The following is a 56694-nucleotide window of genomic DNA, read 5'->3' as shown; positions in this document are numbered from 1 at the left end:
TGGTTGGAATACGCTTGTAGGTGCTGATAAAGAGGCTATTGTTACTGCAATTTTAAAATATCGCGACAATCCCATGCCGGAGTATTGTTCAGGTCTTTATGGAAATGGTCGGGCAAGTGAGGAGATAGTGGCTGCTATGGAGAGAAAGCAGGCTAATATTTTAGAAGTATAATATATCCATGAAATTAGACACGCTTTCAAGAAGTTAAGTAAATAGATCTATATAGATATGATTTTTGAAATTACGTTTAAGTCGGAAAAGAGGCCTTTGAAGTTGTAAGAATCCGCTGAATACGCCCGAGTCGGCAAATTCCGGAAGTTAGATCTGCAACAGGCAGTGGAAAATAATCGACCACCATCCTCTTGAACCATCCAAGAGTGAGCCCTCCTCGTGCTATCTACAAGCCCAAAATTAGATAATAGCTCATGATAAGGCTCTCTCCCCAATTGCGCTCACGGAAGTCAAATTTCAATTTTCATTTATGGTAAGAATAGGTAGCGTCAGCTTTAAGCAAACAGTCCAACATCATTTCTGACATAGGACGTTTGGAGTCGTTTTTGGCTTGATACATCTTCATTAACGATATCCTCAATCCGGCAGAAATCTTTCCCAAAATGCACATCCAAAAGTCAGTGCATGGTTTCTAGAGGACGACTGGAAATCGTTAATCAATTTGAGCAAGCAGATGAAGAGATTTTTTTATTAGTTCGAAGGGATCAGCTCTTTGATATTCATTTAGATCCAGGCTACTATACTTCAGAACAGCTTGTGCACGCTCTGAACAAGAAATTTAAAGGAGCTGGTACTGATATAACGGTTGGTTTTGAAGGGGATAGCCTGGTGTATCATTCGCCGACCAAAGTTCTGGACAGCTTTGGCGGCTCCATGATTGAGATAGATTCCCCTGCTTCCCATACGTCCATTATTTATGATAACAGTAAACCAGGTTATATTTCCGGTGCGTATTTTTTAGGTGCGGAATATCTATCCGGCGATGTAACTTTTGATAGTTCGAATACCCTGACTTTTTGTGTGGGTAATAGCGGCACCTATACTAATCGCCCCAAGGGCCTAAGACCGTTATGACCTTGACGTATTCTCAAGGCAAAAACGGTTATTTTGCGATCGACGGTGTCGGCGGCAGCGCCTCCTATACTGTGTTTTATCCCGGCCCCTATGATATCAGATATGACGGCGGAATTGATCTTAAATTGCAAGTCGGCGCAAATTCCGGAAATATGGTCTCAACAGGGACGCAATATATGATGAATACAGAAATTTTTGGCATAAGAAGATTGGATTATATCACCCGTATCGGCGCCGATCGGGCTATTAGCACAGTTGATGATGCTATTGCTATGGTAAGTGCCGCCCGCGGATTCAACGGAGCTAAACGCAATGCCCTTGAGTCCCTCTATCAGAATGTAAACCAGTCGGCAGAAAACTTGCAGACCGCCGAGCCAAGGACTCGTGATGCCGATATCGCAAAGAAAATGATGGCTCATGTAAAACTATCCCTGCTCACAAGCCGCCGAAGCCGTATTGGTCCAAGCAAAGCAGCAACCACGGATGATTATGGAAATCTTAAAATAAACACAATCTAATTTTCCGACACATCATCGTTTAGAAGCTGCCAAACCCAAGTAAGGCAAGGGGTTCAGTGGCCTCTCAATTTAATTCCGTGCTCTGCTGAGATGCAATGTCTTCGCCATAAGGATGACTATGTAGCTTTTACCAATGGGTGAAAAAGATGGTATGAATCTAAAGCCCTGGCACATTAGGCCATAGTCAACCGATTTGTAGTTGTAGTAAGTCCCTTATTTTAAATTTTAGGACTTTAGGTCTTTAGGCCTAAAGTCTTATCCTGATTAATCCGATAACTTATATAAAGAGAAAGTTCAGCAGTTAAGATTTTTGCACCAAGCGGATCAAGATAGAGAGATTTAAGGTGTAACATGTAACGTAAAGGAGGACTATAGATGGCAATACGTACCTATGGTTTAAGCGGGTCAGGCATGGATGTGGATCAAATGGTTAAGGACATGATGGCAGCACGTCGGGAGCAATATGACAAGATCTGGCAAAAGAAAACTCAGCTGGAGTGGAAAAAAGCTGATTATAATACCATGTACAACACAATAGAGAGCTTCCGCAATACCACAGCTTTTAACTATCGGTTTTCCAGCACCACAATCCCCAAGATCGTGACGTCATCGGCGGAGAACATAGTTACCGCTACAGCTAATGCCGACGCGGCCAATGTAAGCCGCAGTATTAAAGTGGACCAGCTGGCGGAGGGAGCGAAAACTACTAGTACGGGAAAAATCTCCTTAGACGCCAATAAAGGCAGCCTTGCTTCCCAGCTTAAGATGGCGGAAGGAACCTTTGATCTGATGCTCAGCGATGGGGTGGAATCCAAGACCATAACAGTAGATACCGCTAAAAGCATCTATGACTTTGTCAGTGATCTGAACAAATCAGGTTTGAATATTAAAGCGGGCTATGATGCTGTCCTGGATCGCTTTCAGATAAGCACTACCGGTTCTGGGGAGGATGTGGCTATTGATTTTACTGGAACCACAAGTGAAGAGGGCAAGGATTTTTTAAAAAAGTTACAATTAGATGTTGTAGCAATAGATAAGGAAGGAACCGAAGAAGAAACGATAACGATAAAAGCAAACAAAGGCCAGAATGCTAAGGTACAGTTAGACGGTACAGAGATTACCCAAGCCGGCAACACCTTTACCGCCTTTGGCGTGACCTACACCCTGAAAGCAAAAGGCGAGGCCAACATCCATATCTCGGCAGATAATGAGAAAGCCGTATCTGTAGTTAAGGATTTCGTTGAGAAGTACAACAGCTTGCTGGAAACGATCAACAAAGAGCTAAATGAAGTCAAAAACAAGAAGTATATGCCCTTAACCAATGAGATGAAGGGCGCACTGAGCGATTCTCAGATTACTCAGTGGGAGGACATGGCGAGAAGCGGTCTTCTGCGCAATGATTCCACCCTGCAGTCCCTGATCTATAAGCTGCGCAATGATGTGGCGAGTCCTGTCAGCGGAATTGCGGGCAAATACAATTCTTTATCTTCTATAGGTATAACCACGGGAAGGGATTATCTGGAAGGCGGCAAGCTTTATCTTGAGCCTGATGAAACCAAGTTGAGGGCAGCTCTGGAAGCCGACCCGGATATTGTGTACAAACTGTTTAGTTCTTCCGGAGAGGATCGGAATGCTCAAGGGGTAGCGGTGCGTTTCTATGATACCTTGAAATCAACTATGGATAGCATTAAAGAGACAGCAGGTATCACCGGTACCATTAAAGGTGATACGCAAAGTACTCTGGCCAAGCAAATCCGCGATTACGAAGAAGGTTTAAATCGTATGAACGACCGCCTTGCTCAAATGGAAGATCGCTACTATAAACAATTTAATGCTATGGAGTTAGCTTTGAGCAAATTAAGTCAACAAAGCAACTGGCTGGCGAATATGTTTAGCAGTGGAAATTAAAAGGGAGTGAAAATATGTTAAATTCCCAAATGGCGGCCGCTTACAAAAACCAGCAGATTATGACGGCTTCCCCGGAGCAGCTTACATTACTCCTTTATAATGGGGCCTTGCGTTTCCTAAATGAAAGCATTCAAGCCTTAGAAGAAGGGGATATGCAAAAATCCCATAATTCTAATATGAGAGTACAAGATATCGTCCGTGAGTTTATGGTGACTTTAGATATGAATATGGAGATTTCTAAGAATTGGGCGGCCCTTTACGAATATATTGAGCATTGTTTGATTGAAGGCAATATAAAAAAGGATGTGCAACAGCTAAATAATGCCAAAGCAATCCTTGAAGAGATGCGCAATACTTGGCATGAAGCTATGAAACTGGCCAATCAAGCCAAAGCAGCAGCAAGATAAATCAAATAGGGTCTTTGGATAATTGTGTAAGATTAGGTGCTTGTTATCTCTTTGATGCGTGGGCTATAATGAAGAAAAGACGCAACAATGGCGAGGAGGTACTGCAATGACCGGTGAAGAATTTCAAAAGCTGGTGTTAGAAAAACTAACTAGTCTTGAACAAGGTCAATCTAGATTAGAGCAAGGGCAATCTAAGTTAGAGCAAAGACAAACTGCGTTAGAACAAGGACAGTCTAAGTTAGAAAAGAGAATCAATGAGGTTGAATCTACCTTAACAGAGCGAATCGATGTGGTAGAATCTACCTTAACAGGGCGAATCAATGAGGTTGAATCTACCTTAACCGCGAAAATAGATGCTCTGGATGCTAAAGTTGAAAAATACGGACAAAGTCAGCAAGACGATGTGAAGGGTCTGCTGGAATTAATGAATAAGAAGCTGGATCGCATAAGTACTAATCAAATTATCCAGGGTGAATCGATCAATATTTTAGCTCATCGTCAGTTGCTGATCGAGTCCGAACTTGCCGCTTTGAAAAAAGCAAAATAATAAATTAGCAAAAACATTTACAAAGGGCAAGAGGAGGAACTGGCATGGCCGAAAAAACTGCTGAAGCCTTATGGCTGGACTACCTTTTCCTTACCAAGGAAATGCTGAAGTTCCTCGATCGTGAAGATATGGAGCTTTTTCATGAGCTAATGGACCAGCGGGAGCGGATGCAGAACCTAATTGAAGAGACGCCGGACAAGGGCTTTAAGGCTTCGCCACAGGGTCGGAGTTTGCTAACCAGGATTGCTGGAGAGAATCAAGCCCTGATGAATCGTTTCCAAATGGCACATCAACGGGTAAAGAAACATCATCAAGTGGCCGAAGCCTATGGCGGCAGTAATCAAACAGCGGTTAGCCACAGAGACTGGATGCGCTAGGGAGTAAAAATCCAGCAGGTCTGAAAAGGGGGGAGACGCGATGTACACCATCGAACCGATTCAACCCAATAAGCAAACAACCATGATGCCTGTTGATGCCTATCCCGGACAAAAATTAGAACGGTCCAAAGATATGCCTCGCCCGGTGGTAGAGCGTAAGGATGAACTGCCGGATGCCCGGGAGGATATTCCACGGGAAGAGGTAGAGAAAGCCGTTGATAAACTGAACCGCTTCATGAATTTGATCGACAAGGGAATGCGCTTTGAGCTTTCTGAGAAGGAAGGCTCCGAAGAAATTCTGGTTCGGATTATCGATCAAAAGTCGGACAAGGTCATGAAAGAATCCTCGCCGAAATGGGTAATGGAACTTCTTCATAATTTAACCGATGCCGCTGGGCTATTTGTGGATCAAAGAGTTTAAAAGATTTAAAGAAAAAAATTTTTTCAAAAGAATTGTTTGGAATTAAAAATAACTTTCCTTCATAGTTTTTATACGAAGAATTAGGCAAGCACTCCGCTCATACGGAGTGCTTTTCTTTAAAATAGGAAAAAAGTCCTATCAAAATTAGGACTAAAAATACAGATATTGTCAGATTATCGTATTTACACTTTGAATAGGAAAATGTTAGTATTATTAAATAGAAAGAGTAAAGATTTCGCGATCTACTCCTTGCTTGGAGGAATTATAAAAAGCATGGCGAATTAAAATATTGGATATTTGTGCCCATGGGGCTGACGTAAAAGTTAGGGGTGGAGCTGAATGAGCCAAGATGATAAACAAAATCTAGGTGTCGATTTGGGGGAATTTTTGGAGTTTTATCTTCTCGATTCCCAGGAGCAAATCGAAAAGCTCGCAGCAGGTTTGCTGCAATTAGAAAAGGAAGGCAATAATATCGGGTTGATCAATGATCTATTTCGTTCTGCGCATAGTTTAAAAGGGGCCTCGGGGACCATGGGGTTTACCTCGATTGTGGCCTTGACCCACTCGGCCGAGGATTTACTTGATCGGTTGCGGCAAGGGAAGATGGAAGTAACTCTCCCCATAGTTGATGTTCTATTAGCAGTTACAGACCGTGTTAAAGATATGCTTAACCAGGTGGAGCAAAGAGTAGAAATTAGTATCGAGTATGAGGATTTAGTCGATGAAATGCGCGCCCTGATAAGTGGGGAAGTTCCTGCCACCACAAAGGGCGGGGAAAAGGATCTACATAATGAAGTTGTTGCTCCCACTTTCGTCAGGGTTGACTTTAAACTGCCGGAAGATGTTGGGGAGCAGATTAAAGATGCTCAGGATATGGGTCATGGCGTCTATCAAATAGATGTGAAATTTTCACCCAATACCTTGATGAAAGCTGTTCGGGCTGTTATGGCTGTGCAGCGTATGGAGAATCTGGGTAAAGTGGTCAAGTTGCGTCCCAGCGTGGAAGAACTAGAAGTAGGGAACCATGATGGTTTTGCCATGCTGTTATTATCCGACGATCCCACAGAAGAGATTCGGTCGGAGCTTCTGGGGGTTTCAGAACTGGCGGAAGTTGAAATCAATCCCTATTTTAGCGGTGGAATCCTTGAAAGTCGTGATGCTTTAGTGGAAGCGGCCGCTTCAGCCGAGGCTGTAGAAGTGCTTCCTGTAGCCGATAACTTTGGTAGCGCAATAAAGGAACAGGAAGTTCCTACGCCAATTATGGCGCCGGAGAAGCTTAAGGCGGAGGTAGAGCCGGCCCAAACTCCACAGCTTAAGGCAACACCGGCTAAGGCTGCCGGCGGCGGTGCCACCGGAGCAAATGAGGGGAATAACCAAGTACATACTATTCGGGTAGATACGGCACGGATGGATAATTTGATTAATTTGGTGGGAGAGATGGTAATTACCCGTACCCGCCTTGTCCAAATCGGTCAGGACCTTAAGGAACAGTACAGAATGGATGCTTTAGTCAATAATTTAAACGAGACCACTGTTTATCTAGGACGGCTTATGAGTGACCTTCAAGAAAGTGCCATGCGTTTGCGGATGGTGCCTATCGGCACTGTATTTAGCCGATTCCCCCGTTTAGTACGGGATCTGGCCCGTAAAACCGAAAAAGAGATGGAGCTTGTTCTTAAAGGTGAGGACACGGAACTGGATAAAACTGTAGTCGAAGTAATCGGTGACCCCTTAATGCATCTGATTCGCAACTCCATCGATCACGGTATCGAATCGCCGGAGGAACGCCGAGCTGCGGGTAAACCGGAAGTGGGAACCATCACTTTAGATGCCTATCATGAAGGAAACCATATTGCCATTCTTATTTCCGATGACGGAAAGGGATTGGATCTGAATAAAATCTATGAAAAAGCTCTAAGCAGAGGCCTCGTAGGGGAAAGGGAGGGTCTTTCTGAGCGGGATATTGCTAACTTGATTTTTCTGCCGGGATTTAGTACGGCGGAAAAAGTTACGGATATTTCCGGGCGAGGAGTGGGTATGGATGTCGTCAAGAAAGCCTTGAATAATCTAGGCGGAATGATCGATATCACCACTCGACCAGGTCAAGGGACTACTTTTACCATTCGGCTGCCCCTAACTTTAGCAATTATTCAGGCTTTGCTGGTTGAGGCAAGTACGGAGATTTACGCTGTCCCCTTATCTTCGGTTCTGGAAACCTTGCTGGTGGAACGGAAGGACATTAAGAATGTAGGTGGACTTCCTATGGTTCAACTCCGTGGCAATACCCTTCCTTTGATTTCCCTCCGCGATAAGTTTGATCTTCCTGCCGCGGAAGAAGAGCCGGATGAGGTCTTTGTAGTGGTTGTGGGTCTGGGTGACAAAGCTTTGGGCCTAATCGTCGATGGGTTAAGGGGACAACAAGAAGTAGTCATCAAATCTCTTGGCGATTTCTTAAATAACCTGCCGGGAATCGCCGGTGCCACCATTTTAGGTGATGGGAAGGTTACTTTGATTCTCGATATAGGAAGTTTGATTCAAGATATTCTGGTAGCCAGGAAGGGCTAACCGGATGTGTCATCCTGAAGGAGTAGAACGACTGAAAGATCTTATAAGGGGTTAAGATACTTCGCTTTGCTCAGTATGACAACGTAAATCAGTATGACAACGTAAATCAGTATGACAACGTAAATCAGCATGACAACGTAAATCAGCATGGCAACGTAAACACGATCTTATATTTAGAGGAGGATACAAAATGGCTGAAGAACAATTAGTTACGTTTGGTTTGGGTTCCGAAGAATTTGGTGTAGACATTATGTGCGTGCAAGAAATTATTCGTATTCCTCCCATTACCCGGGTGCCTAAAGCCCCGGAATATGTGGAAGGGGTAATTAATCTACGGGGGAATGTGATCCCTGTTGTGAGTCTGCGTACACGCTTTGGCATGGAGCGTGTGGAAGAAAGCGAACTTAGCCGAATTATTGTGCTGCAGGTGCAGAATAAAGTCTTTGGTATTCGCGTGGATGCAGTGACGGAAGTTCTACGGTTGAATACGGAGTCCATTGAGCCACCACCGCCGGTTGCTTTAGGAATGGATTCTCATTTTATCCGTGGTGTAGGTAAAATCGGCGAGCGTTTATTAATTCTTCTTAACCTCGATTACATAATGGGTGGAGAGATGGAAGCATGAATCAGCCCAAATCCCCAATCACGGTTCTGATTGTGGATGATTCACCTTTTATGCGTTTGACGCTGCAAAAAGTATTGAGTCAGGACCCGGAAATCAAGGTTCTGGATACGGCTAGGGACGGCAAGGAAGGGATTGAAAAGCTGCAAGCTCTTCGTCCCCAAGTAGTAACCATGGACATTGAGATGCCGGTCATTGACGGTCTGCAAGCACTTGGTGAGATTATGCGTTGGCAGCCTACACCGGTGATCATTCTTAGTGCCTTGACTACCGAAGGCGCTCAGGCCAGCGTCAAAGCCTTAGAGGCGGGAGCCTTTGAGGTAGTCGCTAAGCCCTCCGGAGGTCCGGGAGCCGACCTGCAAGCTTTGACGCGGGATCTGATTGATAAAGTCAAGGCTGCGGCTCAGGTTAATTGCAGCCGTTTAGGGAAAAATGGAGCAACGTGCCGACCTGTTGCACCGGGAGGGATTCGTTCTACTCGGACCGCGGAGAGCAGCAGCGATATCGGGGTGCGGGGACCTTCTTCCTTGGCAAATGCCGGCGCGACCGTTGGTAGTTCCAAAGGACGTTCTATGGAGACGGGGGATGCTTTTCCTAAGCATCCTATTGAGATTGTTGCCATTGGCACCTCAACTGGGGGACCATCTGCACTACAGGCAGTAATTACTCGGCTTCCGGCAAATTTCCCGGTCCCGGTGATTGTGGCTCAGCATATGCCTCCCGGTTTTACCGCTCCTTTGGCCCAACGGCTCAACGGCATGTCCCAACTTACTGTGCGGGAAGGGGTTAATGGTGAAACCCTAAAGACTGGGACAGTCTATTTTGCCCCTGCCGGCAAACAGATGCAAGTCCAACGCCGGGGATCACAGCTCATTCTGCAGATTGGGGATGAATCCCCAATACAGACTCTTTATCGCCCTTCGGTTGATGTTATGTTCTTATCCTTAGCCAAAGAGGTGGGCAAGGGAACTTTTGGTGTGGTTATGACCGGTATGGGTAATGACGGACTCAAAGGCATGCGGGAAGTCAAAGAACGGGAAGGTTTCGCTTTAGCGGAGTCTGAAGAAACCTGCGTGGTCTATGGTATGCCCCGGGCCATCGTGGATGCCGGGTTAGCTAATCGGGTAGTTCCCTTGGGGGAGATCGCCCGTAATATTGTGGAATGTGTGCAAAGGAGGTAACCAGGATGGGGATATTCGGGTCCATGGACATCAGTGCTTCAGGTCTAACAGCCCAGCGGCTGCGTCTGGATGTAATTTCAAATAATATTGCCAACATCAATACCACTCGGACAGGAGCGGTTACCCCTGGAGGCAACCAGATTCCTTATCAGCGCCAAGTGGTTGTTTTTAAGGCTAGAGGTGCACAATCAAGCTTTGCCGAAACCTTGAATCAAGCTTTACAGGGTAAATTATTAAATCCGATAGCTTTGAAACAGGGACTTCCAACCCAAGGTGCGACAGGCAACGGAGTAGAGGTGCAAGCTATAGCCGGTGATAATTCCGAATTTCGTTTAGAGTATAATCCCGATTCTCCTGATGCGGCACAGACACCGGAAGCAGGAATTCCGGCGGGCTATGTAAGGCTTCCCAATGTCAATATTGTGACTGAGATGGTAGATATGATATCCGCGTCAAGGGCATATGAAGCCAATGTTACCGCTTTGAATGCTGCTAAATCCATGATGAGCAAAGCTCTCGAGATTGGGAAAGGGTGATTTTTAAATGCCTATTAATCCGATTGTGCCAATTAATGCATTAAACCTTAATCCAAACCTTAATTCCACTCAAGGAGTAAACCGAAATGATGATAAATCCTTAAGCCCGGCCGGAGCGGCTAAGGTGGGGGCGGATTTTGGACAATTTTTGAATGAAGCGCTGCAAAAGGTAGATGCTCTGCAGAAGGAAGCGGATGTAGCAAGCCTGGGATTAGCCACCGGGCAAATCCAGGATCTCCATACCGCTGTAATTGCCATGGAGAAAGCAAGCCTTTCTTTGGCTTTGACTGTGGAAGTTAGGAATAAGGTCTTGGATGCTTATCATGAAGTCATGAGAATGCAGATCTAGTTTTATTTCTGGTCAAGATACTTCGCTACGCTCAGTATGACAAGCCTCGCTCAGTATGACAAGCCTCGTTCAGTACGACAAGCCTCGCCCAGTACGACAAGCTACGCTCAGTATGACAAGGACTTAAGCTGCGTTTGTCATCCTGAGGCAAGAATAGCCGAAGGATCTTATTGGTCGTATATAAAGTAATACGATTGGTTGAGGTAAATTTCAGGGGCAAATTGAAAGGGAAAATTACCCATAGTGCTATTTAATATCAAACATCTAATGAGAACTGTTTGGATAATGCATGAATTTTTCTTTAGAAAGGAGGAGCGTATAACTTGAATTTTTCGTGGGCTGATATCAAAAAATCAGTACAAGAATTTTGGGGCAAACTCTCCCGCCCACAAAAGGTCATAACCATAGCTGCTCCTCTAACGGTAGCGATTGCACTTATATCCTTGCTCTATTGGGCAAGTCATCCTAACTATGTGGCGATTTTTACGGGATTAACCGATGTCCAAGCTGCAGAGATCACTACTGAATTAAAGGATTTAAAAGTTGATTATAAATTAGCAAATAACGGTTCCACTATTTTGGTTCCGGAAAAAAAGGCCCCGGAGATTCGTTTAGATCTGGCCAAAGCCGGTCTGCCTAAAGGGAGCCAATTTAGTTGGAGTGAAAGTCTCAATGCTATGCGGGTAGGCGAGACCGAGTCCGACCGCAGACTGCGCTATAATCTTGGCTTACAGGCGGAACTGGAGTCAACCCTCAAGACCTTGAGCAATGTCAAAGATGCGCGGGTGCTCTTGGCCATACCTGAGCCTACTCTTTTTGCCGAACAACAAGAGGATACTACGGCAGGCGTCACCTTAACTCTGCGGGAGGGAACGGAAATCACCGAGGAGCAGATCCAAGGAATAGCCAACCTGTTGGCGGCTTCGGTAAAGGGCCTAAAACTAGAGAATGTAACTATCCTTGATTCTAATGGCAATACCTTATCCGATATCCTCAGCAAAGATAAGCAACCGGGGAAAATGACTGCCACCCAAATCCAAATTAAACAGCTAACTGAAGAGAATCTTCGTAAATCGGTCCAGTCCATGTTGGATAAGGTATTCGGTGCAGGCAAGACCATCGTGCGGGTGAATGCTACTCTGAATTTTGATCAAGTGACAACTGATACCGTTACCCATGGTCCGGGTGCTATAGTCAGTGAGACCCATACCTCAGAGACTACAAATAATACGGCAGCTCCCGGAACCGTGCCGGGGGTTAATACCAACGTCCCCGGTTACGTGACACCGGAAGGGGCAGGTACTACCTCCAATTCGGAAAGAACTTCAGATACAATTAATCATCAAGTGGATGTTACCCAAGAACAAGTTGTTAAGAATCAAGGAGATATTCAGCGTCTCTCTGTTTCAGTACTGCTTGATGCGGATACCATAAGTGCAGATCAGGAGCAGTTGATCCGAGCCAATGTGGCAGCGGCGTCAGGGATCGTCCTTGATCGCGGGGACGAGATTCAAGTGGCTGCTTTGCCCTTTGATAAAACTAGTGCCCTTCAGGCGGAACAAGCAATGGCGGAGGCAGCTCGCAAGGAACGGATGCGTACCTACATCGAATGGGGTGTGGGAGCGCTTTTGGCTGCGGCTTTCTTATTCGTTCTTTTCCGGATGCGTGCCAAACATAAGCAAGGGTCCATGGACTTTGGTCAGGAGCTGCAACCTGTTCCACTGGCGGCAGCTGAAGAACTGCTTCTTGCTCAACAGGAAGCGGAGCGTGAAGCGGAATTAAAGCTTGCTCAGCAAAGACAAAGATCAGCGGAAGATATTCAACGCCAAAAAGTTAAGGAATCTGTGGAAACATATGTCCAAAATAATCCTGATGAAGTAGCACGTCTTGTTAGGACTTGGTTAGCGGAGGAAAAGTAATATGAGCCAGCAGCTTACCGGAATACAAAAAACCGCGATCCTAATGATATCACTAGGACCGGAAAAATCAGCTAAAGTGGTTCAACACTTAACCGAGGCTGAAATCGAGCAACTGACCTTAGAAATGGCAAATGTGCGCAAGATTTCCGCAGAACAGCGGGATAAGGTTGTGGAAGAATTCCACTCCATGTGTGTGGCTAATGATTATATTGCCCAAGGGGGTATTGATTACGCCCGGGAAGTTTTAGAGAGAGCATTAGTTGAGCAGCGGGCTTTCGAGATCATAACGCGTCTCTCTTCTTCTTTGAAAATGCGTCCTTTCGATTTGGTAAGGCGCACCGACCCTAAACAATTGCTTTCCTTTATCCAAGGGGAACATCCCCAAACCATTGCCCTAATCATGACTCATTTGCCCCCGGATAAGGCAGCTGTACTTTTATCCAGCTTAGCCCAGGAGCGGCAGGCAGATGTAACCAAACGAATTGCTTTAATGGGCAGAACCAGCCCGGAGGTTCTCAAGGAGATTGAAAAGATCCTCGAGCGAAAGATCTCCAGCCTTGCCCCTACTGACTATACTACTTCCGGTGGTATTCAAAGCGTGGTGGATATTCTCAATCGCAGTGACCCAAGCACTTTAAAAATTGTTATGGATTCACTGGAGATAGATGACCCGGAACTGGCCGAGCAGGTTAAACGACAAATGTTTGTCTTTGAAGATATCGTTATGCTTGATGACCGGGGAATTCAGCTGGTACTGCGTGAAGTTGATATGAAAGATTTGGCACTCTCCCTCAAAGGTTCCAACCCGGAAGTGGGTCAAAAGATCATGGCCAATATGTCGGCCCGAGCTTCCCAAAACTTACGGGAAGATATGGAATTCATGGGGCCGGTCCGCTTAAGGGATGTAGAGGAAGCTCAGCAGCGAATTGTTAAAGTAATTCGCCGACTGGAAGAATCGGGTGCAATTGTCATTTCGAGAGGTGGCAGTGATGAAATCATATACTAGGACCCGGGTAGTAAAAAGCAATACCGTCGAGGTCATTGAACCCTGCTTAGTGGAATGTCGGACCGAAGAATTTTTGTTTTTAGGAAATCATCTTACTATTCTTCGTGATCGCGGGGAAAATGATCCCCCACCGGAAAGTGCTCCGGGGTCAAGTGAAAGTGAGAAGTGGCTGCCTCAAGTTGTTAATGATAAAGAGGAAAGCGGGGAAAGTGCTAAAAGTCTGCTTGAGAAAGCTCGGAATCAAGCCGAGGAGATCAAAGACGAAGCAAAAAGTAAGCTGGCCCAAGCTGAAGCGATTTTAGAACAGGCCCGAGCAGAAGCTGGGGAGATATTAAAAAAAGCACAGGCCGAGGCCGAAGAGTGCTGTCAAAAATTGCGGGAAGAAGTCACCCAACAAGCCTATCAAGAGGGATATTCCCAAGGCTTTGCCCAGGGGCAGCTTGAAGGAAGGGCACAGGGGGAAAGAGAAGCTGAACAGTTAATGTCGGAAGCGAGGGATATTCTCAAGCTTGCTCAAAAAGCCGCCCATGAAGAATGGAGTAAGGTAGATGAGACTCTTCTTCGGTTAGCCCTGAAGATAGCGGAGAGGATTCTCCAGGTTCAGATCGTGGAGAATCCGGAGCAGCTTCTCCAACGGATTCGTCGGTTATCCTTGCTGCCGGAAGAACGAGAAGGCTGGAAACTGCACGTTTCCACAGCAGATTATCAATGGCTTGCCGATCTATCTGAAGATAAAATTGGCATCCCCCTTCTTGAGGATCAAACCTTAACCCCAGGGGATTGCTTCTTGGAATGTACCGAGGGTATTTTTGATGCTCGTGTTGAGGCTCAGCTCGCGCGCTGTGAGCAACTCCTGAGAGAGGAGCTAAGGCATGACCGACTGGCATAGCTTAGTAACGAAGGTCAGTGAATTGGATTTAATCGTTTCACACGGACGGGTGGCCAAAATTGTCGGACTTATGATTGAATCGGATGGTCCCCGCGTGAGTGTGGGAGAGTATTGTAAGATTCATACTCAAGGAGGCAAAGAGATTCCGGCGGAGGTAGTGGGGTTTCGCAATTCTACTACTCTGCTGATGCCCTTAGCGGAGCTGGAGGGAATTGCTCCCGGTGACCGGGTAGTACCTCAACAACACAAACTTCGTGTGGGGGTGGGAAAGTCTCTCTTGGGCAGAATCATTGATGGTCTCGGGCAGCCCCTGGATGGACGCCCTTTATATACCGGTCAGGATTATCCGCTGCAAAATACTCCTCCCAATGCCTTCCAAAGGCCAAGGATTCGCGACCCTTTAAGCGTGGGAGTTCGTACTGTTGACGGACTTTTAACTATTGGCAGGGGCCAGAGAATCGGGATTTTTGCCGGCTCGGGAGTAGGAAAGAGTACCTTGCTGGGAATGATGGCCCGGAATACTACGGCCGGCGTCAATGTCATAGCCTTAGTAGGTGAACGGGGCAGGGAGCTGCGGGACTTTATCGAGAAGGATCTGGGTGAGGAAGGATTAGAGCGATCGGTTCTTGTCGTAGCCACCTCTGATCAACCGGCTTTAGTCCGGCTGAAGGCGGCTTTTACAGCTACAGCGATTGCCGAATATTTCCGCGATCAGGGTCAAGATGTACTATTGATGATGGACTCCGTTACCCGCTTTGCTATGGCCCAGCGGGAAGTAGGACTCACCACCGGAGAACCCCCGGCAACCCGTGGTTACCCCCCATCGGTGTTTGCACTTTTACCAAAGCTTTTGGAACGCTCCGGCATGAGTGAGACCGGTAGTATTACCGGGATTTATACAGTGCTTGTCGACGGAGATGACCATAATGAACCTATTGCGGATACTGTCCGGGGGATTCTTGACGGCCATATTGTCCTGACCCGGGAACTAGCCATGCAGAACCATTATCCGGCTATTGATACCCTCCAATCCGTCAGCCGGGTCATGAACGACATTATTACACCTGAGCACAAAGATTTAGCTGGGAAAATGCGTGAATATCTGGCCGTTTACCAGGATGCCAAGGATTTGATAGATATCGGTGCTTATGTGGGAGGGAGCAATCCCCGTATCGATGCAGCAATTAAGCATATAGAAGGGATCAACCGCTTCCTCCGTCAATACGTTGATGAGAAAGTCTCCTTTACGGAAATGATCGAGCAGCTTAAGAAAGCCCTTCAATAAGATCCTTCAAGCGTTTCACTTTAGGATGACAGGAGAGAGACCCGTAAGCGTAGCTTTTCGCACAAGAGCGACGATTTTTGCGGAGGGGCGGTTAGGCGAACAAAGCTTCTGATGGGTAGCGTAGCCACCGGTTCACATTCTGAAAGCAGAAGGGTTTGGCACGAAAGTGTCCTGTGGACATTTTCGCCGAAGCGGAGTTCTCCAAATACTACTGACCCGCTGAGGATTCTCAATTATAAGCGAGTGAGGCAGCCCCGAAGCTACTAAGTGAGCGATGTGCGAAAAGCTACCTGACCCGAATATGACTCCGTAATGAGGAGGCGACCCGATGGCCAGATTCAAATTTCGCCTCGAAGCGGCCTTAAGGCTCGCCGAACGCAGTCTGGAAGACCGGCAGCGGCTGCTGGCTCAAGAACTTTTAAAACTAAAGCAATTGGAAAAAGCCTATCAAGACCAAAACCAAGTTTGGCTATATGCCCTGGAAGGTCAACAGGAAGCCTGCCGAAGTTCACCCCAGGATCTGGGGTTGTGGCGGATCTATACCCAGAAACAGCTTGAACTCCTGCGATTAAAGGAAGAAGAGGTTGCACTGCAGAATATAGTGGTACAGAAACAACGGCAAAAGCTTTTACTTGCTCACCAGGAGACAGAAAAATTAAAAAAACTAAAGGAAAAGCAGAAAGCACTATTTAATCTTAATGAGCAACGGCGTGAGCAAGCTGTCCTTGATGAAGCGGGCCAAGTGATTTTTGGACGGAGGAATAGTCTATGATTGAAGTCACACGCCTTAATGGCAAGAAGTTGGTTATTAACTCTGACTTGATCGAAACCATGGAAGCAACTCCGGATACGGTTTTAACCTTAACAGGCGGGAATAAATATGTTGTTGCGGAGAAAACGGATGAATTGATTCGCAAAGTTAAGGAATTTAAAAGGCATTGCCACCCGTTATACCGGGAAGAAGGGGAGATAGAATAGGAATGAATCGCAAGACAATTATCGCTATTTTCCTGGCGGGATTCTTGGGCTCCGCTATTGGGGTCATGGGAACCCTGAGCGCCCAGATGTTATTTTTCAGTGATAACAAAGCCCCCAAAGAAGCTGTAGCGAAAGAAGAAGGTCCTGTTGTGCCCATTGGCGAATTTACGATAAACCTAAGGGGCGGTTCCTTCCTTAAAACATCCATTGCTCTTGAGGGAATGAATAAGAAGTCGGAAGAGGCGATCGTGGCCAAGGATGCCTTTATCAAGGACCGCATTAATACCATACTTTCCAGTAAGACCATCGAGGATTTGCAGCCTGAAGTTCGCGAAGATCTAAAGAGTGAATTGATCGCTCAGCTAAACGAAGTCACAGGCAATAAAGTCCAGAATATATTTTTCTTGAGCTTTGTTTATCAATAAGGAATAATTCTTTATATTTCTTCTGTATGGTCAAACAAAAACCTATTATTTTTGATATAACTGCTTTAATATAAGACATAAATGAAAAAGCGGCTGAGAGGGGGGATCTTATGGGCGAGGTGCTCTCACAAGAAGAAATTGATGCTCTATTAAGTGCGCTTTCGGACGGACAGGTAGATGCGGAAGAAATTAAGACAACGAAGACACAAAAGAAAATTCGGGTTTATGATTTTAAGCGGCCCAATAAATTCTCCAAAGATCAGATTCACTCCCTCGAAAATATCTATGAGAATTATTGTCGGTCACTGACAACTTACCTATCCGGTCACCTTCATTCTGTGATAGAGACCAAGGTCAGCTCCATTGAACAGATTACTTATGACGAATTTATCCGTAGTTTGCCTAATCCTACGATTCTCAGTCTGTTTACCATGAGTCCTCTTGAAGGAACCTTGCTTATGGAAATGAATCCAGGGCTGGCCTTTGCGATTATTGATCGTTTGCTGGGTGGTCAAGGAGCCGGTGGGGAGAAAAACCGCGATCTCACCGAGATTGAGAGAATGATTATTTCACACCGGGCGGAGCAAATGATCAACATAATCAGCGAGTCTTGGGCGGAAGTGCTCCCCACGGAGACGGAATATGTAGTCTTAGAAACCAATCCACAGTTCACTCAAATCGTTGCACCTAACGAAATGATTATTCTTGTGACCCTAGAGGTAAAGATCGGCGAAATGGTAGGAATGATGAATATGTGTCTTCCTTACCTTGTTATGGAACCGATTTTAGATAAACTCAGTACCTTTTTTCTCTTTTCTACTCAGGCCAAGGTAACCTCAAAGGAACAAGTTTACGCTATCCGCAAAAAAATCGAATGGGCAAAAATCGATATGACCACCATGTTGGGGCATTCGGAGATTTTGGTCCGTGATCTTTTAGAATTGGCACCGGGAGACGTGATCCCACTAATTCAGAACATTAAGGATCCACTCCCTGTTTATGTTGGGAATTTTAAAAAGTTTAAAGGAATTCCTGGTTTGCATGGGGAACATCTCGCAGTTCAAATAACGGAAATAGTTGAGGAAGGAAGGGATCAGGATGGGTAACGGGATGCTTTCCCAGGAAGAAATAGATGCCCTACTGGGAGGGAATCTTGAAGCAGGTCCCCCAGTGGGCGAAGAGCCCGCGTTAGAGTTTACCGATATGGAAAAGGATGCCATAGGAGAGATCGCCAACATCTCTATGGGAACTGCAGCTACAACCCTTTCCCAGCTTTTGGGGAAAAAAGTAGAGATAACCACACCTAAAGTTGATCTGGCAACCTCGGAGCAAATACGTAAAGACTATCCTATACCCTCCGTCATTGTGGATGTTCGCTATAAAGCGGGTATTGAAGGGTCTAATCTGTTAATCCTTTCCCAACGAGATGGGACAGTCATTGTTGATTTAATGATGGGGGGAGACGGGAAAAACCCTCCTCCGGAACTTTCTGAATTGGGAATCAGTGGAGTATCCGAAGCGATGAACCAGATGATGGGTTCGGCAGCTACCTCTATGTCCACTATGTTTAATTCCGTGGTAGATATAACTCCACCCCAGCTTGTCCTAAATAATATGTCGCCGCGGGACGAGGATGTTATTAATAGCTTTCTACAGACCAAAGAAATGCTGGTCAGAATCTCTTTCCGCATGGTTGTAGAAGACGTTATTGATAGTATTCTGGTTCAAGTGATTCCGGTTCCGGTTGCCAAGGGAATGGTGGAAAAACTGCTTGGATCCATGGGAGGAACAAGTTCAAAACAGGAGCCGAAACCGGAGGCCAAAATGACTCCGCCTCCCCAGGCACCTCCTCAAGCTCAGGCCCCAAGCTCGAGCTATGGTTACCCGCCTACAGAGCAGCCCCCTCGACCTATCCCTCCGGATCCCGGACATTATGGCAGCCCTACCCAACCTGCTTATGCCCCCCAGATGGAATACCCACCTCAAGGATATGGGGCACCGACATATGGGCATGCCCCTGGCGGATACCATGCAGCCGGATATGGAGCGCCCCCAACACCGGTACAACCGGCTCAATTCGCTCCTCTTAGACCTGGTGAGCCAATTTCCGGTCAGGATAATCTCGAATTAATCCTCGATGTTCCTTTACAGGTGAGTGTTGAGTTAGGTAAGGCCAAGAAAACCATTAAGGAGATTCTTGAGCTAGGGCCGGGGTCGGTGATTGAATTAGACCGCTTAGCCGGGGAACCGGTAGATATGATCGTCAACGGCAAGCTCGTGGCAAAGTGTGAAGTCGTTGTCATCAATGAAACATTTGGGATTCGCATTACGGATATAATACAACCCAGCGAACGTATGACAAAGGCCATCGGGCTTTAAAATCCCATATTCAATAGAAAAAGGAAAATACCGTTCTTATAAGGAGGAAAAATAGTGGGTACTAATGTTTTAATTGTTGATGATGCGGCGTTTATGCGGATGATGCTGAAGGATATCTTAACCAAAAACGGTTTCGTCGTAATTGGCGAGGCTGAAAATGGTGCCGTTGCCGTTGATAAATATGTGGAATTAACACCGGATTTGGTCATTATGGACATCACCATGCCGGAAATGGATGGTCTGCAGGCTGTACGCGAGATCAGAAAACGTGATCCCCAAGCCAAAATCGTTATGTGCAGTGCTATGGGTCAGCAGGCCATGGTTATTGATGCCATTCAATCGGGTGCTAAGGACTTTATTGTCAAACCTTTTCAAGCTGATCGGGTGGTCGAGGCTGTCAAAAAGGCGCTGAAGTAAAATGCCATATTCCCTAGCAAGTATAAATGATAATACCGCCTACCCCGGGCAAGTTACCGAACCTGTTACCCAAGGGGGGAATCCCATCTATTGGAGTGGATTGCTGGGTACGGTCCTGATCTTTATCTTAATCCTGGTGGTTGCCTTATGGGTAATTCGGAAAATGAACCAAGCATCCTTTCGAGGGATGCAGGCGCCCTGGGCCAGAGTTCTGGATCGGCAAATGCTCGGTACTAATCAATCCTTATATTTAGTAGAGATCGCCGGCAAATTGCAAGTCCTTGGAGTTACCGATCACCAGCTGATTAAAATCGATGAGATCAACGATCCGGAGTTAGCGGCGGAAATTCTTGATGAACTTGCCCACCGGCCTAATGAGCCTATAGAAGGTTTTTTTTCGGGGATTGCCAGGCATGCTTTTGGGGGAAAACGCCGTAAGGGCAAAGAACCCTTTGAAGAAGAACTTGAACGTTTGCTTGAGGAGGTGGAACGATGAAGTTCACCAGGCGACTTTCAATCCTTCTCCTTCTTGTTATCGGCGGGGTCTTAGGAAGTGCGCATTATGCTTTAGCCGCTCCTGGTTTGACCCTTGACTTCGGTACGACAACCGCTGAGCAGACCAGTACAACTTTGCAGCTATTGCTCTTGTTAACTGTCCTTTCCCTTGCTCCGGCTATTCTTGTATTAATGACTTCTTTTACCCGGATTATTATCGTTCTTTCTTTTGTTCGTAATGCACTTGGCACCCAACAGCTTCCGCCCAACCAAGTTATTATCGGGTTATCTTTGTTTCTGACCTTCTTCGTTATGGCGCCAACTTGGAACCAAATCAATACTCAGGCTCTTCAGCCTTATATGCAAAATCAAATTACCCAAGCGGAAGCTTTGGACGTGGCTGAAGTTCCCTTACGAGAATTTATGTTCCAGCAGACTCGGGACAAAGATCTCGAGCTTTTCGTTGGTTTAGCCAGAATGGAGCGGCCCCAAACCTATGGGGATATACCTACCTATGTTTTGATTCCCGCTTTCGTTATAAGTGAATTAAAAACAGCTTTCCAAATGGGGTTTGCCATATTTATTCCTTTTATGGTTATTGACATGCTGGTTGCTTCCGTTCTTATGTCTATGGGTATGATGATGCTACCGCCGATGATGGTCTCATTGCCTTTCAAGATTCTTTTATTTGTCTTGGTAGACGGCTGGCACTTGGTGGTCCAATCCCTCGTCACAAGCTTCTATTAGCACAGTAATGTTGTCATCCTGAGGGAGTAGAGCGACGGTCGGATCTTTAAAGGGGAATATGTATGAGTGAAAATGATGTATTGTATCTTGCTAAGGAAGCATTAATGACAGCCCTGATGGTTGGGGGCCCGATCCTGGGTGTGAGCTTGCTGGTGGGTTTAACGGTAAGTGTTTTCCAGGCTATGACCCAGATTCAAGAACAGACCCTCACATTTATTCCGAAGATCCTGGCGATTGCGCTGGTGCTGCTTCTACTGGGACCTTGGATGCTTCAGGTAGTTACCGGTTATACAGCCAATCTTTTCAGCGAGTTGGCAACCTTCGGCAGATATTAATTAATCCTGGAGGAGTGACATGAGTCTGGCAGAATTTTTACAATGGAACCTTACCCTGTTCCTCCTCATTCTCTCGCGCTGGGCCGGCATGATCATGTTGTCCCCTGTCTTTGGTGCCCGCGGTGTTCCGGCGATGGTAAAAATGGGCTTGGCCTTAGGAATATCCCTACTCCTATACCCTATGATTGTAGCCGCAGCACCTCAGATTCCCGTGGAGACTCTGGCCTATATGGGACTCTTGATCAAAGAAGTTCTGGTAGGTCTGGTGATTGGCTTTGTTATCTATGCCATTACCGCTGTCTTAGAAGGGGCAGGGCAAATGATCGACTTGCAGATGGGCTTTAATATGGGTGGAGCCATTGATCCGATCTATGGTGTGCGAAGTGCTATGATGGGGAATTTTCAAATGATTTTAGCCGTTATGCTCCTCCTGGCCACTAATGCGCATCATTATTTGATTGCGGCTATGGTTAAGAGCTATACCTATGTGCCTCTTAATCCCGGGGCCCTCCCCCAAGGAATTAATTATTATATCCATCTTATTCGCGATATCTTTTCTTTATCAGTCCAGATCGCTCTTCCGGTTATGGGAGCTTTAGTCCTTACCGATATCGGGGTGGGATTACTGATGCGGACCGTACCTCAGATGAATATTTTTGCGGTTATTTTCCCGATAAAAATTATCATTGGTTTTGTTATTCTTTTTCTGGGCATTACCTTTTTTGGGGAAACGGTGAGGATGCTGTTTGACCAAGGCATGACCTGGCTTCTGGAGCTCTATAAGGGGTGGCAAACATGAGTGAAAAAACTTTTCAGGCCACGCCTAGGCGAAGGCAGGAAGCGCGTAAAAAAGGTCAAGTTTTTAAAAGTACGGAAATTGTATCCGCTTTGATGCTACTCAGCTTCATAGGAATTTTAAAGTTTTGGGTCCCTTCCATGCTTGTCAGGGCCCAAGAAATTTTTAGGTATGTCTATGGGCTTTCGACGGAATGGACTCAGCGCTCCATTGCCGGTCTAATGGTGGATTTGCTCTGGATGGGGATTCAAATAGTAGCTCCTTTGTTTATCGTCGGCGTAATTATCGCCTTTGGAGCCAACTACTTACAAGTACGATCTCTTTTTACGGTGGAACCTTTAAAACCCCAACTGAGCCGAATCAGCCCGATTAACGGGGCTAAACGTATGTTTGGGGTGCGGGCCTGGGTGGAATTGGCTAAATCCCTGCTCAAAGTGATCTTTATCGGCTATTTCCTCTATGCCACCCTCCGGGATAATTTCGAAGTGTTTCCGGCCATGGCTCGTTTTACAGTGGGGCAAGGGGCGGTGTTTGTCGGAGGTTTGATCATTGACTTAGGCTGGAAGATTGCCCTATCCTTCTTCGTTATCGCCGCTATGGATTATCTTTACCAATGGTGGGATTATGAGAAAAATCTTAAGATGTCTCATGAAGAGTTAAAGCAAGAGTATAAGCAAACTGAGGGGAATCCTCAGCTAAAAAGTGAGATCAAGCGGAAACAAAGGGCAATGGCCATGCGCCGTATGATGCAGGATTTAAAGACGGCGGATGTAGTAGTGACTAACCCTACTCACTACGCGGTAGCTCTCCGTTATGCCCCCAAGGAAAACTCCGCCCCGGTGGTAGTCGCTAAAGGGGCAGATGAAATAGCGCAACGGATCAAACAGTTAGCCAAAGAATACGGCATTGTGACTATGGAAAATAAGCCGCTGGCACGGGCTCTTTTCGCCCAAGCCGAAATCGGTCAAGCAGTACCGGCGGAACTTTATAAAGCCGTAGCGGAGGTCCTCGCCTTCGTCTACAGGCTCAAACGTAAGAAATATACGGGATAAAAAGGTGAGTAATAAACGACAAGAAAGGAGGACCTCACATGGCTGTAAACCTAAAGCACCGTTGGTATGCAAATACCGATGTACTTGTAGCAATTTTCGTCGTCTCAATTGTGGTCATATTGGTAGTTCCGATCCCACCTTTCTTGCTGGATATTCTTTTGACCATCAGCATTTCCAGTGCGGTTTTAACCTTGATGCTGGCGGTCTTTACCAAAGATCCATTGGATTTTTCCGTGCTACCCTCATTAATTCTGATCTTGACCCTTTTTCGCTTATCCCTTAATGTCTCCACGACAAAGTTGATTTTGCTAGAGGCAAATGCCGGTGAGGTAATTCAGCAGTTTGGAGAATTTGTCGTCAGAGGAAGCGCGGTAATCGGATTTATTGTTTTTGCAATCCTGGTTGTGGTTAACTTTATCGTTATTACCAAGGGTTCCGAACGGGTATCGGAAGTCGGGGCTCGCTTTACGCTGGATGCCATGCCGGGTAAACAAATGAGTATCGATGCAGACTTGAATGCCGGGATGATTACGGAGGAGCAGGCCCGTGACAGACGGAAAAAGATTCAGGCCGAAGCAGATTTTTATGGAGCGATGGATGGAGCCAGTAAATTTGTTAAAGGGGACGCCATTGCCGCGATAATTATTCTGTTTATCAATATTATCGGCGGCTTTATTACCGGGGTTGTTATGCGGGACATGGATTTAATGGAGGCTCTACATACTTATACCCTGTTAACCATTGGGGATGGACTTGTTACACAGATTCCAGCCCTTTTGATGTCTACAGCCACCGGTTTGGTGGTAACTCGGGCTGCGTCTGAGTCAAATCTTGGGCAGGATCTCTCTAAACAACTTTTCCGTACACCGAAAGCTCTCTATATGACAGCCGGAGTTTCCCTTGCCCTGGCGATCTTCGGCTTACCTAAGCTGCCTTTATTTTCTGTTGCAATTGCCTTGATTTTACTTGGCAGAGCTATGGATAAAGGGAGCCAAAAGGCGGTGGTGGAAGAAACGGCTGCGGCACGGGAATCAGCTATTGAAGAGAGCAAAAAGCCGGAAAATGTTCTTAACTTATTAAATATTGATCATATGGAACTGGAACTAGGTTATGCCTTGATCGCTTTGGTAGATGCGCAACAAGGGGGAGACCTTTTAGATCGTATCGTTTTAATTCGGCGCCAGGTCGCCGGCGAATTGGGCTTTATCGTACCGGTTATTCGGGTAAGGGATAATATGAATCTTCAGCCCAATCAATATTCCATAAAAATCCGGGGGGCAGAGGTTGCCGGGGGAGAGATTTTGGCAGATCATTATTTAGCTATGAGCAGCGGTTTAGGGGATGATAATATTCCGGGGATCCCCACCAAAGAGCCCGCCTTCGGCTTAGATGCCAAGTGGATTAATGCCATATATCGGGAAGAGGTGGAAATGAACGGAGGAACAGTTGTTGACGCTCCCACGGTGTTGGCAACTCATCTTACCGAAGTTATTAAGAGCAATGCCTGGGAAATCTTAAGCCGTCAAGATGTGAAGACCCTTCTTGACCATGCCCGGGAGCAGGCTCCCGCTGCCGTGGATGATGCCATGGAGCATCTCAATTTGGGGCAGATCCAAAAGATTCTTTCCAATTTGCTGAGGGAGCGGGTTTCCATACGGGATATGGTGACCATCCTGGAGACTTTGGCGGATTATGCGGGAACCACTAAGGATCTTGACCGTTTGACGGAGTATGTTCGACAGGCCTTAGCCCGGCAAATTGTTCAGCCATTGTTGGGCATGAATAAGCAATTGCCGGTGCTTACCTTAGAGCCGAAGCTGGAGCAGCAGATCTTGGATAGTGTTCAGCCGTCGGACTTTGGTAGTTATATGACTCTTGACCCGCGAGTTTTACAAGAACTTATGCAGTCCTTGGCCCGGGAAATGGAGAAGATGGTTCTCAAGGGGTTCAATCCAATCCTGGTATGTGCCCCGGTAGTAAGGATTAACTTAAAACGGGTAACGGAAAGGCAGTTACCTCAGCTAATAGTGTTATCGTATAACGAACTTGTTCATGGTGTACAAGTTCAGGCCGTAGGGATGGTGATGACTGCAAATGCGAGTTAAACGTTATGTTGGCAATACTGTTGCCGAAACCATGGGCAAGGTGAAACGGGAACTGGGTTCCGATGCTGTGATTCTGCAGACCCGGCAGTTTAAAGAAGGAGGTTTTCTAGGCCTTTTTGGAAAATCAAGGGTAGAGGTTATGGCTGCTATTGAGGAAGAGCCTGTCGTTAAAAAGCAAGCCCCGGTAAAGCCAATTTACCCCGCCAATCCTTACTCAATCCAAAAAGAAAGCCAAACCCCAAGGGAAGCGGCAGCGGAAAATCTTATGGAATATGGAGATAGGGAATTTTCTCCGGAAGCAAATTTTGGGGCAAGAGAATCCGGGGTAGAGAAAAATATGCGTCAACCTTTAGAAACCGTAGTTTTGGAAGCTGAGCTACAGTCTATGCGCAAACTACTGGAAAATATGAACCGCCAGATGGAGATTCTTGATGGGGAGCAGAGTATTTGGCCTGTGCCGCTGCAAAAATGGGCCGACTTGCTTAAGGAGCGAGGTGTTAGTCCGAAGCTGGTAAAAAGACTGATCCGCTTCATCCAGCAAAACGTCCGGGAGGAAGATTGGGGAGAGGACCGGCGGGTACGGTCTTCCCTTAAAGAGAGTATTCGGCAGATCTGTTCTAATACTGCTGCCATCCAGCCGGGAGTGCGTAAACCGCGGATTGTAGCATTGATTGGGCCCACAGGTGTTGGGAAAACCACCACCATCGGGAAACTTGCCGCCGGCTTTAGTATTGTCGATAAACGGCGGGTGGCCTTAATCACTGCCGATACTTATCGGGTAGCTGCAGTTGAGCAGTTAAAAACATTTGGCGAAATCATCGGGGTGCCTGTGGACGTAGTTATGACACCTTCGGGGCTTCGTGAAGCTATCCAACGGCATGAGGATAAAGAACTTATTTTTATTGATACGGCAGGTCGTAGTCCCCATCATGAGCTGCATATGTCGGAGCTAAAAGCTTTTTTGGAGAAGGCTCAACCGGATTTAACCTTGTTAGTCATGAGTGCGGCAACCCAATCTTCGGATATGGCGAAGATTTATGAGCGTTTTGAGGCCTTGACTACTCATCTCATCTTTACAAAAATGGATGAAACTATGTGCGGGGGCACAATTCTAAATCTCCTGGAAAGAACCGAACTGCCGGTAGCATATATTACAAATGGGCAAAATGTTCCGGACGATATAGAGGTTGCGACCCCAGAGCGTTTGACACGTTATATTCTGGGGGAGGGAGATATCCGTGAATGATCAGGCAAGAGTGTTAAGACGCATCGCCTCTCTTCAAAAGCCAATCTCTCAACAGAGTCTGCGGGTGTTTGCCGTAACCAGTGGTAAGGGTGGAGTAGGAAAAACCAACTTCAGCGTGAATTTAGGCCTGGCATTAATCGACTTGGGCTATCGAGTTATTCTTTTGGACGGTGATTTGGGGCTTGCCAATCTCGATATCGCCTGCGGCATTGCGCCACGCTTTACCCTAGAGCATCTTCTGAACGGCGAGAAGGAAATCGAAGAGGTTCTCATTCATGGGCCCAAGGGGATAGGAATCCTGCCGGGGGGATCAGGAGTTCAGGATCTGGCTAATATTGAAAGATATCGGTTGGAGGAAGTTATCAGGAACTTAGGACGCCTGGAATCCTTGGCGGATATTATTATTATCGATACGGGGGCAGGACTTGGTCATACGGTATTGAATTTTTTAAAAGCGGCCGATGATATTATCTTGATTACCACTCCGGAGCCTACGGCTTTGACTGATGCTTATGGGTTACTGAAGGCCTTGCAAAGTGTCAAAGATTCCTTAGCTGTTAATGTGGTGGTCAATCGGGTTCAGAAGGAGTCCGATGCCCGTGATACCTATGAACGCTTGGAAAGTGCTGCGGAACGGTTTTTAAAAGTTCACTTGAATCTATTGGGATGGGTGTATGAGGATATGTCTGTGGGAAAAGCAATTATGCGTCAGGAACCGGTTGGGGTTTCATATCCGCAAAGCTCTGCTTATCAATGTATTCAATGGATCGCCGGTTCCGTGTCCGGGTTATATCTTAGTCCACCCAAGCAAGCGGGTGGAATCCGCGGTTTTTTGGCTAAACTTTTACGAGCTTTTTAAGGGACGGATCAATTTGGGGTCAAGATACTTCGCATCGCTCAGGATGACACACTCCAAAGCGTTATGTCATCCTGAGGGAGTAACGAAGTAGCGACTGAAGGATCTTTTTGAGGTGATAAGGTGTACTATGTATATATAATGACTAATTGGAAGAACACCGAGAATGAATGAGGCATGTTTGCTTAACTTTGCATAGGAGGTGAAGCCAGTGCAATACCTTGACAAACTAGTTCCGGGAATAGCCGTCGAGTTACTCGTTCCGGAAGGAGAGTATGAAGGGAATTACAAAACCCATGTGGATGAAGTGGGTAAATCTAGAATTTCTGTTTATGCTCCTCATAATCAGGGGATGATTATTCCTTTACATGAGGGTACACCGGTGGAGGTCACCTTTTGGGATGAAGTGGCTTCATATACTTTCACCTCTAGGGTTATTCAGCGGATTGCGGTACCTATTTCTATATTTGTTTTGAAGTCACCGGAGAATATCAAGCGAGTTCAAAGAAGGAATTATGTAAGGGTGGCCGCTTTCTACCCTATAACCTATCAAGTTGTCGAGAAAACCGGACTGGGCAATGTACAAAAAGGAAATATGCTGGACTTAAGCGGCGGCGGAATGCGTTTTCAAGCACGGGAAAAACTGGACAAAGGGACTATTCTTTATGCATACCTTGAATTGCCATCCGGGACCCTAGGTACACCGGGGCGAGTCTGTCGTTGTGAACCGATCGAAGATAGCAAATATTTCTCTGTTTCCGTTAACTTTTACCAGATTTCTGAACGTGATCGGGATCGCATCATAAGATGTGTTTTTGATATACAAAGAGACTTGCGCAAGAAAGGATTGGTCTAAGATGGAAATCAACCAAATGCAATTAAGTGCTTTGCGTGAGATTGGCAATATCGGTTCCGGACATGCGGCTACGGCTCTATCCACTTTACTTAATCGCCGGATCGAAATGTCCATACCCGAGGTAAGGGCAATTGAGTTTGATCAGGCTCCTTTGGTCATCGGCCATTTGGAGGTTCCTCAAGCTGTTATTTACGTTAAAGTCGAAGGAGATGCTCCGGGAAAGGCTGTGTTTTTCTTCCCCCTGGCAAGTGCTGAAATATTGGTACAAGCCCTCTTTGGCTCGGAGGATTCTTTCAATCTTTTTGAAAATGAGATGGCTCAATCAGCACTCAAAGAAGTAGGAAATATTATGGTAAGCTCTTTTATTATCGCCATTACCGAATTTTCCGGAATTCCTTTGCAGCCATCGGTACCGGCTTTGGCCGTAGATATGGTTGGGGCAATTTTCGATGCGATTCTTCTCGAAGACGGGATACTCGAAGATACAGTACTTTTCATCAACACCCAGCTTTCAGGGATACCGCAAATCGAAGGTAAGTTCGTTTTTTTACCCGATGAGGGATCATTAAGAAAATTATTGGGAGCTTTGGGAGTATGAGCAATGTGATTAGTGTTGGAATGGCCGATTTAAAGGCGACAAAGGCCCCCAATATTCTAATGACCGCAGGTTTAGGTTCATGTATTGGTATTTGTATCCATGACCCGATTCAAAAAGTCGGAGGGATGGCGCATATTATGCTGCCTACTGCCGGAAGTGCTAATGGGGGTAATCCCGCCAAATACGCTGATACCGCGATGGAGGTATTATTAGCGGAAATTCTCCGTTTGGGGGCATCAAAGTCACGCTTGCGTGCCAAAATGGCCGGAGGTGCCCAGATGTTTTCCTTTCCGGGGAAACCCCCTGTTCTTAAGATTGGAGACCGCAATGCCGAGGCTGTGATCCAGGAATTAAAACGCCTGTCAATTCCTCTACTCGTATCCGATGTAGGGGGGAGTTTTGGACGAACCATTCATTTTGATGTGGGAACAGGGGACCTTAAGGTTCGAACCATTAACCATGGTGAAAAGGTGATTTAAGCAATGGACACAATACGGATTTGGGCATGGCGCTTGGCACTTTTCGTTTCGATAATTCTCGCACTAATCAGCTTCTACGCCGGCGAAGGTTTTCTACGTATAGTCATAAGTGCCATCATTGGCTTTTCCCTGATTTATATTATCTCCATGGTTAGCATCATGATTTTTGAGAAAACCGGTGTCCATAGTGAACAGGGTATTGGTGCTCTATTGGATATTGCCGTAGGACATGAAGATAGCGAAGATTTAGCAGGGGGAGATCCCGGTGAGGGAGTGTATTCGGGAACGTCCCTTGGACAAGCCGGATATACAAAAAATGGACAGGTCAACCTTTCGGCAAGGGCCGGACAATTGAACCAGGAATTTGCTGAAGGTTTGCCCAGCGCTGAAAAGCAGGCTGAAATCGTGAGAAGGATGGGTTGGGGTGAATAAGGGGGGAGCCAACTTGATGTCGAATCCTTATGAGGCGGTCAATCGAGGAACTTGGAGAGTGGAGCAAATTGAAAAGTATTTGCCGCTGGTCAAGCGTATCTCTGGTCGGTTGGCTATTTCTTTACCTCAACATGTTGAAGAAGATGATCTGATTGGATATGGTGTCTTTGGGCTGCTTGATGCGCTGGAGCGTTTTGACCCCGGCCGTGGGGCAAAGTTCGAGACCTATGCCACCTTACGCATACGCGGGGCCATGATCGATGGACTGAGGACCATGGATTGGGTTCCTCATTCGGCACGGCAGAAAATCAAACGGATTCAAGAGGCTTTTGCAGAAGTGGAGGCCCAACAGGGTCGTCCTGCCCGCAATGAAGAGGTTGCGGTCTTTTTACAGATGGATTTACAGGATCTGGAGGCTGCTATTCATCAAGGACAAATGTTGACTCTGACCTCGCTGGATGAAGTGGCGGCAGGGGAGGAAGGGGAGGCCTATTCTCCTAAGACCCAGTTACCAGACCCTTTAGCCCAAGATGCCTTTCAAGAAGTGGAACAAGATGATCAAAAAAAGATCTTGGCCGATGCCATCGATAAGCTTCCCGAGAAGGAGAAGCTTGTTGTCGCTTTATATTATCAGGAAGAACTAACCCTCAAAGAAATTGCCGCAATTATGAAGCTATCCGAATCAAGAATCTCCCAGCTTCATTCCCAGGCCATCCTGCGCCTAAGGGGCCGCCTTAGCCGCCAAAAGAAAAACCTCTTTTGAAACGGGGGGACAGGTTCCTTGTTTCAAAAAGGTTGCTCTTGTGCGCCGTGATAGGTTCTGTGAATAGCGGAGACAGGTCACTTGATTCACTGATAGATGTTATCCTGAATGTAGTATGGGATCTTTTCTTTGGTTGTTAGGACTTAGGTCCCTTATTTCGGGTTTAAAGTAAGAATTACTTAAGTTTAAAGATATTTTTTACGATAACCTATTTAGATTCATATGCGGAGGTGATGCCATGATTGGAATCAATGCTCTATCCGGCGGAAGATCCATTAAAGGAATTGAAGATGGATTTTCCTTCCTGGAAAGTTCTCAGCCAAGCCCCGATTCCGCGGCAGCAATGTTTGCAGCAATCTTGGGCGGCTGGCTCAACCAGGCTGGACAAGGGCAAGACTCTGGTATTCAGAGTAATGAACCGGCAGGCAAGGAGGCCAATTCCGGACGTTACGCCTTATTGAGTTTAGATGGGTTACAAGGACTTATGGGAATACTTCAAGGAAACGAAAGTTTTCGAGAGGGTATTGCGCGAGGTTTACAAGGGCAAGGGGAACAGGGAATCAACTCCCAACAACTGGAGATTCTCATGACCCAACTGGATAGAATGCGAAGCAAGACCCCCTTGGATACAATGCAAGTTCAGATCCCCCCATCAAGCTCTCCAGGCATATTAGAGGATGTACAGCTGTCAGGGATGACAGAACAGCCTCAGGGGAGGACTTCCCCCCAGTCGGAATTGGATTTATATAAGAATGTGATATCCAATTTACTTAAAGAAATGTCAGGGGAAATAAGGCTTAAGCAGCAAAATCAGGCTGAGGCTAATCCTAATCCTTTAGCCCAACAGAAATCAGAACTCGCTGTTCAACGCTATAACAGTGGTTTATTTATCTCCATGGATGATGAAGCGCAAGCACCAGGTGCAGTAGCTGATCCGGCTAAGGCAGATACAGCACCGGCTGATTCTGTCAAGACAGCGGCGAATAGTTTTGCTGAGGCTAATCAAGGTACATTGCCGGCAGCCTTACTAGGTAAGTCGAAGCCTGGTGACCATGGGACAGAATCAGATCAGAATCAGGTTAGGCAGAGGGCAGTTCAGGGATTTGAAGGAGCGGGGAAAAGCGCAGAGATGCTCAGCTTGAATCAGGAGAACTCCGAGGATACTACGCTCCTAAAACAAAAGGCAGCAATAAGCACTTCATTAACCCATGGCGCACCGGAAGAAAAGCCGGCAGAAGGCGGTCTGGCTCCTTTAAAAGAGACGGCTGCCAAAAGGCTTCAGGACAATGAACAGCCTATAGAAGCAAATAAAAGGACTAAATCTGTCTTAACGGATGTTGCAGCAGGTATAACCAATCAAGCCAAAGATATCGCTCAAGTCCAAGGGAAAGTTACCGACAAGAGTGATCAGCCCATCTGGACCCAAGTGGCCCGGGACATCTTTGACAAGGCCTATCTGGCCCGCCCCCAACTTCGCGAACTGACCATCCAATTGCATCCTGCCCATTTAGGAGCGATTAGTATCTCCATGAGCTGGGATGAGGGACAAGTTCATCTGCGCATGGTGGCTACGGATGGGGGAACGGGACAGATCCTCCAGCAGAATCTGTCTGAACTCAGAGACAATCTGACTCAGTTAGGCATCCAATGCGGACAAATGGAGATGGGCTTGGGAGAGCAAAAAGAAGGTGCCCAGGGGCATCAGGGCCGGGAAGGTTCAGGCGGCTCTCAGGAGAGCGGGGATGACGCTTTAGAGACACTTGGTAGTAAAGAGCTTGAGCAAATATTGAGCAATGATGAAGTGATCCCAGGTGCTAATCGGGTTAATATCAAGGCCTAGGGGGTAACTATGGGGAATACAGTTAATTCGGATTATAAAAACTATACATCTCATACTTCAAATTCCAAGCAAAGTAATGCAGTCTCCAACGCTACGAAAGAGGTTCTGGGTAAGGATGATTTTCTAAAGCTGTTGGTCGCCGAACTAACCAATCAGGATCCTCTTGCGCCCATGGATAACAAGGATATGATTGCACAAATGGCTCAGTTCAGTTCGCTGGAGCAAATGAATAATATGGCCAAGGGCATGGAAAACCTGAGCGATGCTATGGGGGCCTTGTTTCAGAGTTCTTTGCTCAGTCAAGGAGCCGCTCTGATCGGTAAGCAGGTGGAAGGACTGACAGTGGGTAAAGATGGTAACCCCAAAATCGTAACAGGAATCGCCGAATCCGTGCAATGGGGTGCGGGCAATCCTCAGCTGGTACTGCGACTGGAGGATGGCAGTACCGCCGCTGTTGACGTGAGCGAAATTATCTTCGTCACTGAACCCAAGGAGCCGGATCCAACAGACCCAGATCCAACAGACCCAGATCCTGTACCTGAGGATGAAGAGGGTGATACTTCCAAGGATCCTGTGAACTCTGAGGGGGCGAAATAGTCTGCGATTCCGATATAGGAAACCGATTGGAAAATGACTATTAAAGCGTTAAATAAAGGAAATGGAGGAGTAGTTCAATGCTACGTTCTTTGTATTCAGCCATCTCAGGTTTGAAAAACCACCAAATAAAAATGGATGTCGTAGGTAATAACATCTCTAATGTCAATACCACCGGCTTTAAACGCAGCCGTGTTACCTTCTCCACCATGCTGAGCCAAACCATGAAGGGTGCCGGCTCTCCCTCAGCGAATCAAGGGGGAACCAACCCCGCCCAGATCGGCTTAGGTTCCATGGTGAGTTCCATCGACCAGATCATGACCCCCGGAAGCTCACAGAACACAGGCAAAAGTACGGATGCCATGATCCAAGGAAGGGGATTCTTTGTCTTTAGAAATGCCGGACAGATCGTTTATGGCCGGGCCGGTGCTTTCTCTCAGGATGAAAATGGCTTCCTCACCGATCCGGGGACAGGGGCTTTCGTTCTGGGACAAATGTGGGGAGCTAATGACAGGGAGGTTCTCGAATGGGGAAGCACACCTTTGACACCCTTAAGGTTCAATATAGGCTCATACCCTCCTGAACCTGAGGGGGGAATAATTAAGATTAATCTCGGAGATTTTGTGCAGAACGGGAGCAACTATGAATATGTCAATCCGTCATTAATCGGTGCTTCGGCAACGGTTCCCGCCGGTGGAACGCTTGATCCCACGACGGGAAAAATAACCTTTACTTCTCCTCCAAAAGGTACCGGGACGCCTCCCGTTGTTGAGATTACCAACATTGACTATAAAAAGCTTACACTTACGCCGGGGGATTTCGTAAAAAAGGGAAGCGTTTATGTCTATGAGAATCCGGATTTAGTCGGTGCTGCACTAACTCTATCAACAGGAGACTTCGATCCAAAAACTGGAACAATAACTTTGGATAAGGCTCCGCCGGCTACCGGTGTTGATATTACCGGTGTAGATGGGAGACTCAAGGCAAAATTAGATGAAGTCACTATCGATGGCAACGGTATTATTACCGGGATATACAGCAATGGCAAAGGATCTGCGTCCCGTCGCATCGGTCAGCTGGCTGTTGCTAACTTTGCCAATGATGCGGGCTTGCAGAACTTAGGTAACAATTTCTATGCGGCTACCAACAACTCCGGTATAGCGGACATCGGTGCTGCCGGAACAGCGGGACGGGGAAATATTATCCCCAATTCCGTAGAAATGTCCAACGTCGACCTTTCGCAGGAGTTCACGGATATGATCGTTACCCAGCGTGGATTCCAAGCAAATTCCCGGGTTATCACTGTTTCCGACTCCCTGCTGCAAGAGCTTATTGATTTAAAACGCGGATAATCTGAATAATAAGGACTTGGGCATAAGGTAATAGCTTATGCCTAAGTCCCTTTAGGCTTTGTCTTACAGCGGCATGATGCGGGGTCAAGATACTTCGCTTCCGCTCAGCATGACAAGGTGAAGGGAGGTAATATACTTGCGGATTCTTAATACGGCTGCGACCGGGGTTAGAGCTCAGCAGGTAGCCTTAGATACTCTAGGCAATAATATCGCTAATGTGAACACTCCCGGCTACAAAGCTCAAAGAGTGGATTTTGCGGAGGCTTTGGCTTCCGAGTTGCGGCCTGCGGAGCGGGGGTTTAAGGGGCAACCCATAGGGGAAGGCATTAGTGTTGGGGCGGGGGCCATCTATCCCTCTATCAGCACGGATTTCCGTCCGGGAACCTATATCAATACCGGGAACCCTCTCGACCTAGCTATAGATGGGGAAGGTTTTTTCCCGGTGCGCACGACCAACGGGGAAAGCGGGTATACCCGGGTCGGAAACTTCCAGCCCGATGCTCAAGGCAGGCTGGTTAATTCGGATGGATATATCCTTGAAGTGCGTATCCCTGCCGATGCTATGGATCTATACGTTGATGAAACCGGTAGGATCACAGGTTTTATTGATGAAGAAGAAAGGGTTTTTGGACAGATCGTTACCGAAGATCCGGAAGGTGAAGCCTTCTACTCGGCGGGTCCAATTGAAGTGGATGAGCTGGGTCGCCCGGTGGACTGGAACGGGGATATTTTAGCAGCAGCTTTTGTGATTCCGGAAGGGGCGGAAAATGTCCAAATCAGCACTGAGGGGACTTTAAGCGGGACAATTGAGGAAAACCATCAAACCCTGGGGCAAATCAACCTGGTTTCCTTCGCTAATCCTGGGGGATTAGTGAAGGGTGGGCAAAACCTTTATCTCTCCCCCAACGTTCCTGGGGTTACCGGAGATGAATTGATCGGTACACCGGGGAGTCAGGTTCAAGAGCGAAGCTTAGGAACCCTGAGAACACAATCCTTAGAACAATCCAATGTGGATCTGGCTTCGGCTATGACTGAACTTATTCAAGTGCAAAGAGCTTACCAGATGAATGCCCGGATGATTACCAATGGGGATCAGATGTGGAGTATGGCAAACTCCTTAAGGAGGTAAGTTAAATGTCTGATTGGTTGAATATGCCAATTATCAATGTATTAGAAAAGGGTTTGGACGCTGCGAGTTTAAGGCATAAGGTCCTCTCTAACAACATTGCCAATGTGGATACCCCCGACTTTAAACGTTCGGATGTAGATTTTAAGGTGGCGCTTGGCCAAGCCCTGGGGCAAGTGGAAGGAGAACTGCCTCTTAAGCTAACATCCGAGAGACATATCCAAAAATCGGGTTTGAATGCTAATGGGGTCGTTGAAGATCAAAGCACTGCCTACCGGAACGATGGCAATAACGTCGATATCGATCGGGAAATGGTTAATGCGGTGGAAAACGTAATTTATTATAACTCAGTTACCCGGGCCATTTCGGCACAGCTGGCCCATCTTCGTACAGTGATAACCCAAAAGTAATTTAAAATATAGGATCCTTCGCGTATGCCCGGGATGACACCCAATATGCCGTTGTCATCTTAAGCAAGGTGAAGGTTCATGAGATGCTATAAAAAATATGAAGGTGACCAATATGATCAAAGGTCTTTATACAGGGGCATCCGGCATGCTTGCTGCCCAAACTCAAAGTGAGGTTATTGCAGATAATGTTGCCAATCTCCGAACTCCGGGGTATAAAGCAGAAGAGTCAAGCAATAAAGCTTTCCCGGAACTGCTGATGATGAGAACAAGCACGGAAAATGAAATTCCCGGCAACACCTTGATTGGCGGCATGGGAACCGGGGTCGTAGTGGACCAGGTCAGCCGGTTAAATATTCAGGGGGTTATCCAGACCACCGACATTCCCACGGATCTTGCCTTGACCTCAGAGGCCTATTTCGTGGTGACTACCCCCAACGGAGAACGGTACACTCGCAATGGCCAATTCCAGCTGAATTCTCAAGGAATGCTTCAAACAACGGAAGGCTACCCGGTTCTCGGGGAAGGGGGGGCTATCGGGCCTCTAAGCAAGGACTTCCAAGTAGATGCTAACGGTGTGATCACCGACGGGGGAGAGTATATCGACCGTTTAAGAGTAGTTCAAATTCCCGAAGGAGGGCTGATTCGGGAGGGACAGTCCCTTTATGCTACTAATCAGCCTCCGCAAGAGTTCGATGGTAATGCGGGGATTCGCCAGGGCTCCTTAGAGGGCTCAAATGTGGATTTAGCGGGCCAGATGGTTAAGATGATTTCAGTGATGAGAGCTTATGAAGCAAATCAGAAGGTCATCCAAACCCATGACTCAACCTTAGAAAAAGCTGTCAATGAGATCGGCAAAATTGTCTAAGTAATTTTAAGTTAAGGAAGTGGCTTCATGGGGAACCAGGTTGTTATTTTTGAGTTAGGTCAAGAAGAATATGGGATGCCTATCGAAATTGTCCGGGAAATTACGCGATTAGGAGATATTCGTCCTATCCCTAAGGCACCGGGATATGTCAAGGGTCTGATCAATCTGCGCGGGTCGGCAATTCCTTTAATTGATTTGCATGTTCGCTTTGGCGTAGAGAGAAAACATAATTCGGGAGCTGAAGAGAAGTTTTCCGCAGAGGATTTTGCCCTAATCACGGAGGTTAATGGAAATTTAGTAGGATTCGCAGTTGATCAAGTTAGAGAAGTACGGGTCCTGGAAGATATTGCTCCACCACCACCTCTGGTGACTGCTCCCTTTATTGGGGGAATTGTAAATCTTCCGGATCGAATTATTATGGTTTTGATTCCCGATAATATCCTTGGTAAAGAAGAACTTCAGGGAATTACTAACTTAGTTTGATTGGAGGGAGCGTATCCGGTGAATGCAGCAGAGTTAATGCTACTTTACCAGCTTCAAAATATGAATCAGGCTTGGCAGGACCCGAATAAAACCGATAAAGGAATTAATGATGGGTCCCAAGCACTAATTTTTGCTGCCTTGCTGCAAGCGGCTTTATCCGGAGAGGATGGATCAGGTTCCGGCTCAGCTGTGGCTGCGGATAATACTCAATTCCTAGCGGGCATGCTATTATCAAGTAATCTATTATCTTCGGGGAATTCTTTGCTGTCGGAGAGTCTATTGTCGGGTCTTGCCGGTATTGGTCAGCAATCCGCGGTTTCAACCACAAAACCTTATGGGACTTTTTCCGACTATTATCATATAAATTCACTTAATTCTTCGGGAGATACCATTTTTCGAGTAGATCAGCCGGAGATAGAACAGCTTATTGCCGAGGTTGGAGAGCGCTATGGAATGGATACGAATTTAATCCGCCAGGTGGTTATTGCTGAGTCAAACTTTAACCCTAAAGCAGTTTCCTCGGCAGGTGCTATGGGTTTAATGCAGCTTATGCCCGGCACCGCAAAAACTTATGGGGTGGAGGACCCCTTTGATCCTGCCCAGAATTTGGACGGGGGAACTCGTTTTCTTAAAGATTTAATGGCGCGTTTCAATGGCAACATTGCCTTGGCCCTGGCCGGTTATAATGCAGGCCCCGGGGCCGTTGATAAGTATAATGGCATACCCCCTTATAAAGAGACTCAGAATTATGTCAAAAAAATAATGTCGGCACTGGGAAAATTCGAGACTCAAGTCTAATATAGCTTCAGGTCTATGAAAAATGAGACCTGAAGCTTTATTTATTTACATGCTTCGACAATATTTGTTGCGATTTTGTACACATAATGAATTGTAAATGTCATTACGTTCACATATAATAGTTTTGGGAGCACCAATTAAAGTTTTAAAGAGATAAGTGAGCAAATTCTTCCCAAAATTATCAGAGGGGGAGGAGTAGGATGAAAGCAGAGTGGATTGAATTGAGAGAAGAATGGCAATCAACTCAGTGGATTTTTAGCCGTTATTTAACTAAAAATTCTTGTCTTAAGCGCCATTCAAAGCGAGTATCCAACTTATGTCATAGAATGGGGCAAGTGTTGGAACTAAGTGAAGGAGAAGTATTGGAATTAGAGAAAGCTGCTTTACTCCACGACATCGGTAAGGCTTCCATAGACCCTATAATAATCAATAAACCAGAAAAACTCAGTGAAGAGGAGTGGATAGAGATTAAACGCCATCCAGGAAGTGGCTTTAACATTCTCTGCAGCTTTAACAATATGGAAAAGACTGCTGAATTAATTCTATCTCATCATGAACGTTGGGATGGTAAGGGGTACCCAAGAGGGTTAAAAGGAGGAGATATACCCTTACTAACAAGGATAATCTCAATTGCGGATTCCTATGATGCCATGACCAGCTCCCGCAGTTATCGCAAACCTTTATCCAAGCGTAAAGCCATCGAAGAATTAAGGAAAAATGCCGGAACCCAGTTTGATCCCTTTTTGGTTGATATTTTTATCGACAAGGTACTTATTAGAGGATTAGAAGGAGTTCAATAGTCATAAACTAACATATTGAGATCAATCAGTGTGCATTTTGTAAAGAGCCGATCATGAATATGGTCGGTTTTCTTGTGAAAATGCAAGTATTTGTTTGACCTTGCTTACAAAAATATTTATAATCATTCTAACAGAAGAACTTTCTGCCACGGGGGTATATATGGTCGAGTATTACCAGTATCTATGGAAAGCGACTTGGATTGAAACCCTAGGGATAATAATGCTTGGGCTTTTCATTATAACTCTCTCTATTTGGAAGGTTTATACAAAAGTGCAAAAAGGGATTAAGCTTACCGATAAATTACTGCTTGCTCTGCGTGGGTTGGGGTGGTTAGTAGTTTTTTCTGCTTATCTGCTGATTTTTCGTGAGGTGGAGCCGGATTGGTTTGCTAGACCTATTCAAGTACAAGGAGAGATCATCGGGAAAAGTATAACCTCGAATGATCTGCATCCTTATCAGGTGGAAATTCGCTGGGAGTCAGGGACAGAGACACTTCTCCTTGATCATTTTACTTACTATGAATTAAATACCGGTCAAAGAGTAAATTTAAGCTACCTACCTCACCGCCTGGAAATTTATTATTGTGAGCTTCTTCCACCGAGTACGGAAAAGGATAGTACAGACCGGGAAAACGGGACTAAAAGCATAGCAAATAAGGGAGAGAAAAACTGATGTCAGATGTTTACTTCACCAGTATGAAAATAAGTAATGGCCAAAATCTTTTGAAGAAATTAGAGCAGCTTGTTAATCGCTCAGGTATTCTTAAGGGGATCGAGAAGAATGATCTGGTTGCTCTCAAGCTTCATTTTGGTGAACGGGGCAATCTTGCCTATGTGCGGCCACAATTTGTTCGACGTGTGGTGGACCAGATCAAAAAAACCGGTGGGCGTCCATTTTTAACAGATGCTAATACCCTTTATGTAGGATCCCGTTCTAATGCTGTTGACCACTTGGAAACGGCTATCGAAAATGGTTTTGATTATTCCGTAGTCGGGGCCCCCTTGGTGATTGCCGATGGGCTTAATGGGAAAGACTATGTATCTGTACCGGTGAATCTAAAGCATTTTCAAGCGGTTAAGATTGGCAGCGCAGCGGTTCACGCCGATGCTTTAATCGCCATATCTCATTTTAAAGGTCATGAGGCCACAGGTTTTGGTGGGGCGCTTAAGAACGTGGGAATGGGTCTGGGTAGCCGGGCCGGCAAGCAGCAGCAGCACTCGGATCTCCTTCCCAACATTAATCGGGAGCGATGCACGGGCTGTGGCAAATGCCGGAACTGGTGCCCGGCTTCAGCGATTACGGTTGAAGAAAAGGCCCGGATCGATGAGAGTCTGTGTATCGGTTGTGGGGAGTGTACGGTAACTTGCTCCTTTAAAGCAATTGCTGTGAACTGGAAGACCACTCCTGATGTGATCCAGGAGAAGATTGTGGAATATACCGTGGGAGCCCTCAAAGGGAAGGAAGGTAAGACAGGTTTTATAACCTTCGTCAATAATGTTTCTCCATTGTGTGATTGTGTGAATTGGAATGACATTCCCATTGTGCAGGATATCGGTATTTTGGCATCTAAGGACCCCGTTGCCATTGATCAGGCCGCAGTTGATCTGGTCAATCAAGCCCATGGGAACCCTCACTCAGTGCTTGGTGAAAGGCACCATGAAGAGGATAAGTTCCGAGTAATTCATCCGCAAGTCGATTGGTCGGTTCAATTGGAGCATGGGGAAAGAGTTGGTTTGGGGTCAAGGAAGTATAATCTAATTACCACCTGAAGTAAGTTTCCTTTATCCTGATTGAAGTAGACCAACTGCCCAAAGGAACATATTGTAAAATAGAACAAAAAATTCACATCATTTGCCAACACAGAAGTGTTGTAATATGATATCATAAGAAATAAACTATTGATAAGATTAGGAAGGAGAGGTGGGGGGTAATGCGTATTCAAAAAGTCAACGAAAATACAATCCGCATCTTCATCTCCTTTGCCGAACTTGCCGACAGAGATATTACTATGGCCGATCTTTTTCAACGTTCACAAAGAAGTGAGCAATTATTTTGGGAACTAATCTCACAGGCAAGGGAAGAAGTGGAGTTCAACCTTGATCAACCCTTTTGGATACAAGCAACTGCATCTTCAAATGAGGAATTTGTGATTACTGTGATTAAGCAAGAAGATGCTACAGAGACCATCACCAAAGAAAAGGAAACCAAGCGCACGAGCCGTTCGAAAGTAATGGAATGGGTTTATGCCTTTGCCGATATTGAGGATGTCCTCTCAGGTGTAAAACGTATTCCTGATTTTGCTCGTGTTCGCTCCAGTCTTTTTCAATTTGAAGGAGAGTATTATCTTGTCGTAAGCCATCTTGGTTCCGGCAAGAAGAAGCAAGTGGCTGAGGCATTATTTGACGAATATGGGGAACTTGTGGATGTAGCAAAATTGTTTTTAGAAGAACACGGGAAAGTTATTCTCAAGGAACGTGCCTTGCAAACTCTTAAACAACATTTTAAGTTTTAACCAAAAAAGGAAGTCGCTTGACTTCCTTTTTCCTTATGGTTTCGATCATCTTTTCTAAAAGTTAATATTATGTCATAATGGTAGATAAGCCTCAGAAAATAAACCGGTAATATTTTCTAAGCAAGCAGTGCAAACTGCTTTTCCCTTAAAGTTTTGCAAAGGAAAGGTTGTCTCACAAAAAATACAATGTTGAACGCTTTTCTTACGTGATTTCTTTGGATCAAAAAGGTGGACCTCTCCTTGATTTGGGCGGGATTGATTAGTTAATTGCTCCATGATTTTCGTTTCTACCTCCTGTATTAACGCTATGCCTATAATAGGCCAGATGAGGTGTCGAAATCCTAAAAAGCCTGCGGGCTGATTAAGGATAATTAGGTCGGTTAGTTGAGGAAAAAACCGTCCAATATTGGCGAATAGAAGGTATAATATATATATCTTATAATGTTACGGAAGTGATATTGTGCTTAAAAAAGTATCCCTTGCTATAATTGCTGTTTTTCTTTTAGTTGGTGGTTTGGTCCTGGGGTTTAGTGACATTATTATGTCCGATACGAAAACTAACCCTGATTCCCTGAGTGGATCATTAACCGAAGAGGAATTGAAAAACCGCATCAGTGTTCTCTTAATCGGCGCTGATCAGCGGCCTGGTGAAATAAAATTTAACACCGATACAATAATTTTAGCAACGGTAGACCCCAAGAATGCTCGCATAAGTTTGTTATCGATACCGCGGGATACACGGGTTTCCATACCCGGGCATAAAGATATCAAAATCAATAGTGTAGTTCCCCTGACGGATTTAGATAATCTTGTTGATGTAGTGTCCGATCTAACAGGATTGCCCATTGCCGGTTATATCCAAACAAATTTCGACGGTTTTAAGGATATTATTGATACCTTAGGCGGAATCACTGTTGATGTGGAAAAGGATATGTATTTTGAAACCGGGGATAAAAAGGATGGGGTTATCGATCTGAAAAAAGGATTGCAAAAGCTTGACGGTTCAAAGGCTTTGCAATATGCGCGGTATCGCAATGATGCCTTGGCGGATATATCTAGAACTGCTCGCCAGCAGGTGGTACTTAAGGCTGCTGCCGAGGAAATGCTTAAGCTAAGTACCTTGCCCAAGCTTCCCTGGTTAGTTCCCCAGTTAAAAGAGGCAGTCAATACGAATCTTGAGCTGGGTAATATGTTGAAAATAAGCAAGACTGCAGTAAGGTTTAAAGATTTGGAGATTTATACGCAGACCTTGCCGGGTTGGTTTAGAGATATTAAAGGTATTAGTTATTGGGAAGTTGATCCGGATAAGGCCAAGGAAGTAGTAAAGAACCTGCTCCGTGGTATCACTACGGATAAAGTTATTGGAGAATCGGAAATTGATTTGCTTGAACCCATTGAACCCAGAAAGGAAACATCCTTGCCCCAGGTTCCCGGGAGTCCCAAAGATCCCAACGGGCGGGAGTCTTCTGATTATCGGGATGGTAACCCTGATGGGAATGTTCCGCGTGACGGTGTAAAAGAAAATGAAGAACCGATAGAAAATGGTAAGGATATCAATAATAACCCTGGCAAAGGGAGTCAAGAAGGACAAAGGGGCCAGGACCAAGAAGATATAAAAGACGGTGGTAAATCTGTTCATGAACCTGGAGAGGTAATACCGGAAAGGCCAAGGGATAAAGCCGGCGGAGTGTCCGCCGAATTATCCGGAAACCGGAAGAAAGAATGAAAAATGGAACGATACAGGAGTGAAGAGTGAGGTGTTGGGGTATGATTGATAGTATTCCACCGAATATCAGCACTGCTTTCTGGAAGCCGGAAGAAAATAAGTACATTATTAAATTAGCAGACTCGGTAAAATTCTTTGTGCCTTATCCTCAAGCAGGTATGCTTTATGAAAAGGGACAAATTCAGGAAAAAGCCTTTAAGTTAGATCCGGGCGAAATACTTGAGTTTTTCCCGCACCATTCTCCGGGAGAGCTTACCTGGAGCCTTGAAATTCGGGACCAGGGCCTAACGGCAGTTGCTAAGGTAATTCACCATAAGCCGGGACTCTATATTCTGCCTGAAATGATTCCTGGGGACATTACTATCCGCCTAGAGGAGGTTGTGATCTGGCAGGATGCCGAAGCAAGAGGTGAATACTGGGATAAGAAAAAGTTACAAGCTGACCTTATAGTCAATGGGGTTGTCCATGGGGTTCTACCGACGGCTTGGGAGAATATTTATGCTGTAAATGGGTCGGATGAAGTGGTGATTGCTCAAGGAACCCCGCCGACTTTACCTATTCCTGCCCAGCTTATCGACTTAACAGAAGAAACCAAACCAAAGATCTCCGAAGATGCGCGAGTTGACTATTTTGCTTCAAAATTAAAGCTGATTGAGGAAGGTCAGCCTTTAGCCCGGAAAATTCCCGGAGTACCGGGAGTGGCAGGAAAAAATGTGAATGGTCAAGAGATCCCTGCACCTAAGCCCAAGGATTTCCAATTTAAACTTAAGAAAAATGTTAGTTTATCAGAAGACGGTTGCCAAGTCATTGCTACCGTTGCCGGGACCCCGCTTAGGCTGGATGAATTTTCCTTCGGAGTTGAGCCTGCTTATACACTTAATCAGGATTTGGATTTGGCTGTAGGGAGCATCGAGTTTCCCGGGGATGTGTTTATCTCCGGCGATGTTCACGACGGGTTACATATCTTCTCTGCGGGAAAAGTTGAGGTTCGGGGGTCCGTATTTCGTGCTGAGATTAGGGCAGAGAAGGGATTATCTGTCTACCGCAATGTTATGGCGGCTAATTTGGTAGTAGGGGAACGCTTTGTTATCCGCTCAAAACTAATACATGACCTTCAAACTCTTAGTGATAATTTAACTGCTTGTTTGATGATCGCCGAAGAGTTTACCTATTCACCTCAAGCCAAAAACCTAAAGCAGGGTCAATGTCTTAAACTTATCATCGAACGCAGGTTTCCGGATTTGCCTAAGCAGGCGGTGGATTTTGAGAAATTTTTGTTGTCAACTAAGGATGAGTTGATTACTCGGGATTTGCTTCTATTGGCCCTTACAGTCAAGAGCCTTGTCGTAGGGCTGGGGCCTCTTAGTCCTCAAGCCCTGCCCCTTCTGGAAAAGGTCAGCAAGACATTTGTACAAGTGCTTGCCAATATAACCTTGGAAGTTCCGGAAAAATTGGAATGTTATGTGGACTATGTACAAGGCGCTACCATAGAATGTGCGGGAAATTTTCTTTGTCGAAAAGGTGCCTTTAATTCTTATATTCAGGCGAGTGGTGATCTTCGCATTGAGGGGGTCTGCCGGGGGGGCAAAATTATTTCCGGCGGCAAAGTGGAGATTAAAGAATTAGGCGGGTCCGGAGTAAGTGCCACAACAGTTCAGTTTCCCGGAACCAAGCGCTTAAAAGTAGGATTTTGCCATGCCAACGTTATTTTAGTTGCGGATAAAGAAATAATCTCTATTGAAGAACCTTACAAATCCTTAGAGGTCTACCGAGAGCATGGAAAAATTCAGGTGGAACGTTTAAGGTGGGAGGTGTAATATGGAAACTATGATTTCACTGGAACGAGCATTAGATATAGTTTTGAAACGGGCAAAGCCTCTCGGTACGGAAACTGTACCCTTAACAGAAGCTTTTAGCAGGGTGTTGGCTAAGGAGGTACAATCAGCCATCGATATGCCGCCTTTTGATCGTTCACCCTTGGATGGTTATGCTTATATTGCGCAAGATGGGGATAGGGCTCCCTTAATTTTAGAGATTGTCAGTGAGATTCCGGCAGGCACTTGGTCGGAAAGAGAAATTAAACCTGGGGAATGTGCAAGAATTTTTACGGGTGCGCCGATTCCCCCAGGGGCGAATTGTGTGGTAAGACAAGAGGACACGGAACGGTCCGGTAACCAAGTTCAAATTAATCTGCCTGTTAAGCCCCAGGCTAATATCGTAAGCAAAGGGGAAGAAACCCTTGAGGGTGAAGTGGTATTAAAAGCAGGTGAATTACTCTCTCCTGCAGCAGTAGGTTTACTGGCCACGTTGGGGATAGGGGAGGTCGAGGTATATAGCCGGCCGAAAGTGGGTGTCTTGTCCACGGGGTCGGAGCTTCGGGATGTGGGAAGTCCTCTGCCGCCCGGAAAAATCTATAACAGTAATACTTATACTATCAAAGGGCTGTTACTGGAGGCCGGCTGTGAGGTTAAAGTAGCTCCTTTTGTGGGAGATGATTTGGCGGAGACCATCGCCGCCCTGAAATCACTTGAGGATATGGATCTTATAGTAACTACCGGGGGAGCTTCTGTAGGTGAATATGACCTCATCCGGGATGCCTTAGCGGGAGTAGGCTGTGAGATGCTTTTCTGGAAGGTAAACTTTAAGCCCGGTACTCCTGTCGCTGTCGGAATTAAAGAAGACCGACTTTATTTTTCCTTATCCGGAAATCCAGCAGCGGCGGTGGTCAACTTTGAACTCCTAGTACGGCCGGTTTTGCGGAAGCTCAAGGGGCGAAGATCTCAAGAGCGTACTTTTCCAGTCTATATGGACGGGGATTTCGGCAAGTCCGGGAAGCAAAGAAGGTTCCTAAGAGCTAGGGCAGTCTTTCGAAATGGAGAGATCTGGGCAGACCCCGGTTATGCCCAAGGCTCAGGTGTTATCCGCTCCATGCAGGGAAGTCATTTGCTGGTGGATGTACCAGGGGGACACGGCCCGGTTAAAAAAGGAGAACTGCTCCAAGGCCGCTGGATATCCGCTTGGGAGGAGGACTAGATGAGTATTCCGGTAGTTTCCATTGTTGGTCAGCGCTCTAATTCCGGGAAGACTACCCTTCTAGTGAAGCTGATCACGGAGGCTAAAAGCCGGGGGTGGCGAGTGGCGGCGGTAAAGCATGATGTTCACGGCTTTGAGATGGACAAACCCGGTAAGGATACTTGGCGTTTTGGCCAAGCGGGAGCTGATGTAGTCGCCATATCTTCCCGGCAGCAAATGGCCGTTCTTGAAAAAGTTAAAGAGGAGAAAACTCTTGAAGAAGTATTGGAACGTATACCCGAGGTGGATTTGATTTTCACTGAGGGATATAAGCATGGTAATCAGCCACGGATCGAGGTCTTTCGTTCCGCGGTCCATGAGGAGCTTTTGTCTAAGCCGGAGCAATTAATTGCCATTGCCAGCGATGTCCAATTCGATATGGGCGTACCCTGCTTTGATTTAGATGATGCTAAAGGGATTTGTGATTTCCTCGCAGACAAATACGGACTAAAGTGAAACAGGGGGACAGGTACATTGTTTCAAGCTTGAAACAATGTACCTGTCCCCCTGTTTCAGCGTAGTTTTTTTAAAAGCCGGGTTGCCCAGGGCAATAAGGGCATGGCGGCAAGAGAAGAAATGACATTAAAGAGAGTGTGAGCATTAGCCACTTGAAGAGCGATGGGGCCTCCAAGCCACTCTAAGAAAAGGGCAAGGGGGGTAAGCAAGGGGTAGAATAATATGGCTCCGAAAAGGTTTAGGAGTACATGAAAAATTGCTACTCGTTGAGCGGCACGGCTTGTTGCCAAAGAGGCGATCACAGCGGTAAAGCAGGTGCCGATATTGGCCCCAAAGACGAAGGCTATAGCGGTGGGAAGGGTTATCCAGCCATCGGCGGCCAGGACCATTACGATGCCGGTGGTAGCTGCTGAGGAATGAAGGACTCCCGAAAGCAGGGTCCCGGCAATTATTCCTTGAAAATGATGATCCCCCAGCCGCTGGAGTGCACTTTGAACCCACTCCAGCTCGGCTAAGGGCGCCATACCGTTTTCCAAGAGTCCGAGAGCAAGAAAAAGCATACCTAGCCCTAAGCAAGAGAGGGCAAGATAACGCCAGCGGTTAGCGATGAAAAGATAACCTAAGGCACCGACGAGAAGGGCATAGGGGATCAGGGGTTCCAGAGGGAGAGCGAGAAGCTGGGTGGTTATGGTGGTGCCAATATTACTTCCTAGAATCAGTCCCAAAGCATTTTCGAAGGGAATAAGACCGGAATCGACAAAGGAGACGGTCATTACCGTGAGAGCAGTGCTGGATTGGAGAAGGGCAGTGGAAAGGGTTCCGCTCCAAAAACCACGCCACGGTGTTGCGGTCATATAATAGAGAAGGTTGCGGAAAGTTTCGCCGGCGAAAGCTTGCAAGCCAAAACGCAGAATATGCATACCATAGAGAAGGAAAACCAGCCCCAAAGTTACGGCAAGGAGGATGGTCAAATAAGGCCTCTCCTTTCTATTAGTTAATCGGATTTTTATTCATCGCACAATAAAAGTATATGGGTAATTTTTATCCACAGAACAGGCGCAAGTTGGTGAGGGGATGCGTAAATTATCCCGAGAGGTGATGGTATGCTCATCCGCCAGGGAACCGTGCAGGATTGGCCCTTTATGTTCGAATTGGCTAAGGAGGTTATTCCCGTTAATATTTCACCATGGCGCCAACAGCCCATGGAAGAGACTATGAAATACCGACTTAAAACGTTAAAGAATTTTTGGACATGGATTAGGCAAACCGATTCTAAGGTTTTTATTGCCGAAGCCGAACAGGGAAAGCCGGTAGGCTTTTTAGTTCTTTATCCTAGTGCTGTGGAAGAGTTAACGGGTCTACATCAAGCCTGGGTCATGGATATCGCCGTTAAACAAGAGTATCGTAACCATGGAATAGGTAGAAATTTAATGAATGCGGCGGAAAAATATTGTCAAGATCAAGGTATCTTATACCTGGGCTTGGCAGTAAGCACTCATAATATTAGTGCTCTAAAGCTTTATCAGGAACTTGGGTTTGCCGAAGAACGAAAGCTGATGGTAAAGGTTTTAAAGGAATAGCAGAGCTGCCAATAAAATGCGCTTTTAAGCAAAAAGGGACCGGTGTTAATGAGTTTTGGTTCATTAACACCAGTCCCTTTTTTGACCATTCTAAAAAATTCTTCGGCAAGATTCCTTGCTCGGTTAATTAAATAAAAAAGCTTGCGACGAAATGCCGCAAGTGAAGTAAAAGAGAGGAGTGGGGATAAAAAATTGGAAAACGTGAGACTAGTTAAAGTGTTTCCCGGGAAAAATTTCTTATACACTCAGGGCGTAAAAATTTACGTTAAATTTTTAGGGAAAGAATTTAGAGCCGGGTTGGGTAGTATTACTCTTACAAGATTTTATTAGCTTGTGGATAGTGGTATATTAAGGTAAACTTACTAGCAAGAAACTTTATCATGGAGGAAAGCCGTGGAAGGAAATCAAATGGCATGCATTGTTGAAGAAATATTGAAAGAACAAAGTTCCCTGAAAACAGAGGGAAGTTATATTATTATCCGGGCCCAGTCTAAACGGGAATGGAGCTTAAGGCTGAATAATGGATGCTTTGAGAGGGTCTCTACGGCCTGGGAAAGTGGTATCGGAGCTCAGGCCTTTACTCGGTCCGGGGTTTCAGGATTTGCTTCGGTAAATATGTTAACTGTGGAGGCTGGACGGGAGGCGGTAAAGCGTGCCATAACCTTAGCCCGGCGCAATGCCCAGCTTGGTGCCGAATTAAACCGTGAAATCTTCAAGGCTCCTCCTTTACAGGCTATAGGAAGTAATCCGGCTCAATTGGCATTTACCCATTTTTCCCTGGCGGAATTGCAAGAAGAGGTTTTGGATTTGCATGAACGCTTGCTCAAGCGTAATTCGGAAAATTCCTGGCAAACCAGCTATCGTCAAGTAGAAGATCAGTGGTGTATCGGGCGTACCGATGGAACCTTGGTTACCTATGTAGTTCCCCGGGCAGTGCTGATGCATCATGGAACAGTCAGGGCAGAAGGCCGGGCTAAAAATGCTTTGGTTCAGCGCAGTGGTGTGGATGTGAGTCTGCTCCTTAGGGAAAAGGAGGATGGGGAACTGGAGAGAAGGGCTGTGGAACGGGCTGAATTTGCAAAGAAAGTTTGTGTGGCCCCTCCCTTGCCTAGCGGGCATTACCCCTTGATCATCGATTATGGACTTGCTAAAGGCTTAGCCCATGAGGCCTTTGGCCATGCCGTGGAATCAGATCATATGAAGGAGTCGGTATTAGGTAAAGAGGGCAAGCTCAAGCAAGGGCTTCAAGTGGCCCGTTCCGGAGTCCATATCATTGATGGACCTTTGGTCGGGGATTGGGCGTTCCAGCCTTATTCAGCTAACGGCTTAGTGCGGGAAACCGTCGAGATCGTTAAAGATGGTGTGCTGCAAGCAGGATTAGGGGATATTTTCTCCGCTCGGGAGGCGGGGATGCCTGTCTCCGGAGCAGGCAGAGCGGAAAGCTATGGTTATGTGCCACTGCCAAGGATGACCAATATTCGCTTAACGGTTGATCATGAACTACCCTTGCCTGATTCTCCCGGCTTAATGGAGGAGGTTTCCCGGTTAAGAGAAGTCCTTAAAAATGCCGGTGAACTGCAAGAAGGGGAAAAGCATCTCCTTTTATTAGGCTACCGTGGTGGTCAGGTTAACCCTAAAACCGGGGATTTTGTTTTTCAGTGTGATGGGATTATTGATGTGGCAGATCCTAATTTAGCGATTTACCGGCCCAGTATTTTTAGTGGCAAAATTCTCTCCGCTTTACAGGCTATACGTATGGGCATTGGCGGAGGTTGTTATGATGCAATCGGGACTTGTGGTAAAGGGGGACAATCTGTTCCTTCCAGTGGCGGGAGTCACCGTTACCTCCTTCTCGATCGGGATGAAAATGTAAGTTTAGGAGGAGTGTAAGAATGAAACTGGTTGTTCAGCTTGAAAAATTCCTCCACAAGGCACAGGCAGCTCCCTTAGGGGAGGAGCTGAGGATTCGCGATTGGCGGATACTGGTTCAGGAAGCTATGACAATATCCTTAGGAATAAAAGAAAATTCTCCTGGGAGTGTTTATACCCCTCCAAGTTATCGGCAAGGTGAAGATGGGGAGATCTATATTATTTGGGAGGATGGCCGTTTGACCCAGGCCCAAGTTCAAGCGCCTTCTGTTCAAGGGGATGAAGGGTATTGGCAGGAGCAATTGACTGAGTGGCGTCAGGCTTCTTATGGGGACCCCGCAGGAGCGGATATTCCCGAGCCCCAGCCTTTGCCACTGGTGGCTGTTGAAGACCGCCATATTGAAAAGATTTTCGCCGGAGAGGATGAAATTCTTTTTGACCAACTGGCTAAGCTTTTAAAAGATAAACCATCTGGAATCAATTTGAACGCCGGCATTCAAGCGGGCTGGGGTTATCGCCATGTTCGCAATTCGAAAGGGTTAGCGGTCAGTTATCAGCAATCTCAATATGCTCTTTCCTTCTCTTTTGATAGTTTAGTGGGTGCCGGCTTTGCTAAGCGGCGTTTGATTCGTGAGGACGAGTGGCAAAGTTTATGGAGGCGGACCTTGGCTTATTACGAAGCTCTCCAAAGTACTGCTGCGGAAGTCGATTCCACTACAGTTGTTGTATTTTCCCCCGGCGTCACAAGAGATCTCCTCGGTCAGTTTGTTTTCCCCAACTTTATCGGTCAAACTGTCTTGGAAGGACAAAGTGCCTTTAAGATTGAAGATTTTAAGAATAATAAACGAATTTTTGCTGAGGACCTAACCCTTGTAGCCGACCCCTTACGTCCCTTTGAGTGGGGATCTTACCTTCTTAGTGCTGAAGGGGTTCCGGCTCAAAAGACGGTTTTGGTGAAGAATGGTGAATTGCAGACACCTATTTTGCGGATGAAAGATGCTAAGGCTTGGGGAGCACCGCCGACGGGGATTTCTCTTGGTACTTCCGGACTAGATCTCCGGTCGCGGCAGGAGAAGCCTTGGGAGGAACTGTTGGCAGGTATCGAGGATGGAATCCTGATACTCTCCGTCTTAGGGATGCATACTCAAAACAGTGTATCCGGTGACTATTCTTTAAGTGCTCCCCAAAGTCTACGGATTCAAAAGGGAAAAATTGTCGGTAAGCGCGATGTAAAGTTATATGGGAACTTCTTTAAGGATTTAGCCTCTCCCGAGACCGTACTGGGTAAAGAGGAGCTGGAGACGAAGCCTTATCTTGTGGTGAGGACCGGGGTTCAGAATATGTAGAAAATACTGGATGAGAGGGTTTAAAGAGAATGCTGGACATGCATGTTCACTTGACAGGCCATGAGGATCGCTTGGCCACTGCCGAAAATATCCGGGAGTTTCTGGATCAGGCAGGAAGGATGGGGCTGCGGGAGATTGGCTTTGCCGATCACGACTATTATTATGAGGATTTGGACTTACCCTTAATTCGTAAGGTGGCGGAGGAATATCCGGATTTGCGGGTTTCCATCGGCTTAGAGGTGGATTATCGACCAGAGGAAGAAGGAAAAATCAGAGCCCTACTGACAGAGTTTCCCTTTGATTTTGTGATTGGCTCGGTTCATGAGTTTAATGGTTGGATTTTTGACCTTCCCGAGGAAGAGCCGAGACACCGGGAGCGGGATGCGGATCAGATGTATAAGGAGTATTTTTCTTGGGTGGAAATGGCTGCGGCCAGCAACCTTTTTACGACAATAGGGCATTTTGATTTAGTTAAAATTTTCGGGGTGCGCCCTTTTACAGATGTCCTAGAATTAGCCGACGGTGCTTTAACAAAAATTAAAAAAAATGGTTTGGTTATGGAGCTGAATACGGCAGGTAGATATAAGCCTGTTGGCGAATATTATCCTGAACATAAAATAATTCAAGAGATACAGCGCCGAGGGATTCCCTTGACCCTGGGGTCAGATGCCCATCGGGCAGAACATGTGGGGCGTGATCAGGATATTGCCGTTCAGTTGCTTAAAAATATGGGAATTAAAGAATTGGTAGGGTTTAAGCAGCGAGAAAAAACATATTATTTACTATCCCCATTTTTCAAGAAAGGAAATCACGCATGTACGCTAAAGAAATAGGGCAGCTTTTAACTGATTTGGCCTGGGTAGATGATATCAGTTATTATCATAGTTTGCGGGTAGGCTGTCTGATGAGCCTTTTCGCGGAAGTGGATATCGGAAAACAGTTTGTCAAACAAGCTTGGGTAACTCGCAACGAGTTTGTGGCGACGGGATTTTTACATGATATTGCCAAAATCCGTTGGCCCGGGGAAATTCTTTTTTCCGGAGGGCGGCTTAAGGACCTTGACCGGGAGCTTTTGCTTAATGTGTGGAGCTATATGATTGAGCATCCTCTAGGTTCTGAAGAAATTATTCTTGATTATTACCAAAAGACAGGCAATCGTTTCTGGGAGAGGATTGCCAAAGGGGTAGTAGCACATCATGAAAGCTTTGGGGGTAATGGTTATCCCTATCGACTTAAAGGGACGGAAATACCCTTACTGGCGAGAGGTCTTCGGGTTTTTGACAGTTACGCTAAGGGGATTGAGGTTCGCCGCCATACTAATAAACCTCTGGACCCTCAGGTTGTCCTTAAAGAAATGCGCGTAGGCTTAGGCAGCCTCTATGATCCATTCTGGGGGGAGAGGATTATTTGTTTTTTGGAGAATTTACCCGGTCTCCCGGAGGATCTTGATCAATGGTTTAAGGAGGAATTAAAGAATTTTGCAGGCTAATATGCTCTTTCGGCTCTGAAAATGTTCGGATAGAAATCCCGATCTTAAGCCAAACTAGGGAAGGATTCGAACAGGGCAAAGGGGCGAGGGCATGGCTTGGATGGAGTTATCCCTAAATCCTTTAAGGGATTGGGATGAAGAAGGTTTAGCTGATTGGGCGGAAGCACTAGGTGCGTTTTTGATCGAGAGAGGCAAGAAGATTAAAACCTCCTTACAACAGTTGCCGGGCTATCAGATTGTCCGTATGGGAGAAGAGGAAGAAGCCGGGGAATTGTTGATCAGTTCCTCAGAACGCTTGATAGTGATGATGGGACTAACGGTGAAGAATGCGGCAGAACGAGAATTTGCCGAAATGCTGACTCGCTTTGCCAGGCAAATGGGGGCGCTGGCCTTAAGGGTCCCGATCCACATCGTTGGTGAAAGGGAGTTTTGGCAAAAGCATGGAGGCAAGGAGGTTCCGGAACCTGTGCTTTTACGTGAGGAGATTCAACGGGAAAAAGTAAGGGTGGAACCTTTATATAAAAAAAGTCTGCTGGTTATCTATAAGGACCAACCGGCACTTTGCTTAGAACCGATTTTTTGCACGGCCAGACCTAATGGTCCTGTCAGTCTTGCGGCCCGGAGATTAGAGAGATTGTTTGGTGGTGGACGTCCTATCGGGTTTGCCAGTCGGGTATCTTCATATTCTCCCTGGGAATTTGAGCGCGGGAAATGGGATGATCTTCTGGCCTATAGTAGATTAGAAGCCTATGAAGTGCTGGAAAAGCTGGTTATCGGGAGCCTTCCTATGGAGTGTAATGCTGGACAATAACTAAAGTTATGAATTATAGTGAGTTTAATAGATGGTGGATATGGGAGAGAGGAGAGGGATTAGGGATATGTCTGTTTTTGAGACAGCCCGGCAATTAGCACAACAAATTAAAGAGTCGGAAGAGTATCAGACTTTTATTGGGGCCAAAGAAATGGTTAAGGCTAACGAAGGCCAATATAAAATAATGTGTGATTTCCAGATGAAGCAGCTTGAGATTCAACAAGCCCATCTTTTTCAGTTGGAGATCCCCGAGGATAAGCAGCAGGATCTGGAGCGTTTGTACAGCTTACTGAGCCTTAACCCCGCAGCAAGAGAATACCTTGAGGCGGAATTTCGCGTTTCGCGTATGATCAATGATGTTCAGAAAATCATTGGGGATGCTATCGTGGATATTTTACCCGTGGGGTTTGAAGAGATGGATGAACCTCAGATATTGACCTGATTTGCAAGTGAGAAATTACCTTTATAGTCCGTAAGCTTCTTTGAGGTTTACGGATTTATTTTCTTGGCTAATCAAAAAGCATAAGTTTCACGGCGCACAAGGGCAACCAGCGGCTCCGTTTTCGCTAAAGCTCAACGAAGCCGGGTTTTCTTTGTGAAACTTTCTGAATTTTCAATTGGTTTAACTCATGTTATGATAGTTGTAAATCGTAAGCAGGAAATAGAAGAATTGCGAAGGGTCAGTAAGAGGAGGGGAATATAGTGAAACTTGATATGTCATTGGATGATTTTGAAAAGTCCCTGACAAAAGAGGGGTATATTACGGAAAAAGAGGACCGCATTGCCTTAACGGCTTATTTGGCTGCTCAATTGGAAAAACCCATCTTAATTGCCGGACCGCCGGGGGTGGGTAAGACGGAGATTGCTAAGGCACTTAGCCGGGTATTTTCGGCTTCTTTGATTCGTCTGCAATGTTATGAAGGTCTCGATGAAAACAAGGCACTTTATGAATGGAATTATCAAAGGCAGTTAATCAGGATTCAGCTGAAGGAGGAAAACCTTAAAGAGGAGGATCTTTTTGGGCCGGATTACCTGTTGCCCCGGCCGCTTCTACAAGGTCTGATCAGCGAAGAACCTGCCGTGCTGCTTATCGATGAGATTGACAAGACCGATGCGGAATTTGAGGCATTTCTGCTGGAGGTCCTCGGAGAGTTTCAGGTGACTATTCCGGAAATGGGAACAGTCAAAGCTAAGGAAAAGCCTTTGGTTATCTTGACTTCCAATGGGGAGCGGGAATTGTCCGATGCCTTAAAACGGCGCTGCATTTTCCTTTATCTCAACCCTCCAACGGTGGAAAAGGAAGTGCGGATTCTCCGTTCCAAGTACCCGAACTTACCGGATAAGCTTGCTTTTCAAGTGGCGAAGGCTGTAAGCGTTTTGCGAGAAAAATTGGCCTTGCAAAAAATACCCTCGATTGCCGAGACGATGGATTGGGCCAAGGCTTTATTGGTCATGGGAAAAACCGAGCTTGATCCGGCTTGGGTGGATGCTACCTTGAATCTGCTGCTCAAAAGCAAGGAGGACCTGGAACTGTTCTATGGGGAAATGGGTGCGGAACGGCTGATTTGGGAGACGAAAGGAATCTGAGGGGGGATCCTTAATGACACGGAGTGAACTGGATCGCCATCTTTTAGAATTCATTGGTCTTTTGCGCCAGGGAGGCATCCCGGTGAATTTTACGGAGGTCCAAGATGCCTTGGAAGGATTGGCTTTAATCGGGTTAGAGGATAAGTATCGGGTCGAGGGAGTATTGCAAAGCACATTGGTAAAGTCCGAAAAACAGTTGCCTTGGTTTGAAGAGGCTTTTCGGGTATTTTTTGCTCCGCCGGAGGCTCAATCTCAATGGCGGAAAGAGGCTCAGGAAAAGGTAAAAAGCTGGGAAACGGGAGTCGCCCAGACTAGGGAAGAGCTGCGTTTTCAAGGTGAGGAACTAAATTTAACCGATGAACAGCGGGCAACCTATATGAGCCTTCCGGAGGAGGAAAAGGAGCGCCTGAAGAAGTTTTTGGAGCGTTCGGAGGAGGGCATCAGAAATGGGGTCCCTCTGGACCACTCCTTCCAACCTTTGCTGGAGCGCATGTTTCATGGCTCTCTGGAATATTGGCGAAGGAAATTAGGGGAGGATTTGATAGCGCCTCCTGGTCATGAAGGTCTATTGAGCGAAGCTGAGCGGGCGATGCGGCAAAAGGAAATGCACTATCTTACGAAGGATTTAAAAGATATTCCCCCCGAGGAATGGCCGGAAGTCAGCAAACTGGTGCGGCGGCTGTCGCGAAGATTAGCTTCTCAGATCTCTCGCCGCTTGGGGCAGGGAAAAAGAGGCAGTCTGGATATGCGAAGGACTGTGCGGGAGAATCTACGCTATGGAGGGGTATTGTTAAAGAAATCTTATCGTAAAAAGCGGCAGGGAAAACCGCGCTTTGTCCTGGTCTGTGATCTGTCGGGCTCTATGGTTAAGTACACCGAGTTTATCCTGCAGTTTATTTATGGTTTGACAACTTTAGTCTCTGGGATTGAGACCTATGTCTTTGCTAATCATTTGATCGATTTTTCTTCCAAACTCAGGGGGGTCCAATCTCTTCAAGGTATGGTCAACCTATCCATAGCAGATATTGTAGAAGAATTTGGTGGAGGGACCAACCTGGCTGTTTCCCTAGAAGAGCTTCATGAACAGCATGGGAACTCCCTAACCCGACGGTCGATTCTTTTCATCCTTAGTGATGCTCAGACCCTGGAGGGTGAAAAGGCAGCAATTCTATTAGGTAAGACAAGGGCTAAAGTAAGGGAGATCATCTGGCTGAATACTTTACCGGAAAAAAGATGGAAAGAAGTCAAGACAGTTGAACTTTTTCGTCCCCATTGCCAAATGTTTGAATGCAACACATTAGGACATTTGCAAGAAATATTAAAAAAATCACCGGGTTTTGGTTAAATTCCGGAAGTGTGAGACATACTATAGGTGTAAACACATCGTTCATAAGCTCACAA

63 protein-coding genes (1 of these 63 only partly in view) are annotated in these 56694 nt (G+C 46.2%); 61 read left to right on the top strand and 2 right to left on the bottom strand.

The window, feature by feature from the left end:
* The 48 genes from wecB to AC1U9U_RS02095 all read left to right on the top strand — a co-directional run.
* Window positions 1-172 carry the end of a non-hydrolyzing UDP-N-acetylglucosamine 2-epimerase gene (wecB, locus tag AC1U9U_RS02330; RefSeq protein ID WP_479958942.1) on the top strand. Its footprint begins 911 nt before the window's first position, so the window shows 172 of its 1083 coding nt (coding positions 912-1083); its start codon lies off the left edge, out of view; it ends in the stop codon at window positions 170-172.
* A gap of 465 nt (window positions 173-637) precedes the next feature.
* Window positions 638-1087, top strand: a complete 450-nt coding sequence (locus AC1U9U_RS02325; protein WP_479958941.1) for a hypothetical protein — start codon at window positions 638-640, stop codon at window positions 1085-1087.
* The gene (locus AC1U9U_RS02320; RefSeq protein WP_479958940.1) at window positions 1084-1605 is read left to right on the top strand and encodes a flagellin; all 522 of its coding nucleotides are present in this window, start codon (window positions 1084-1086) and stop codon (window positions 1603-1605) included. Before AC1U9U_RS02325 ends, AC1U9U_RS02320 begins: the two co-directional genes overlap by 4 nt.
* A gap of 375 nt (window positions 1606-1980) precedes the next feature.
* A complete protein-coding gene (fliD, locus tag AC1U9U_RS02315) occupies window positions 1981-3513 on the top strand; it encodes a flagellar filament capping protein FliD (RefSeq protein ID WP_479958939.1) in 1533 nt (510 codons plus the stop codon).
* A gap of 14 nt (window positions 3514-3527) precedes the next feature.
* Window positions 3528-3920: a flagellar export chaperone FliS gene (gene fliS, locus AC1U9U_RS02310; protein WP_479958938.1), complete on the top strand. Its 393-nt coding sequence runs from the start codon at window positions 3528-3530 to the stop codon at window positions 3918-3920.
* 106 nt (window positions 3921-4026) lie between these two features.
* Window positions 4027-4467, top strand: a complete 441-nt coding sequence (locus AC1U9U_RS02305; RefSeq protein WP_479958937.1) for a hypothetical protein — start codon at window positions 4027-4029, stop codon at window positions 4465-4467.
* Between the two features lie 44 nt (window positions 4468-4511).
* Window positions 4512-4844: a hypothetical protein gene (locus AC1U9U_RS02300; RefSeq protein ID WP_479958936.1), complete on the top strand. Its 333-nt coding sequence runs from the start codon at window positions 4512-4514 to the stop codon at window positions 4842-4844.
* Between the two features lie 40 nt (window positions 4845-4884).
* Window positions 4885-5265, top strand: coding sequence for a flagellar protein FlaG (locus tag AC1U9U_RS02295; protein WP_479958935.1), 381 nt, complete (start codon window positions 4885-4887; stop codon window positions 5263-5265).
* A 339-nt stretch (window positions 5266-5604) separates the two neighbouring features.
* The gene (locus AC1U9U_RS02290; protein ID WP_479958934.1) at window positions 5605-7830 is read left to right on the top strand and encodes a chemotaxis protein CheA; all 2226 of its coding nucleotides are present in this window, start codon (window positions 5605-5607) and stop codon (window positions 7828-7830) included.
* 190 nt (window positions 7831-8020) lie between these two features.
* On the top strand, window positions 8021-8455 hold the full coding sequence (locus tag AC1U9U_RS02285; protein WP_479958933.1) for a chemotaxis protein CheW: 435 nt from the start codon (window positions 8021-8023) through the stop codon (window positions 8453-8455).
* A complete protein-coding gene (locus AC1U9U_RS02280; protein WP_479958932.1) occupies window positions 8452-9633 on the top strand; it encodes a protein-glutamate methylesterase/protein-glutamine glutaminase in 1182 nt (393 codons plus the stop codon). The genes AC1U9U_RS02285 and AC1U9U_RS02280 overlap by 4 nt, the downstream gene beginning before the upstream one ends.
* Window positions 9634-9638: 5 nt before the next feature.
* On the top strand, window positions 9639-10169 hold the full coding sequence (flgC, locus tag AC1U9U_RS02275) for a flagellar basal body rod protein FlgC (protein ID WP_479958931.1): 531 nt from the start codon (window positions 9639-9641) through the stop codon (window positions 10167-10169).
* A gap of 7 nt (window positions 10170-10176) precedes the next feature.
* Window positions 10177-10518: a flagellar hook-basal body complex protein FliE gene (gene fliE / locus AC1U9U_RS02270; RefSeq protein WP_479958930.1), complete on the top strand. Its 342-nt coding sequence runs from the start codon at window positions 10177-10179 to the stop codon at window positions 10516-10518.
* Window positions 10519-10841: 323 nt separating this feature from the next.
* The gene (gene fliF / locus AC1U9U_RS02265) at window positions 10842-12437 is read left to right on the top strand and encodes a flagellar basal-body MS-ring/collar protein FliF (protein ID WP_479958929.1); all 1596 of its coding nucleotides are present in this window, start codon (window positions 10842-10844) and stop codon (window positions 12435-12437) included.
* 1 nt (window position 12438) lies between these two features.
* Window positions 12439-13443: a flagellar motor switch protein FliG gene (gene fliG / locus AC1U9U_RS02260; protein ID WP_479958928.1), complete on the top strand. Its 1005-nt coding sequence runs from the start codon at window positions 12439-12441 to the stop codon at window positions 13441-13443.
* Window positions 13427-14332 (top strand): FliH/SctL family protein, encoded by a 906-nt coding sequence (locus AC1U9U_RS02255; protein WP_479958927.1) that lies wholly within the window; start codon window positions 13427-13429, stop codon window positions 14330-14332. The genes fliG and AC1U9U_RS02255 overlap by 17 nt, the downstream gene beginning before the upstream one ends.
* On the top strand, window positions 14316-15617 hold the full coding sequence (fliI, locus tag AC1U9U_RS02250; protein ID WP_479958926.1) for a flagellar protein export ATPase FliI: 1302 nt from the start codon (window positions 14316-14318) through the stop codon (window positions 15615-15617). The genes AC1U9U_RS02255 and fliI overlap by 17 nt, the downstream gene beginning before the upstream one ends.
* Before the next feature lie 328 nt (window positions 15618-15945).
* Complete coding sequence (locus AC1U9U_RS02245; protein WP_479958925.1) at window positions 15946-16389, top strand: flagellar FliJ family protein; 444 nt, start codon at window positions 15946-15948, stop codon at window positions 16387-16389.
* A complete protein-coding gene (locus AC1U9U_RS02240; RefSeq protein ID WP_479958924.1) occupies window positions 16386-16595 on the top strand; it encodes a flagellar FlbD family protein in 210 nt (69 codons plus the stop codon). The genes AC1U9U_RS02245 and AC1U9U_RS02240 overlap by 4 nt, the downstream gene beginning before the upstream one ends.
* A 2-nt stretch (window positions 16596-16597) precedes the next feature.
* Window positions 16598-17020, top strand: coding sequence for a flagellar basal body-associated FliL family protein (locus AC1U9U_RS02235; RefSeq protein WP_479958923.1), 423 nt, complete (start codon window positions 16598-16600; stop codon window positions 17018-17020).
* Window positions 17021-17130: 110 nt separating this feature from the next.
* Window positions 17131-18126 (top strand): flagellar motor switch protein FliM, encoded by a 996-nt coding sequence (gene fliM, locus AC1U9U_RS02230; protein ID WP_479958922.1) that lies wholly within the window; start codon window positions 17131-17133, stop codon window positions 18124-18126.
* Window positions 18119-19399 carry a flagellar motor switch phosphatase FliY gene (fliY, locus tag AC1U9U_RS02225; protein ID WP_479958921.1) on the top strand — a complete coding sequence of 427 codons (1281 nt, stop codon included), beginning with the start codon at window positions 18119-18121 and terminating at the stop codon, window positions 19397-19399. The genes fliM and fliY overlap by 8 nt, the downstream gene beginning before the upstream one ends.
* A gap of 54 nt (window positions 19400-19453) precedes the next feature.
* Window positions 19454-19816, top strand: a complete 363-nt coding sequence (locus AC1U9U_RS02220; protein WP_479958920.1) for a response regulator — start codon at window positions 19454-19456, stop codon at window positions 19814-19816.
* 1 nt (window position 19817) lies between these two features.
* Window positions 19818-20312 (top strand): flagellar biosynthetic protein FliO, encoded by a 495-nt coding sequence (fliO, locus tag AC1U9U_RS02215; protein WP_479958919.1) that lies wholly within the window; start codon window positions 19818-19820, stop codon window positions 20310-20312.
* The gene (gene fliP / locus AC1U9U_RS02210; protein WP_479958918.1) at window positions 20309-21058 is read left to right on the top strand and encodes a flagellar type III secretion system pore protein FliP; all 750 of its coding nucleotides are present in this window, start codon (window positions 20309-20311) and stop codon (window positions 21056-21058) included. Before fliO ends, fliP begins: the two co-directional genes overlap by 4 nt.
* Before the next feature lie 62 nt (window positions 21059-21120).
* Window positions 21121-21393 carry a flagellar biosynthesis protein FliQ gene (gene fliQ, locus AC1U9U_RS02205; protein WP_479958917.1) on the top strand — a complete coding sequence of 91 codons (273 nt, stop codon included), beginning with the start codon at window positions 21121-21123 and terminating at the stop codon, window positions 21391-21393.
* Between the two features lie 19 nt (window positions 21394-21412).
* A complete protein-coding gene (gene fliR / locus AC1U9U_RS02200) occupies window positions 21413-22192 on the top strand; it encodes a flagellar biosynthetic protein FliR (protein WP_479958916.1) in 780 nt (259 codons plus the stop codon).
* Window positions 22189-23241, top strand: a complete 1053-nt coding sequence (gene flhB / locus AC1U9U_RS02195) for a flagellar biosynthesis protein FlhB (protein WP_479958915.1) — start codon at window positions 22189-22191, stop codon at window positions 23239-23241. The genes fliR and flhB overlap by 4 nt, the downstream gene beginning before the upstream one ends.
* 38 nt (window positions 23242-23279) lie before the next feature.
* Window positions 23280-25346, top strand: a complete 2067-nt coding sequence (gene flhA / locus AC1U9U_RS02190; RefSeq protein ID WP_479958914.1) for a flagellar biosynthesis protein FlhA — start codon at window positions 23280-23282, stop codon at window positions 25344-25346.
* Complete coding sequence (gene flhF, locus AC1U9U_RS02185; protein WP_479958913.1) at window positions 25336-26592, top strand: flagellar biosynthesis GTPase FlhF; 1257 nt, start codon at window positions 25336-25338, stop codon at window positions 26590-26592. The genes flhA and flhF overlap by 11 nt, the downstream gene beginning before the upstream one ends.
* Complete coding sequence (locus tag AC1U9U_RS02180) at window positions 26585-27451, top strand: MinD/ParA family protein (RefSeq protein WP_479958912.1); 867 nt, start codon at window positions 26585-26587, stop codon at window positions 27449-27451. The genes flhF and AC1U9U_RS02180 overlap by 8 nt, the downstream gene beginning before the upstream one ends.
* Window positions 27452-27659: 208 nt before the next feature.
* The gene (locus tag AC1U9U_RS02175; RefSeq protein WP_479958911.1) at window positions 27660-28304 is read left to right on the top strand and encodes a flagellar brake protein; all 645 of its coding nucleotides are present in this window, start codon (window positions 27660-27662) and stop codon (window positions 28302-28304) included.
* Between the two features lies 1 nt (window position 28305).
* Window positions 28306-28902, top strand: a complete 597-nt coding sequence (locus AC1U9U_RS02170) for a chemotaxis protein CheC (protein WP_479958910.1) — start codon at window positions 28306-28308, stop codon at window positions 28900-28902.
* Entirely contained in the window at window positions 28899-29381 is a 483-nt protein-coding gene (locus AC1U9U_RS02165) for a chemotaxis protein CheD (protein ID WP_479958909.1), read from the top strand. The genes AC1U9U_RS02170 and AC1U9U_RS02165 overlap by 4 nt, the downstream gene beginning before the upstream one ends.
* Before the next feature lie 3 nt (window positions 29382-29384).
* Window positions 29385-29813: a hypothetical protein gene (locus tag AC1U9U_RS02160; RefSeq protein ID WP_479958908.1), complete on the top strand. Its 429-nt coding sequence runs from the start codon at window positions 29385-29387 to the stop codon at window positions 29811-29813.
* 16 nt (window positions 29814-29829) lie between these two features.
* Window positions 29830-30576 carry a FliA/WhiG family RNA polymerase sigma factor gene (locus AC1U9U_RS02155; protein WP_479958907.1) on the top strand — a complete coding sequence of 249 codons (747 nt, stop codon included), beginning with the start codon at window positions 29830-29832 and terminating at the stop codon, window positions 30574-30576.
* A 238-nt stretch (window positions 30577-30814) separates the two neighbouring features.
* Window positions 30815-32416, top strand: a complete 1602-nt coding sequence (locus tag AC1U9U_RS02150) for a flagellar hook-length control protein FliK (protein WP_479958906.1) — start codon at window positions 30815-30817, stop codon at window positions 32414-32416.
* A 9-nt stretch (window positions 32417-32425) separates the two neighbouring features.
* Window positions 32426-33013, top strand: a complete 588-nt coding sequence (locus tag AC1U9U_RS02145; RefSeq protein WP_479958905.1) for a flagellar hook capping FlgD N-terminal domain-containing protein — start codon at window positions 32426-32428, stop codon at window positions 33011-33013.
* A 77-nt stretch (window positions 33014-33090) separates the two neighbouring features.
* Complete coding sequence (locus tag AC1U9U_RS02140) at window positions 33091-34362, top strand: flagellar hook protein FlgE (protein WP_479958904.1); 1272 nt, start codon at window positions 33091-33093, stop codon at window positions 34360-34362.
* A gap of 136 nt (window positions 34363-34498) precedes the next feature.
* Window positions 34499-35491 (top strand): flagellar hook-basal body protein, encoded by a 993-nt coding sequence (locus tag AC1U9U_RS02135; RefSeq protein WP_479958903.1) that lies wholly within the window; start codon window positions 34499-34501, stop codon window positions 35489-35491.
* Window positions 35492-35496: 5 nt separating this feature from the next.
* On the top strand, window positions 35497-35898 hold the full coding sequence (flgB, locus tag AC1U9U_RS02130) for a flagellar basal body rod protein FlgB (RefSeq protein WP_479958902.1): 402 nt from the start codon (window positions 35497-35499) through the stop codon (window positions 35896-35898).
* 112 nt (window positions 35899-36010) lie between these two features.
* On the top strand, window positions 36011-36763 hold the full coding sequence (gene flgF, locus AC1U9U_RS02125) for a flagellar basal-body rod protein FlgF (protein WP_479958901.1): 753 nt from the start codon (window positions 36011-36013) through the stop codon (window positions 36761-36763).
* A 27-nt stretch (window positions 36764-36790) separates the two neighbouring features.
* Window positions 36791-37246 carry a chemotaxis protein CheW gene (locus tag AC1U9U_RS02120; protein WP_479958900.1) on the top strand — a complete coding sequence of 152 codons (456 nt, stop codon included), beginning with the start codon at window positions 36791-36793 and terminating at the stop codon, window positions 37244-37246.
* An 18-nt stretch (window positions 37247-37264) separates the two neighbouring features.
* Window positions 37265-38044, top strand: a complete 780-nt coding sequence (locus AC1U9U_RS02115; protein ID WP_479958899.1) for a lytic transglycosylase domain-containing protein — start codon at window positions 37265-37267, stop codon at window positions 38042-38044.
* Between the two features lie 200 nt (window positions 38045-38244).
* Complete coding sequence (locus tag AC1U9U_RS02110; protein WP_479958898.1) at window positions 38245-38844, top strand: HD-GYP domain-containing protein; 600 nt, start codon at window positions 38245-38247, stop codon at window positions 38842-38844.
* A 160-nt stretch (window positions 38845-39004) separates the two neighbouring features.
* Window positions 39005-39517 (top strand): hypothetical protein, encoded by a 513-nt coding sequence (locus AC1U9U_RS02105; protein WP_479958897.1) that lies wholly within the window; start codon window positions 39005-39007, stop codon window positions 39515-39517.
* On the top strand, window positions 39514-40614 hold the full coding sequence (locus AC1U9U_RS02100) for a DUF362 domain-containing protein (protein WP_479958947.1): 1101 nt from the start codon (window positions 39514-39516) through the stop codon (window positions 40612-40614). Before AC1U9U_RS02105 ends, AC1U9U_RS02100 begins: the two co-directional genes overlap by 4 nt.
* Window positions 40615-40775: 161 nt before the next feature.
* Window positions 40776-41357, top strand: a complete 582-nt coding sequence (locus AC1U9U_RS02095; protein WP_479958896.1) for an adaptor protein MecA — start codon at window positions 40776-40778, stop codon at window positions 41355-41357.
* Between the two features lie 72 nt (window positions 41358-41429).
* Here AC1U9U_RS02095 and AC1U9U_RS02090 read toward each other — a convergent pair whose 3' ends face one another.
* The gene (locus AC1U9U_RS02090) at window positions 41430-41633 is read right to left on the bottom strand and encodes a hypothetical protein (protein WP_479958895.1); all 204 of its coding nucleotides are present in this window, start codon (window positions 41631-41633) and stop codon (window positions 41430-41432) included.
* Window positions 41634-41817: 184 nt separating this feature from the next.
* Between AC1U9U_RS02090 and AC1U9U_RS02085 the strand changes: the two genes are divergently transcribed.
* The 4 genes from AC1U9U_RS02085 to mobB are packed head-to-tail and all read left to right on the top strand — an operon-like array spanning window position 41818 to window position 46611.
* Entirely contained in the window at window positions 41818-43083 is a 1266-nt protein-coding gene (locus AC1U9U_RS02085) for an LCP family protein (protein WP_479958894.1), read from the top strand.
* 41 nt (window positions 43084-43124) lie between these two features.
* Window positions 43125-44900, top strand: coding sequence for a DUF342 domain-containing protein (locus tag AC1U9U_RS02080; protein WP_479958893.1), 1776 nt, complete (start codon window positions 43125-43127; stop codon window positions 44898-44900).
* A gap of 1 nt (window position 44901) precedes the next feature.
* A complete protein-coding gene (locus tag AC1U9U_RS02075) occupies window positions 44902-46116 on the top strand; it encodes a molybdopterin molybdotransferase MoeA (RefSeq protein ID WP_479958892.1) in 1215 nt (404 codons plus the stop codon).
* Window positions 46117-46611 carry a molybdopterin-guanine dinucleotide biosynthesis protein B gene (mobB, locus tag AC1U9U_RS02070; protein WP_479958891.1) on the top strand — a complete coding sequence of 165 codons (495 nt, stop codon included), beginning with the start codon at window positions 46117-46119 and terminating at the stop codon, window positions 46609-46611.
* 56 nt (window positions 46612-46667) lie between these two features.
* Here mobB and AC1U9U_RS02065 read toward each other — a convergent pair whose 3' ends face one another.
* Entirely contained in the window at window positions 46668-47582 is a 915-nt protein-coding gene (locus AC1U9U_RS02065) for a Na/Pi cotransporter family protein (protein ID WP_479958890.1), read from the bottom strand.
* Window positions 47583-47714: 132 nt separating this feature from the next.
* On the opposite strand from AC1U9U_RS02065, the gene AC1U9U_RS02060 reads away from it, so the two are divergent.
* From AC1U9U_RS02060 to AC1U9U_RS02020, 9 genes are all read left to right on the top strand, one after another.
* Window positions 47715-48191, top strand: a complete 477-nt coding sequence (locus AC1U9U_RS02060; protein ID WP_479958889.1) for an N-acetyltransferase family protein — start codon at window positions 47715-47717, stop codon at window positions 48189-48191.
* A 408-nt stretch (window positions 48192-48599) separates the two neighbouring features.
* Window positions 48600-50081 carry a TldD/PmbA family protein gene (locus AC1U9U_RS02055; RefSeq protein WP_479958946.1) on the top strand — a complete coding sequence of 494 codons (1482 nt, stop codon included), beginning with the start codon at window positions 48600-48602 and terminating at the stop codon, window positions 50079-50081.
* A gap of 2 nt (window positions 50082-50083) precedes the next feature.
* On the top strand, window positions 50084-51406 hold the full coding sequence (locus tag AC1U9U_RS02050) for a metallopeptidase TldD-related protein (protein WP_479958888.1): 1323 nt from the start codon (window positions 50084-50086) through the stop codon (window positions 51404-51406).
* A gap of 29 nt (window positions 51407-51435) precedes the next feature.
* A complete protein-coding gene (locus AC1U9U_RS02045; protein WP_479958887.1) occupies window positions 51436-52239 on the top strand; it encodes a histidinol-phosphatase HisJ family protein in 804 nt (267 codons plus the stop codon).
* Window positions 52221-52895 (top strand): HD-GYP domain-containing protein, encoded by a 675-nt coding sequence (locus AC1U9U_RS02040; protein WP_479958886.1) that lies wholly within the window; start codon window positions 52221-52223, stop codon window positions 52893-52895. Before AC1U9U_RS02045 ends, AC1U9U_RS02040 begins: the two co-directional genes overlap by 19 nt.
* A 91-nt stretch (window positions 52896-52986) precedes the next feature.
* Window positions 52987-53706: a hypothetical protein gene (locus AC1U9U_RS02035; protein ID WP_479958885.1), complete on the top strand. Its 720-nt coding sequence runs from the start codon at window positions 52987-52989 to the stop codon at window positions 53704-53706.
* Between the two features lie 67 nt (window positions 53707-53773).
* Window positions 53774-54148 (top strand): YlbF/YmcA family competence regulator, encoded by a 375-nt coding sequence (locus AC1U9U_RS02030; protein ID WP_479958884.1) that lies wholly within the window; start codon window positions 53774-53776, stop codon window positions 54146-54148.
* Window positions 54149-54408: 260 nt separating this feature from the next.
* Window positions 54409-55293 carry an AAA family ATPase gene (locus AC1U9U_RS02025; protein WP_479958883.1) on the top strand — a complete coding sequence of 295 codons (885 nt, stop codon included), beginning with the start codon at window positions 54409-54411 and terminating at the stop codon, window positions 55291-55293.
* 13 nt (window positions 55294-55306) lie between these two features.
* Complete coding sequence (locus AC1U9U_RS02020; RefSeq protein WP_479958882.1) at window positions 55307-56638, top strand: vWA domain-containing protein; 1332 nt, start codon at window positions 55307-55309, stop codon at window positions 56636-56638.
* Window positions 56639-56694 lie beyond the last annotated feature (56 nt).

This window comes from Desulfitobacterium sp. (assembly GCF_982384815.1).
The sequence above is the reverse complement of the archived record's forward strand: the minus strand, read 5'-3'. Positions and strand labels throughout refer to the sequence as shown.

Bases quoted from the DNA above. Each gene is read 5' to 3' on its own strand.
- flgB (WP_479958902.1), top strand. From the start codon at position 35,497: ATGTCTGATTGGTTGAATATGCCAATTATCAATGTATTAGAAAAGGGT.
- AC1U9U_RS02170 (WP_479958910.1), top strand. From the start codon at position 28,306: ATGGAAATCAACCAAATGCAATTAAGTGCTTTGCGTGAGATTGGCAAT.
- flhF (WP_479958913.1), top strand. From the start codon at position 25,336: ATGCGAGTTAAACGTTATGTTGGCAATACTGTTGCCGAAACCATGGGC.
- fliQ (WP_479958917.1), top strand. From the start codon at position 21,121: ATGAGTGAAAATGATGTATTGTATCTTGCTAAGGAAGCATTAATGACA.
- fliS (WP_479958938.1), top strand. From the start codon at position 3,528: ATGTTAAATTCCCAAATGGCGGCCGCTTACAAAAACCAGCAGATTATG.
- AC1U9U_RS02045 (WP_479958887.1), top strand. From the start codon at position 51,436: ATGCTGGACATGCATGTTCACTTGACAGGCCATGAGGATCGCTTGGCC.
- AC1U9U_RS02295 (WP_479958935.1), top strand. From the start codon at position 4,885: ATGTACACCATCGAACCGATTCAACCCAATAAGCAAACAACCATGATG.
- AC1U9U_RS02110 (WP_479958898.1), top strand. From the start codon at position 38,245: ATGAAAGCAGAGTGGATTGAATTGAGAGAAGAATGGCAATCAACTCAG.
- AC1U9U_RS02155 (WP_479958907.1), top strand. From the start codon at position 29,830: ATGTCGAATCCTTATGAGGCGGTCAATCGAGGAACTTGGAGAGTGGAG.
- AC1U9U_RS02040 (WP_479958886.1), top strand. From the start codon at position 52,221: ATGTACGCTAAAGAAATAGGGCAGCTTTTAACTGATTTGGCCTGGGTA.
- AC1U9U_RS02240 (WP_479958924.1), top strand. From the start codon at position 16,386: ATGATTGAAGTCACACGCCTTAATGGCAAGAAGTTGGTTATTAACTCT.
- fliD (WP_479958939.1), top strand. From the start codon at position 1,981: ATGGCAATACGTACCTATGGTTTAAGCGGGTCAGGCATGGATGTGGAT.
- AC1U9U_RS02320 (WP_479958940.1), top strand. From the start codon at position 1,084: ATGACCTTGACGTATTCTCAAGGCAAAAACGGTTATTTTGCGATCGAC.
- AC1U9U_RS02020 (WP_479958882.1), top strand. From the start codon at position 55,307: ATGACACGGAGTGAACTGGATCGCCATCTTTTAGAATTCATTGGTCTT.
- AC1U9U_RS02035 (WP_479958885.1), top strand. From the start codon at position 52,987: ATGGCTTGGATGGAGTTATCCCTAAATCCTTTAAGGGATTGGGATGAA.
- AC1U9U_RS02060 (WP_479958889.1), top strand. From the start codon at position 47,715: ATGCTCATCCGCCAGGGAACCGTGCAGGATTGGCCCTTTATGTTCGAA.
- flgF (WP_479958901.1), top strand. From the start codon at position 36,011: ATGATCAAAGGTCTTTATACAGGGGCATCCGGCATGCTTGCTGCCCAA.
- AC1U9U_RS02105 (WP_479958897.1), top strand. From the start codon at position 39,005: ATGGTCGAGTATTACCAGTATCTATGGAAAGCGACTTGGATTGAAACC.
- AC1U9U_RS02055 (WP_479958946.1), top strand. From the start codon at position 48,600: ATGGCATGCATTGTTGAAGAAATATTGAAAGAACAAAGTTCCCTGAAA.
- fliM (WP_479958922.1), top strand. From the start codon at position 17,131: ATGGGCGAGGTGCTCTCACAAGAAGAAATTGATGCTCTATTAAGTGCG.
- AC1U9U_RS02150 (WP_479958906.1), top strand. From the start codon at position 30,815: ATGATTGGAATCAATGCTCTATCCGGCGGAAGATCCATTAAAGGAATT.
- AC1U9U_RS02145 (WP_479958905.1), top strand. From the start codon at position 32,426: ATGGGGAATACAGTTAATTCGGATTATAAAAACTATACATCTCATACT.
- AC1U9U_RS02080 (WP_479958893.1), top strand. From the start codon at position 43,125: ATGATTGATAGTATTCCACCGAATATCAGCACTGCTTTCTGGAAGCCG.
- fliO (WP_479958919.1), top strand. From the start codon at position 19,818: ATGCCATATTCCCTAGCAAGTATAAATGATAATACCGCCTACCCCGGG.
- AC1U9U_RS02090 (WP_479958895.1), bottom strand. From the start codon at position 41,633: ATGGAGCAATTAACTAATCAATCCCGCCCAAATCAAGGAGAGGTCCAC.
- AC1U9U_RS02300 (WP_479958936.1), top strand. From the start codon at position 4,512: ATGGCCGAAAAAACTGCTGAAGCCTTATGGCTGGACTACCTTTTCCTT.
- AC1U9U_RS02325 (WP_479958941.1), top strand. From the start codon at position 638: ATGGTTTCTAGAGGACGACTGGAAATCGTTAATCAATTTGAGCAAGCA.
- AC1U9U_RS02095 (WP_479958896.1), top strand. From the start codon at position 40,776: ATGCGTATTCAAAAAGTCAACGAAAATACAATCCGCATCTTCATCTCC.
- fliI (WP_479958926.1), top strand. From the start codon at position 14,316: ATGACCGACTGGCATAGCTTAGTAACGAAGGTCAGTGAATTGGATTTA.
- flhA (WP_479958914.1), top strand. From the start codon at position 23,280: ATGGCTGTAAACCTAAAGCACCGTTGGTATGCAAATACCGATGTACTT.
- fliE (WP_479958930.1), top strand. From the start codon at position 10,177: ATGCCTATTAATCCGATTGTGCCAATTAATGCATTAAACCTTAATCCA.
- AC1U9U_RS02245 (WP_479958925.1), top strand. From the start codon at position 15,946: ATGGCCAGATTCAAATTTCGCCTCGAAGCGGCCTTAAGGCTCGCCGAA.
- AC1U9U_RS02160 (WP_479958908.1), top strand. From the start codon at position 29,385: ATGGACACAATACGGATTTGGGCATGGCGCTTGGCACTTTTCGTTTCG.
- fliG (WP_479958928.1), top strand. From the start codon at position 12,439: ATGAGCCAGCAGCTTACCGGAATACAAAAAACCGCGATCCTAATGATA.
- flhB (WP_479958915.1), top strand. From the start codon at position 22,189: ATGAGTGAAAAAACTTTTCAGGCCACGCCTAGGCGAAGGCAGGAAGCG.
- AC1U9U_RS02075 (WP_479958892.1), top strand. From the start codon at position 44,902: ATGGAAACTATGATTTCACTGGAACGAGCATTAGATATAGTTTTGAAA.
- AC1U9U_RS02305 (WP_479958937.1), top strand. From the start codon at position 4,027: ATGACCGGTGAAGAATTTCAAAAGCTGGTGTTAGAAAAACTAACTAGT.
- AC1U9U_RS02120 (WP_479958900.1), top strand. From the start codon at position 36,791: ATGGGGAACCAGGTTGTTATTTTTGAGTTAGGTCAAGAAGAATATGGG.
- AC1U9U_RS02255 (WP_479958927.1), top strand. From the start codon at position 13,427: ATGAAATCATATACTAGGACCCGGGTAGTAAAAAGCAATACCGTCGAG.
- AC1U9U_RS02165 (WP_479958909.1), top strand. From the start codon at position 28,899: ATGAGCAATGTGATTAGTGTTGGAATGGCCGATTTAAAGGCGACAAAG.
- AC1U9U_RS02290 (WP_479958934.1), top strand. From the start codon at position 5,605: ATGAGCCAAGATGATAAACAAAATCTAGGTGTCGATTTGGGGGAATTT.
- AC1U9U_RS02285 (WP_479958933.1), top strand. From the start codon at position 8,021: ATGGCTGAAGAACAATTAGTTACGTTTGGTTTGGGTTCCGAAGAATTT.
- fliP (WP_479958918.1), top strand. From the start codon at position 20,309: ATGAAGTTCACCAGGCGACTTTCAATCCTTCTCCTTCTTGTTATCGGC.
- AC1U9U_RS02235 (WP_479958923.1), top strand. From the start codon at position 16,598: ATGAATCGCAAGACAATTATCGCTATTTTCCTGGCGGGATTCTTGGGC.
- fliY (WP_479958921.1), top strand. From the start codon at position 18,119: ATGGGTAACGGGATGCTTTCCCAGGAAGAAATAGATGCCCTACTGGGA.
- flgC (WP_479958931.1), top strand. From the start codon at position 9,639: ATGGGGATATTCGGGTCCATGGACATCAGTGCTTCAGGTCTAACAGCC.
- AC1U9U_RS02050 (WP_479958888.1), top strand. From the start codon at position 50,084: ATGAAACTGGTTGTTCAGCTTGAAAAATTCCTCCACAAGGCACAGGCA.
- AC1U9U_RS02140 (WP_479958904.1), top strand. From the start codon at position 33,091: ATGCTACGTTCTTTGTATTCAGCCATCTCAGGTTTGAAAAACCACCAA.
- mobB (WP_479958891.1), top strand. From the start codon at position 46,117: ATGAGTATTCCGGTAGTTTCCATTGTTGGTCAGCGCTCTAATTCCGGG.
- AC1U9U_RS02280 (WP_479958932.1), top strand. From the start codon at position 8,452: ATGAATCAGCCCAAATCCCCAATCACGGTTCTGATTGTGGATGATTCA.
- fliR (WP_479958916.1), top strand. From the start codon at position 21,413: ATGAGTCTGGCAGAATTTTTACAATGGAACCTTACCCTGTTCCTCCTC.
- AC1U9U_RS02030 (WP_479958884.1), top strand. From the start codon at position 53,774: ATGTCTGTTTTTGAGACAGCCCGGCAATTAGCACAACAAATTAAAGAG.